The 56,380-nt window shown below is 71.7% G+C and carries 51 protein-coding genes, 5 tRNA genes, 1 other RNA gene and 1 pseudogene (1 of these 58 running past the window's edge); 40 read left to right on the forward strand and 18 right to left on the reverse strand.

Annotated elements, in window-relative coordinates; genetic code table 11:
- The 3 genes in view from purL to purS are tightly spaced (each overlapping or abutting the next) and all read right to left on the reverse strand, a layout consistent with a single transcriptional unit that may run on beyond the window.
- Nucleotides 1-234: the 5' portion of a phosphoribosylformylglycinamidine synthase subunit PurL gene (purL, locus tag AC067A_RS11605; protein ID WP_478617919.1), read on the reverse strand. 2,016 nt of this gene lie to the left of the window's left edge; only the first 234 of its 2,250 coding nucleotides appear in the window; its start codon is at nt 232-234; the stop codon falls past the left edge of the window.
- Nucleotides 234-914, reverse strand: coding sequence for a phosphoribosylformylglycinamidine synthase subunit PurQ (gene purQ / locus AC067A_RS11610; RefSeq protein WP_478617921.1), 681 nt, complete (start codon nt 912-914; stop codon nt 234-236). The genes purL and purQ overlap by 1 nt, the downstream gene beginning before the upstream one ends.
- Entirely contained in the window at nt 911-1,156 is a 246-nt protein-coding gene (gene purS / locus AC067A_RS11615) for a phosphoribosylformylglycinamidine synthase subunit PurS (protein ID WP_017240564.1), read from the reverse strand. Before purS ends, purQ begins: the two co-directional genes overlap by 4 nt.
- 366 nt (nt 1,157-1,522) lie before the next feature.
- Here purS and AC067A_RS11620 point away from each other — a divergent pair, with 366 nt between their 5' ends.
- From AC067A_RS11620 to AC067A_RS11635, 4 genes are all read left to right on the forward strand, one after another.
- Nucleotides 1,523-1,864 (forward strand): histone-like nucleoid-structuring protein Lsr2, encoded by a 342-nt coding sequence (locus tag AC067A_RS11620; RefSeq protein WP_478617924.1) that lies wholly within the window; start codon nt 1,523-1,525, stop codon nt 1,862-1,864.
- Between the two features lie 131 nt (nt 1,865-1,995).
- Nucleotides 1,996-2,067 (forward strand) — tRNA-Gly (locus AC067A_RS11625).
- A gap of 80 nt (nt 2,068-2,147) precedes the next feature.
- Nucleotides 2,148-2,220 (forward strand) — tRNA-Gly (locus AC067A_RS11630).
- Between the two features lie 137 nt (nt 2,221-2,357).
- A tRNA-Gly gene (locus AC067A_RS11635) sits at nt 2,358-2,433 on the forward strand.
- A 45-nt stretch (nt 2,434-2,478) separates the two neighbouring features.
- Here the strand turns inward: AC067A_RS11635 and AC067A_RS11640 are convergent.
- From AC067A_RS11640 to ffs, 6 genes are all read right to left on the reverse strand, one after another.
- Complete coding sequence (locus AC067A_RS11640; protein WP_478617926.1) at nt 2,479-3,387, reverse strand: phosphoribosylaminoimidazolesuccinocarboxamide synthase; 909 nt, start codon at nt 3,385-3,387, stop codon at nt 2,479-2,481.
- 89 nt (nt 3,388-3,476) lie between these two features.
- Entirely contained in the window at nt 3,477-4,937 is a 1,461-nt protein-coding gene (locus AC067A_RS11645) for a N,N-dimethylformamidase beta subunit family domain-containing protein (protein ID WP_478617928.1), read from the reverse strand.
- Nucleotides 4,938-5,131: 194 nt separating this feature from the next.
- Nucleotides 5,132-7,081 (reverse strand): M48 family metalloprotease, encoded by a 1,950-nt coding sequence (locus AC067A_RS11650; RefSeq protein ID WP_478617929.1) that lies wholly within the window; start codon nt 7,079-7,081, stop codon nt 5,132-5,134.
- 270 nt (nt 7,082-7,351) lie between these two features.
- Nucleotides 7,352-8,602 (reverse strand): phosphoribosylamine--glycine ligase, encoded by a 1,251-nt coding sequence (purD, locus tag AC067A_RS11655; RefSeq protein WP_478617931.1) that lies wholly within the window; start codon nt 8,600-8,602, stop codon nt 7,352-7,354.
- Between the two features lie 61 nt (nt 8,603-8,663).
- On the reverse strand, nt 8,664-10,823 hold the full coding sequence (locus AC067A_RS11660; protein WP_478617934.1) for a DNA polymerase III subunit gamma and tau: 2,160 nt from the start codon (nt 10,821-10,823) through the stop codon (nt 8,664-8,666).
- Between the two features lie 144 nt (nt 10,824-10,967).
- An RNA gene (gene ffs / locus AC067A_RS11665) (signal recognition particle sRNA small type) lies at nt 10,968-11,066 on the reverse strand.
- Between the two features lie 350 nt (nt 11,067-11,416).
- On the opposite strand from ffs, the gene AC067A_RS11670 reads away from it, so the two are divergent.
- The 9 genes and pseudogenes from AC067A_RS11670 (at nt 11,417) to AC067A_RS11710 (ending at nt 24,105) form a co-directional block, all read left to right on the forward strand.
- Nucleotides 11,417-11,504: transfer RNA gene (locus AC067A_RS11670), tRNA-Ser, on the forward strand.
- Nucleotides 11,505-11,776: 272 nt separating this feature from the next.
- Nucleotides 11,777-14,200, forward strand: a complete 2,424-nt coding sequence (locus AC067A_RS11675; protein WP_478617935.1) for a helicase-associated domain-containing protein — start codon at nt 11,777-11,779, stop codon at nt 14,198-14,200.
- A 53-nt stretch (nt 14,201-14,253) separates the two neighbouring features.
- Nucleotides 14,254-14,358: pseudogene (locus AC067A_RS11680) on the forward strand (type II toxin-antitoxin system VapB family antitoxin); the annotation flags it as partial.
- Nucleotides 14,359-14,638: 280 nt separating this feature from the next.
- Nucleotides 14,639-15,349 carry a hypothetical protein gene (locus AC067A_RS11685; RefSeq protein ID WP_478617938.1) on the forward strand — a complete coding sequence of 237 codons (711 nt, stop codon included), beginning with the start codon at nt 14,639-14,641 and terminating at the stop codon, nt 15,347-15,349.
- Nucleotides 15,346-16,263: an effector-associated domain EAD1-containing protein gene (locus AC067A_RS11690; protein WP_478617941.1), complete on the forward strand. Its 918-nt coding sequence runs from the start codon at nt 15,346-15,348 to the stop codon at nt 16,261-16,263. Before AC067A_RS11685 ends, AC067A_RS11690 begins: the two co-directional genes overlap by 4 nt.
- Nucleotides 16,264-16,278: 15 nt before the next feature.
- A complete protein-coding gene (locus AC067A_RS11695; protein ID WP_478617943.1) occupies nt 16,279-20,046 on the forward strand; it encodes a DEAD/DEAH box helicase in 3,768 nt (1,255 codons plus the stop codon).
- A 246-nt stretch (nt 20,047-20,292) separates the two neighbouring features.
- Nucleotides 20,293-22,305, forward strand: coding sequence for a serine/threonine-protein kinase (locus AC067A_RS11700; RefSeq protein WP_478617945.1), 2,013 nt, complete (start codon nt 20,293-20,295; stop codon nt 22,303-22,305).
- A gap of 327 nt (nt 22,306-22,632) precedes the next feature.
- Complete coding sequence (locus AC067A_RS11705; RefSeq protein ID WP_478617948.1) at nt 22,633-23,469, forward strand: hypothetical protein; 837 nt, start codon at nt 22,633-22,635, stop codon at nt 23,467-23,469.
- A gap of 237 nt (nt 23,470-23,706) precedes the next feature.
- Nucleotides 23,707-24,105, forward strand: coding sequence for a hypothetical protein (locus tag AC067A_RS11710; protein WP_478617949.1), 399 nt, complete (start codon nt 23,707-23,709; stop codon nt 24,103-24,105).
- A 207-nt stretch (nt 24,106-24,312) separates the two neighbouring features.
- Here AC067A_RS11710 and AC067A_RS11715 read toward each other — a convergent pair whose 3' ends face one another.
- A complete protein-coding gene (locus AC067A_RS11715) occupies nt 24,313-25,677 on the reverse strand; it encodes a hypothetical protein (protein ID WP_478617952.1) in 1,365 nt (454 codons plus the stop codon).
- A gap of 421 nt (nt 25,678-26,098) precedes the next feature.
- Between AC067A_RS11715 and AC067A_RS11720 the strand changes: the two genes are divergently transcribed.
- The 4 genes from AC067A_RS11720 to AC067A_RS11735 all read left to right on the forward strand — a co-directional run bounded on the left by AC067A_RS11720 (nt 26,099) and on the right by AC067A_RS11735 (nt 29,784).
- Nucleotides 26,099-26,506 (forward strand): hypothetical protein, encoded by a 408-nt coding sequence (locus AC067A_RS11720; RefSeq protein WP_478617954.1) that lies wholly within the window; start codon nt 26,099-26,101, stop codon nt 26,504-26,506.
- A 56-nt stretch (nt 26,507-26,562) separates the two neighbouring features.
- On the forward strand, nt 26,563-27,237 hold the full coding sequence (locus AC067A_RS11725; RefSeq protein ID WP_478618765.1) for an ABC transporter ATP-binding protein: 675 nt from the start codon (nt 26,563-26,565) through the stop codon (nt 27,235-27,237).
- A complete protein-coding gene (locus AC067A_RS11730; protein WP_478617957.1) occupies nt 27,234-29,489 on the forward strand; it encodes an FtsX-like permease family protein in 2,256 nt (751 codons plus the stop codon). Before AC067A_RS11725 ends, AC067A_RS11730 begins: the two co-directional genes overlap by 4 nt.
- 85 nt (nt 29,490-29,574) lie before the next feature.
- Nucleotides 29,575-29,784, forward strand: coding sequence for a DUF4287 domain-containing protein (locus AC067A_RS11735; protein ID WP_478617960.1), 210 nt, complete (start codon nt 29,575-29,577; stop codon nt 29,782-29,784).
- A 15-nt stretch (nt 29,785-29,799) separates the two neighbouring features.
- Here the strand turns inward: AC067A_RS11735 and AC067A_RS11740 are convergent, their stop codons facing one another.
- Nucleotides 29,800-30,990 (reverse strand): MFS transporter, encoded by a 1,191-nt coding sequence (locus tag AC067A_RS11740; protein ID WP_478617963.1) that lies wholly within the window; start codon nt 30,988-30,990, stop codon nt 29,800-29,802.
- Between the two features lie 278 nt (nt 30,991-31,268).
- Between AC067A_RS11740 and AC067A_RS11745 the strand changes: the two genes are divergently transcribed.
- The 3 genes from AC067A_RS11745 (at nt 31,269) to AC067A_RS11755 (ending at nt 34,465) form a co-directional block, all read left to right on the forward strand.
- Nucleotides 31,269-32,255 (forward strand): ArsR/SmtB family transcription factor, encoded by a 987-nt coding sequence (locus AC067A_RS11745; protein ID WP_478617965.1) that lies wholly within the window; start codon nt 31,269-31,271, stop codon nt 32,253-32,255.
- 121 nt (nt 32,256-32,376) lie between these two features.
- The gene (locus AC067A_RS11750) at nt 32,377-33,198 is read left to right on the forward strand and encodes an alpha/beta fold hydrolase (RefSeq protein WP_478617968.1); all 822 of its coding nucleotides are present in this window, start codon (nt 32,377-32,379) and stop codon (nt 33,196-33,198) included.
- A 208-nt stretch (nt 33,199-33,406) separates the two neighbouring features.
- Entirely contained in the window at nt 33,407-34,465 is a 1,059-nt protein-coding gene (locus AC067A_RS11755; protein WP_478617970.1) for an aldo/keto reductase, read from the forward strand.
- Nucleotides 34,466-34,532: 67 nt separating this feature from the next.
- Here AC067A_RS11755 and AC067A_RS11760 read toward each other — a convergent pair whose 3' ends face one another.
- Nucleotides 34,533-35,162 carry a MarC family protein gene (locus AC067A_RS11760; protein ID WP_478617973.1) on the reverse strand — a complete coding sequence of 210 codons (630 nt, stop codon included), beginning with the start codon at nt 35,160-35,162 and terminating at the stop codon, nt 34,533-34,535.
- 143 nt (nt 35,163-35,305) lie between these two features.
- On the opposite strand from AC067A_RS11760, the gene AC067A_RS11765 reads away from it, so the two are divergent.
- The 3 genes from AC067A_RS11765 (at nt 35,306) to AC067A_RS11775 (ending at nt 36,684) form a co-directional block, all read left to right on the forward strand.
- Nucleotides 35,306-35,719, forward strand: coding sequence for a YciI family protein (locus tag AC067A_RS11765; RefSeq protein ID WP_478617976.1), 414 nt, complete (start codon nt 35,306-35,308; stop codon nt 35,717-35,719).
- Nucleotides 35,720-35,962: 243 nt separating this feature from the next.
- Nucleotides 35,963-36,250, forward strand: a complete 288-nt coding sequence (locus AC067A_RS11770; RefSeq protein WP_478617979.1) for a hypothetical protein — start codon at nt 35,963-35,965, stop codon at nt 36,248-36,250.
- A 146-nt stretch (nt 36,251-36,396) separates the two neighbouring features.
- Complete coding sequence (locus AC067A_RS11775; protein WP_478617982.1) at nt 36,397-36,684, forward strand: metal-sensitive transcriptional regulator; 288 nt, start codon at nt 36,397-36,399, stop codon at nt 36,682-36,684.
- 247 nt (nt 36,685-36,931) lie between these two features.
- Here AC067A_RS11775 and wrbA read toward each other — a convergent pair whose 3' ends face one another.
- Nucleotides 36,932-37,540 (reverse strand): NAD(P)H:quinone oxidoreductase, encoded by a 609-nt coding sequence (gene wrbA / locus AC067A_RS11780; protein ID WP_478617985.1) that lies wholly within the window; start codon nt 37,538-37,540, stop codon nt 36,932-36,934.
- Between the two features lie 162 nt (nt 37,541-37,702).
- Between wrbA and AC067A_RS11785 the strand changes: the two genes are divergently transcribed.
- Nucleotides 37,703-38,362, forward strand: a complete 660-nt coding sequence (locus AC067A_RS11785; RefSeq protein ID WP_478617987.1) for a TetR/AcrR family transcriptional regulator — start codon at nt 37,703-37,705, stop codon at nt 38,360-38,362.
- Between the two features lie 21 nt (nt 38,363-38,383).
- Here AC067A_RS11785 and AC067A_RS11790 read toward each other — a convergent pair whose 3' ends face one another.
- Nucleotides 38,384-39,163, reverse strand: a complete 780-nt coding sequence (locus AC067A_RS11790; RefSeq protein WP_478617990.1) for a TetR/AcrR family transcriptional regulator C-terminal domain-containing protein — start codon at nt 39,161-39,163, stop codon at nt 38,384-38,386.
- A 102-nt stretch (nt 39,164-39,265) separates the two neighbouring features.
- On the opposite strand from AC067A_RS11790, the gene AC067A_RS11795 reads away from it, so the two are divergent.
- From AC067A_RS11795 to AC067A_RS11805, 3 genes are all read left to right on the forward strand, one after another.
- The gene (locus tag AC067A_RS11795; protein WP_478617993.1) at nt 39,266-41,581 is read left to right on the forward strand and encodes an ATP-binding cassette domain-containing protein; all 2,316 of its coding nucleotides are present in this window, start codon (nt 39,266-39,268) and stop codon (nt 41,579-41,581) included.
- 168 nt (nt 41,582-41,749) lie between these two features.
- Nucleotides 41,750-42,310, forward strand: coding sequence for an RBBP9/YdeN family alpha/beta hydrolase (locus AC067A_RS11800; RefSeq protein WP_478617995.1), 561 nt, complete (start codon nt 41,750-41,752; stop codon nt 42,308-42,310).
- Nucleotides 42,311-42,736: 426 nt separating this feature from the next.
- Nucleotides 42,737-44,290, forward strand: a complete 1,554-nt coding sequence (locus AC067A_RS11805) for a M28 family metallopeptidase (protein WP_478617998.1) — start codon at nt 42,737-42,739, stop codon at nt 44,288-44,290.
- Here AC067A_RS11805 and AC067A_RS11810 read toward each other — a convergent pair whose 3' ends face one another.
- A complete protein-coding gene (locus AC067A_RS11810; protein ID WP_478618000.1) occupies nt 44,291-45,946 on the reverse strand; it encodes a helicase HerA-like domain-containing protein in 1,656 nt (551 codons plus the stop codon).
- Nucleotides 45,947-46,043: 97 nt separating this feature from the next.
- Here AC067A_RS11810 and AC067A_RS11815 point away from each other — a divergent pair, with 97 nt between their 5' ends.
- Both AC067A_RS11815 and AC067A_RS11820 read left to right on the forward strand, forming a co-directional pair.
- Nucleotides 46,044-46,340, forward strand: coding sequence for a type II toxin-antitoxin system VapB family antitoxin (locus tag AC067A_RS11815; protein WP_017240525.1), 297 nt, complete (start codon nt 46,044-46,046; stop codon nt 46,338-46,340).
- A gap of 116 nt (nt 46,341-46,456) precedes the next feature.
- Complete coding sequence (locus AC067A_RS11820) at nt 46,457-47,086, forward strand: LytR C-terminal domain-containing protein (RefSeq protein WP_478618004.1); 630 nt, start codon at nt 46,457-46,459, stop codon at nt 47,084-47,086.
- Between the two features lie 162 nt (nt 47,087-47,248).
- Here the strand turns inward: AC067A_RS11820 and upp are convergent, their stop codons facing one another.
- Nucleotides 47,249-47,884, reverse strand: coding sequence for a uracil phosphoribosyltransferase (gene upp / locus AC067A_RS11825; protein ID WP_017240523.1), 636 nt, complete (start codon nt 47,882-47,884; stop codon nt 47,249-47,251).
- A gap of 92 nt (nt 47,885-47,976) precedes the next feature.
- Here upp and AC067A_RS11830 point away from each other — a divergent pair, with 92 nt between their 5' ends.
- From AC067A_RS11830 to AC067A_RS11870, 9 genes are all read left to right on the forward strand, one after another.
- Nucleotides 47,977-48,186, forward strand: a complete 210-nt coding sequence (locus AC067A_RS11830) for a hypothetical protein (RefSeq protein ID WP_478618006.1) — start codon at nt 47,977-47,979, stop codon at nt 48,184-48,186.
- Nucleotides 48,187-48,413: 227 nt separating this feature from the next.
- On the forward strand, nt 48,414-48,938 hold the full coding sequence (locus AC067A_RS11835) for a tRNA adenosine deaminase-associated protein (RefSeq protein ID WP_478618768.1): 525 nt from the start codon (nt 48,414-48,416) through the stop codon (nt 48,936-48,938).
- Nucleotides 48,939-49,081: 143 nt separating this feature from the next.
- Complete coding sequence (tadA, locus tag AC067A_RS11840) at nt 49,082-49,510, forward strand: tRNA adenosine(34) deaminase TadA (RefSeq protein ID WP_051787379.1); 429 nt, start codon at nt 49,082-49,084, stop codon at nt 49,508-49,510.
- Between the two features lie 67 nt (nt 49,511-49,577).
- Nucleotides 49,578-49,662, forward strand: a tRNA-Ser gene (locus AC067A_RS11845).
- 418 nt (nt 49,663-50,080) lie between these two features.
- A complete protein-coding gene (locus tag AC067A_RS11850) occupies nt 50,081-50,245 on the forward strand; it encodes a hypothetical protein (protein WP_015034987.1) in 165 nt (54 codons plus the stop codon).
- Nucleotides 50,246-50,254: 9 nt separating this feature from the next.
- Complete coding sequence (locus AC067A_RS11855) at nt 50,255-50,548, forward strand: Dabb family protein (RefSeq protein WP_017240519.1); 294 nt, start codon at nt 50,255-50,257, stop codon at nt 50,546-50,548.
- Nucleotides 50,549-50,761: 213 nt separating this feature from the next.
- Nucleotides 50,762-51,607, forward strand: coding sequence for an RNA polymerase sigma factor SigF (locus tag AC067A_RS11860; RefSeq protein ID WP_470878135.1), 846 nt, complete (start codon nt 50,762-50,764; stop codon nt 51,605-51,607).
- 235 nt (nt 51,608-51,842) lie between these two features.
- Nucleotides 51,843-52,751 carry an RNA polymerase sigma factor SigF gene (locus AC067A_RS11865; protein WP_478618010.1) on the forward strand — a complete coding sequence of 303 codons (909 nt, stop codon included), beginning with the start codon at nt 51,843-51,845 and terminating at the stop codon, nt 52,749-52,751.
- A 61-nt stretch (nt 52,752-52,812) separates the two neighbouring features.
- Nucleotides 52,813-53,646, forward strand: coding sequence for a hypothetical protein (locus AC067A_RS11870; protein WP_478618013.1), 834 nt, complete (start codon nt 52,813-52,815; stop codon nt 53,644-53,646).
- 22 nt (nt 53,647-53,668) lie between these two features.
- Here the strand turns inward: AC067A_RS11870 and AC067A_RS11875 are convergent, their stop codons facing one another.
- Complete coding sequence (locus AC067A_RS11875) at nt 53,669-54,601, reverse strand: oxidoreductase (RefSeq protein ID WP_478618016.1); 933 nt, start codon at nt 54,599-54,601, stop codon at nt 53,669-53,671.
- Between the two features lie 81 nt (nt 54,602-54,682).
- Here AC067A_RS11875 and AC067A_RS11880 point away from each other — a divergent pair, with 81 nt between their 5' ends.
- Nucleotides 54,683-55,303, forward strand: a complete 621-nt coding sequence (locus AC067A_RS11880) for a TetR family transcriptional regulator (RefSeq protein WP_478618019.1) — start codon at nt 54,683-54,685, stop codon at nt 55,301-55,303.
- A 210-nt stretch (nt 55,304-55,513) separates the two neighbouring features.
- Here AC067A_RS11880 and AC067A_RS11885 read toward each other — a convergent pair whose 3' ends face one another.
- On the reverse strand, nt 55,514-55,756 hold the full coding sequence (locus AC067A_RS11885; protein WP_478618021.1) for a hypothetical protein: 243 nt from the start codon (nt 55,754-55,756) through the stop codon (nt 55,514-55,516).
- 158 nt (nt 55,757-55,914) lie between these two features.
- On the opposite strand from AC067A_RS11885, the gene AC067A_RS11890 reads away from it, so the two are divergent.
- A complete protein-coding gene (locus tag AC067A_RS11890; RefSeq protein WP_478618023.1) occupies nt 55,915-56,358 on the forward strand; it encodes a MarR family winged helix-turn-helix transcriptional regulator in 444 nt (147 codons plus the stop codon).
- The last annotated feature ends 22 nt before the right edge of the window (nt 56,359-56,380 follow it).

Here is a 56,380-nt window from a genome sequence, read left to right on the forward strand (position 1 = left end):
CATGGCGTCGTTCTCGGGGACCTTCTCGCCGAACTGCTTCAGGTGGACCTTGCTGCTCTTGTAGGAGCAGTGCTCGGACCACATGACGGAGTACATGGCGAGCTCGGCGCCGGTGGGACGGCGGCCGAGGATCTCGCGGATGCGCGCGTACTCGTCCTCCTTGAGGCCGAGCTCCTTCCAGGGCTGCTCGCTGTCCGGCGTCTCGCTCGCGTGCTTGACGGTGTCGAGGCTCATCAGGCGTTGACCAGCTTCTTGAGGATCGAGGTGAAGAAACCGAGGCCGTCCGTCTTGCCGGTGCCGACCAGCGGCTCGACGGCGTGCTCGGGGTGCGGCATGAGGCCGACCACGTTGCCCGCGGCGTTGGTGATGCCCGCGATGTCACGCAGGGAGCCGTTGGGGTTCACGTCCAGGTAGCGGAAGGCGACCCGCCCCTCGGCCTCCAGCTCGTCGAGCGTGTGCTCGTCGGCGACGTACCGGCCGTCCATGTTCTTGAGCGGGACCTCGATCTCCTGGCCCTGGACGTAGTCCGAGGTCCAGGCGGTCTCCGCGTTCTCCACCCGCAGCTTCTGGTCGCGGCAGATGAAGTGGAGGTGGTTGTTGCGCAGCATCGCGCCCGGCAGCAGATGGGCCTCGGTGAGGATCTGGAAGCCGTTGCAGATGCCGAGGACGGGCATGCCCGCCTTCGCCTGCTCGATGATCGTCTCCATCACCGGCGAGAAGCGGGAGATGGCTCCGGCCCGCAGGTAGTCGCCGTAGGAGAAGCCACCGGCCAGGACCACGGCGTCGACCTGCTTGAGGTCCTTGTCGCGGTGCCAGAGCGAGACGGGTTCGGCGCCCGCGAGGCGGGCGGCACGCAGCGCGTCCTGGTCGTCGAGCGTTCCGGGGAACGTGACGACGCCGATGCGTGCGGTCACGACTCCACCTTCACGATGAAGTCTTCGATCACGGTGTTGGCAAGGAAGGTTTCGGCCATCTCATGGATGCGGGCGAGGGCGGCGTCGTCGACCGGCCCCTCCACCTCCAGCTCGAAGCGCTTCCCCTGACGGACGTCGGCGATTCCGGCGAATCCCAGGCGGGGCAGTGCACGCTGCACCGCCTGCCCCTGAGGGTCGAGGATCTCCGGCTTGAGCATGACGTCGACTACGACGCGTGCCACTGGCACTCCCGGTGGTGTGTTGCGTGGGCGGTTCCCTCAGCGTACCTGCCTCCAAATTCTACGCGGGTAGAGATCTGAAGGATCCTACAAAAGACCGGTTCGAAGCGACCTGGGTCACACGAACGCCGCCCACGGGCGTCCCGGACGCTCCCCCGCAAAATTCGAGTGAAATATTGCGGACCGCAATGCACCGGGACACGCTGAAACAATTGACAGGGCTTCACAATGCGACGTCTGCGGCTGTACAAAGGAATCCAGAAGAAAGCAGCATTGTCCCGGCTCAGCCGTACGGTCGACATAGCAGCACGTCAGAGGCGCCACAAGCGTCCTCTCGACCTCGGCGGCCACAGGAAAGGACCGATATCCGTGGCTCAGCGTGTGGTGGTCACCCTCTCCGATGACATCGACGGCGGAGAAGCTGCAGAAACGGTCGCGTTCGGCCTCGACGGGAAGATGTACGAGATCGACCTGAATGCTGCCAATGCAAAGAAACTCCGCAAGACCCTCGCCCCCTACCTCGCCGCCGGACGCAAGCTGCCGGCCCGGGTAGTGGTCGGCCGGAGCCCCTCGGCCGGCACGTTCACGCACACCGCGCTCGCCCCCGCCCCGGCGGCGGTCCGCGCCTGGGCCCAGTCCAACAAGATGGACGTCCCCGCCCGCGGCCGGATCCCCAAGCGCGTCTACGAGGCCTTCCGCGCCGCGAGCTGAACGGCGGGGACCGGGGGGTGGAGCCCGCGTCGAGCCCCGCGCCGAGCCGATTTGCATCGCACCCCCCATGACCCGGTAGAGTCTGGATCACGCCGAGGGGCGAGGCCGAAAAGCCCGGTCCCGAGCAGCGTGCGGGTGTAGTTCAGTAGCAGAACAGCCCCCTTCCAGGGGGAAGGCGCAGTGTGCAATTCCTGTCACCCGCTCTGCATCGCTTGACCGACCACGGTTGTGGATCGGGTAGAGTGGTGCTCGCACCGCCCGGTGAAAGCCGAGCGGCAGCAATGCGGACGTGGCTCAGTTGGTAGAGCATCACCTTGCCAAGGTGAGGGTCGCGAGTTCGAATCTCGTCGTCCGCTCAGGAAGTACGAAGGCCCCGGTTCTCACGAACCGGGGCCTTCGTCGTACTCCGACAGCGTGTGAAGGACCCCACACGGCGGTGTGTCACGAGCACCCCGGATGATGGGTATATAGTTAGCAGCGCGCTACGGCGCATGCGGACGTGGCTCAGCTGGTAGAGCATCACCTTGCCAAGGTGAGGGTCGCGAGTTCGAATCTCGTCGTCCGCTCCACGAAGAAGCCCCCGGTCGAACCGACCGGGGGCTTTCTCGTGCGTCCTACCAGGTGGTCCCGGTCAGCAGCTCGTACGCCTCGATGTACTTGGCGCGGGTCGCGTCCACGATCTCCTGCGGGAGGGGCGGCGGCGGCTGCTCGCTCTTGCGGTCCCAGCCCGACGCCGGCGAGGTCAGCCAGTCCCGCACGAACTGCTTGTCGTACGAGGGCTGGGCGCGGCCCGGCTGCCACTGGTCGGCCGGCCAGAAGCGGGAGGAGTCCGGGGTGAGGACCTCGTCGGCGATGACGAGCCGGTCGCCGGCCGGGGTGCTCTCGAAGCCGAACTCGAACTTCGTGTCGGCGAGGATGATGCCCCGCTCGCGGGCGATGTCACGGGCCCGCCCGTACACGGCGAGGGTCGCCTGACGCAGCAGCGCGGCCGTCTCGGCGCCGACCTGGCGGGCGACCTCCTCGTAGGACACGTTCTCGTCGTGGTCGCCGACCGCGGCCTTGGTCGCCGGGGTGAAGATGGGGGCGGGCAGCTCGGAGCCGTCGCTGAGGCCCTCGGGGAGCGCGAGGCCGCAGACCGTGCGGGACTCGTTGTACTCGAGCAGGCCGGAGCCGGTGAGGTAGCCGCGGGCGACGCACTCGACCGGGACCATGTTCAGCGACGTGCAGATCAGCGTGCGGCCCTCCCAGTCGGCGGGGGCGCCGGCCGGCAGTTCGGTGGAGAGCACGTGGTTGGGGACCAGGTCGGCGAGCTTGTCGAACCACCACAGGGAGAGCCGGGTGAGGACACGGCCCTTGTCGGGGATCTCCGTGGGCAGCACCCAGTCGTAGGCCGACATGCGGTCGCTCGCCACCATGACGAGGTCACCGGCCTCGTTCCGGTACAGGTCGCGGACCTTGCCCGTGTGGAGATGGGTGAGGCCCGGGACCTGGACGGGCTCGGGCTTTTCTACGAATCCGGACACGGTTCCTCCGCGTAGGTTGATCCAGGAGCGAGTCCGATTCTCTCGCACACGCGGACGGACGCGACCGTCGGGCCCCGCGACCCCCTGCTTCAGTCCCTCTTACAGATCCGGTCGAGGAGGTTGGCGGTGGCGCGCTGGACCCGGGTGTCGACATGGCCCGGCCGGTCCAGCGCCGGCGACCAGGCGAACGTCCCGGAGGCGAAGACCCAGGCACCCGAGGGAGCCCGGTAGAGACTCGTCTCCTGGTGGCGCAGCGCCCCCTCGCCGTCCCGGTAGGGCGAGTGCGCGAGCAGGATGCGGCCCTGGTGCTCGGGGAGCGCGGTGCGCGGGAAGTAGCGGTCCGCCTCGCCCGCGACCAGACCCGGCAGCTCGTCGCCGTCACCGGCGCCGGTGGCCTCCCACAGCCAGTGCTCGGCGTTCCGTACGACCAGCGGGTGCGGTTCGGGCACCCGGCCCGCGTACTGGATGCCGAGGAGCTGCTGCTCCGGCCGGTCGACCTCGCGCCAGAGCGCGGGCCGGCCGGGACCCCGCCGCTTCCGGCAGGTCAGGAGGCGGTCCGGCACCCCGGACGGCGAAGGGCCCAGCTCCACCTGCCAGTACATGGTGTTGGCGGACAGGAAGACCAGCGAGGTGCCCTGGTCGCGGGCGAGTTCGGCGGTCCTGCGCATCGGAGCCGACCAGTACTCGTCGTGGCCCGGGAAGACCAGACCCCGGTAGCGGCTCGGATCGACACGGCCCGCGTGCAGGTCACGTGTCTCGGCGTACGCCAGGTCGTAGCCGTACCGCTCGGCCCAGCGGATGAAGTCGTACGCGTGCCCCACGTGCAGCGGCAGGCCCGCGCCCGCGTACGGCCGGTCGAAGGAGACCGTGACGGCCGCCTCCTCCTCGCCGAGCAGCCGGCCGTCCTCGTCCCAGGCGTGGTAGAGGCTGGCGCCGGTGTGGCCGTCCTCCGGATAGAGGTTGTACGCCTGCCAGGTCACGTCCGGCAGGACGAGCAGCAGGTCGGCCGGGTGGTTGTCGCGGACCGTGAACGGGATGTGCGAGCGGTAGCCGTCGGCCGTGGTCAGGACCGCCACGTACGCGCCGATCGACCAGTACGAGGGGACCTGCAGCCGCCAGGACTGCCACCAGTGGTGACAGGACACCGTCCGGTCGGCGGTCAGCGGCGCCGGCTGCACGATCCCGGAGAGGCGCGGGCTGGTGGTGATCTTCGCGGCGCCGTCACCGCCGTAGTGCCCGATCCGATAGATGTCGACCGAGAACTGCTGCGGCGGGTCCACCGTGACGTGGAAGTCGATCGACTCGCCCGGCGCCACGCCGCCGTCCGAGGCGAAGCCCTTGATCTGGCGGCGGACGTCGTCGGCCGTCCGGGGGCCTCCGCCGCCGCCCCGGGCCAGGATCTCGTCCGCGTACCAGGGCACCATCTGACCGGTGTCGTCGAAGTAGTTGTCCGAGCCGCGCAGCCAGGGCAGCGGACCCTGGCCGAAGGGATCGCTCACGGCGTGCGCGAGCGCGCCGGACTCCCACCGTCTGATCTGCTCCGCCCCCATGCTGCGTCCCTCCCTCGACTCCCCCAGGTCGGCCGGCTGCTTGTCGGCTTGTCGGCTGGTCAGTGCCGCTAGTTCTTGCCTTTGTCAGTGACGGTCTCCAGCACATCACATAACGCACGCACTCCGTCACCGTTCGTCGTGAATTGACGAGAGCGGAAGCCGGGGCTCCGGGACGGGAGCCCCCACGAGCGGCCTCAGACCAGACGCACCGGCTTCTCCGGGCGCACCCCGGTGCGGGTCAGCCACACGCTCAGCGGTTCCGGATCGCCGTCCTCGACCAGGGCCAGGACCCGGGGACCGAGATCCGCCGCCCGCTCACCGCCGACCAGCAGCGCCGGACCGTCGAGCCAGTCGAGGCCGGGCACGGCCTCCGCGGTGTCCACCGCCGCACAGCAGACCATCGCGGTGACGTGGTCGGCGAGCAGGTCCCGGCCGGTGCGGGGCGGCTGGAGCGGGAAGAGCGGCAGGGGGCCGTCGGGCCCGCTCACCGCCACGGGCGCGGGGGCGGCCTTCCGGCTCTTCTCGGCGGCACGCGCGCTCTCCGCCGCCGCGACCCGCGCCTCCCGCGCGGCCTCCTCCCGCACGAGCAGCGCGCTCAGCGCCCCGGCGAGCGCCTCCGCGGCGGGGTTCACGGGCTCGTCGTCGAGGTCGTCGGCGTGGTCGGGGCCGAGATCGTCGTCGGGGTCGGTGAGGTCGTCGTCGGTGCCGGTGGTGCCGGTGGTGCCGGTGGCGCCGGTGGCGCGGGGGACGTCTGTGGCGCCGGTGGGATCGGGGGCGCCGGGGGTGACCGTGGCGTCGGGGGTGGCCGTGGCGTCAGCGGCATCGGCGGTGTCGAGGGTGCCGGCCGCGTCGGGGTCTTCGGGTACGGCGGGGGGTCGATCCGTCGTCAGGTGGGCGATCACGCGGGTGAGGGTCGGGCCGACGGCGTTCGAGGCGCGGCCGGCGGGGGAGTCGGGGACGCCGAGGCCGTCGAGGACCTGGTGCAGGCGGGCGGCGTCGGTGCGCCACTTCCGGTCGACGACCTCCTCGGGGTACTGGCTCCACTCCACCGGGGACCAGTCGGGGCCGGCTTCGGCCGGGCCGCCGTGGAAGAGGCGGGCGGCGAGCAGCGAGGTGGCCTCGTCGACCGCGCCGGGCTCCTCCAGGAGGTCGCAGGCCGGGCGCTCGCCCAGCCGGGAGGAGAAGCCCTCCGCGAGCCGGTCGCGGCGGGAGAGCTCGGTGAGGGCGGAGACCACGCCGGCGTCGAGCTTGGCGGGCCAGCGGCCCATGCGCCACGCGGGCAGCGCGACCCGGGTCAGGAGGCGGTCCCAGCCCGCGTACGCCAGGCCGACCTGCTCCTGGGCGACGATCCGCACGCCGTAGTCGACGGCCTGGGCGCGCTCCGAGCCGGCGGCGGCCACCCCGCGCTCCATCTCCGCGGCGTGCCCGCGGCAGGCGCGCAGCAGGACGCGGGCCATCCGGCCGACACCGTGGGCGCCGAGCCTGCGCAGCGGGTCGAGGCCGGGGTCGTCGGGTACGGCGACGGCGGCGTCCAGGCCCCGCACGAAGCGGCGCGCGGCGGCTATGTCGGGGTGCGCGGCCGGGCCCGTACCGGCGACGACGGGGGCGAGCACGGCGCGCAGCTCGGCGACGCGCATCCACCACAGGAACGGCGAACCTATGACGAGCACGGGCGCTCCGTCGCCGTCGGGCGCCGTGCGCAGCGCGCGGTGGGCCCGGTGGGTGCGGTCCTCCAGCCAGCTGTCGCAGTCCGGCGTCAGGGCTATCCCGGCCGGGGCCGGGACGTCCAGCCGGTCGGCCAGGTCCCGGACGAGCCGGTACAGATCGGGGGCGGCGGTCTCGGCGAGCTCCACCGTCGGCGTCGCGGCCGGGCGGGCCCGGGCGACGACGAGGGCGACGGCCGTGGCTGCGAGGAGGACGAGGACCGCGAGGACGGTCACGACCCAGCGGGCCGTGTCCCAGGCCGGGCCGGTGAAGTGGCCGGTGACCCCGCCCGCGTACAGCACGACGGCCACCGCGGCGGGGAGCACCGCGAGACCCAGTGCCCTGCCTCGGACACGGAGGACGGCGAGGGCCCGGGAGTGCGCGGCGCGCGCACCCCACTCCTCGCCGACAACGGAACCGGTACCGGACACGCCGGACATCACCCCCTCCTGCCCTCGTCGGGACTGCCTGTGGCGGTGTTGCTCACTCCCCCACTGTGGCACCCGCCACTGACATCGCAATGCCGGTGGGCCAAGTGCCGGAACGCCTTCGCCGCACCCTAGTTGGGGCTGTGGCGAGCGTCATCCGTATGGCCGAGCCGTCACTCGATGGAATGGCTTTGGGTAAAGGTGATGGCGCTCAAGCGGCCGTGTGGTTCACAGGTTCTCCACCACACGGCCACAAGAGAAAGCGCACGGGACCGGGCCGGATCAGCCCTCGGCGGCCTTCCGCGCGATGTCCGTGCGGTGCTGCGAGCCGTCAAGGTGGATGCGGCCGACTGCCGCGTACGCCCGCTCTCGGGCCTGCGCCAGATCCGTTCCGGTCGCGGTGACCGAGAGGACCCGGCCGCCCGCGCTGACGACCTTCCCGCCGACCGCCTTCGTCCCCGCGTGCAGCACGTACGCGTGCGGGGCGTCCTGGGCCACGACCTCGTCGAGACCCTCGATCGGGTCGCCCGTACGCGGGGTGTCCGGGTAGTTGTGGGAGGCGACGACCACGGTGACCGCGGCGTCGTCGGACCAGTTCAGCGGGGCCTGGTCGGCCAGGGTGCCGTTGGCGGAGTTCAGCAGGACACCGGCGAGCGGGGTCTTCAGACGCGCCAGGACCACCTGCGTCTCGGGGTCGCCGAAGCGCGCGTTGAACTCGATGACCCGTACCCCGCGGCCGGTGATCGCCAGACCCGCGTACAGCAGGCCGGAGAACGGCGTGCCGCGGCGGCGCAGCTCGTCGACCGTCGGCTGCAGGACGGTGGCGAGGACCTCCTCGACCAGCTTCGGGTCGGCCCACGGCAGCGGCGAGTAGGCGCCCATGCCACCGGTGTTCGGGCCCTCGTCGCCGTCGAGCGCGCGCTTGAAGTCCTGCGCGGGCTGGAGCGGGAGGACGGTGGTGCCGTCGGTGATCGCGAAGAGGGAGACCTCGGGGCCGTCGAGGTACTCCTCGATGACGACCCGGTCGCAGGCGAGCGCGTGCGCCCGTGCCTGCTCGACGTCGCCGGTCACGACGACGCCCTTGCCGGCGGCGAGACCGTCGTCCTTGACCACGTACGGAGCGCCGAACGCGTCGAGCGCCTCGTCGATCTCCTCGGGGGTCGTGCAGACGTAGCTGCGGGCGGTGGGCACGCCCGCGCCGGCCATGACGTCCTTGGCGAAGGCCTTGGAGCCTTCGAGGAGCGCCGCCTCCTGGGACGGACCGAAGACGGGGATGCCGGCCGCGCGGACGGCGTCGGCGACACCCGCGACGAGCGGGGCCTCCGGGCCGACGACGACCAGTTCGGCGCCGAGCTCGGTGGCGAGGCGCGCGACGGCGTCGCCGTCCAGCTGGTCGACGGCGTGCAGCTCGGCGACCTCCGCGATTCCGGCGTTGCCGGGCGCGCAGTGCAGAGCGGTGACGTCGGGATCGAGGGAGAGAGAGCGGCACAGGGCGTGTTCGCGGGCGCCGCCGCCGATGACGAGGACCTTCACGCCAGCCAGAGTAGCCCGCCGGCCGGGATGCCCCTTGTGCGGGCCACCGAGCGAGACGTCCCTACTCGTTCGTGTATTCCTCCACAACGGTGGCTCCGAGCTCGCGCACGATCAGGTCGTGCCCCGACAGCGCGGAGTCGACGAGGTCGGGGTCGTCCTCCTCCGGCACGTCGTCCTCGGGCGCCACCGGCTGCGGCACCGGCGGGCTGTACGCGGGCGCCGAAGCCGGAGCCGCCGCCTGCGGGAACGCCGCCGAGGGGGCCGACCGCGCCTGTACGGGAGCGGCCGGCGGCACCTGCTGGAAGGCCGGCGCGGGCGGCTGGAAGCTCTGGGCGGGCGCGGCGGGACGGCCGCCGCCGAAGCCCCCGGTCCCGCCGGAGCCGCCGAAGCCGGTCGCGGCGGGCGGCGGCGACGCCCCGCCCGAGGGGTCGATGATCGCCTCGACCTTCCAGTTCACGTTGAACTGCTCGGCGAGGGCCTGCTTCAGGACCTCCTCGCTGCCGCTGCTCGCGAAGTTGTCGCGCGCCCCGGCGTTGAGGAAGCCGAGCTGGAGCGTCGTGCCGTCGAAGCCCGCGACCTGCGCGTTCTGGCTGAGCAGGATCCACGTGAACCGGCGCCGGTTCTTCACGGCGTCCAGGATCTGCGGCCACAGGTTCCGCACCTGCGCCGTGTCCCCGCCGCCTCCCCCGGCCGCCGGAGCCGGCTGCGCCTGGGCGGGCGCGGGCGCGGCCGGAGCCGCCGCGTGCGCCGCCGGCGCGGCCGCAGCCGACGCACCGGGCCAGGCACCCGGCGCACCACTGCCGGGCGCCGCGGCCCCCGGCCACGCCCCGGGACGGGACGCGGCGGGCTGCGCCTGGACGGGAGCGGGCGGCGGGGCCTGCTGGAACTCCGGGGCGGGCGCGGCCTGTACGGGCGCCGCATGCGCGGGTGCCGCCGGGGCGGGTGCGGTGTGCACGGGGGCCGGCGGGGGCGGCGCCATCGGCGTGTGGGCGTCCGGGCCGGGCACGTACCCCAGGGCGGGCGCCGGCGGTCCGGGCGTGAAGACCGGCGCGGGCGCGGCGGCGGCCCCCCGCTCCAGCCGGTCGAGCCTCGCCTGGAGCGAGCGCTCGTCGTCGAAGGCGGCGGGCAGCAGCACGCGCGCGCAGATCAGTTCCAGCTGGAGCCGGGGCGAGGTGGCACCCCGCATCTCCGTCAGCCCCGTGTTGACCAGGTCGGCCGCCCGGCTGAGCTCCGCCGCGCCGAACACCGACGCCTGGGCCTGCATCCGCTCGATCACGTCGACGGGGGCGTCGATGAGCCCCTTCTCCGCGGCGTCCGGCACGGCCGCCAGGATCACCAGGTCCCGCAGCCGCTCCAGGAGGTCGGCGACGAACCTGCGCGGGTCGTTGCCCCCCTCGACGACCCGGTCGACCACCTCGAAGGCCGCGGCCCCGTCCCCGGACGCGAACGAGTCGACCACCGAGTCGAGCAGCGAGCCGTCCGTGTATCCGAGCAGCGAGGTCGCCATGGCGTACGTCACACCGTCGTCGGTGGCACCCGCCAGCAGCTGGTCCATCACCGACATCGAGTCACGCACCGACCCGGCGCCGGCCCGCACGACGAGCGGCAGCACCCCGTCCGCGACCGGAATGCCCTCCCGCCCGCACACCTCGCCCAGGTACTCCCGCAGCGTGCCCGGCGGCACCAGCCGGAACGGGTAGTGGTGCGTCCGCGACCGGATCGTCCCGATGACCTTCTCGGGCTCCGTCGTGGCGAAGATGAACTTGAGGTGCTCCGGCGGCTCCTCCACCACCTTCAGGAGCGCGTTGAAGCCCGCCGACGTGACCATGTGGGCCTCGTCGATGATGTAGATCTTGTACCGGCTCGACGCCGGCCCGAAGAACGCCTTCTCCCGCAGGTCACGCGCGTCGTCCACACCACCGTGCGACGCCGCGTCGATCTCGATGACGTCGATCGACCCCGGCCCGTTCCTCGCCAGGTCCCGGCACGACTGACACTCCCCGCACGGCGTCGGCGTCGGCCCCTGCTCGCAGTTCAGACACCGCGCCAGGATCCGCGCACTCGTCGTCTTTCCACAGCCACGCGGCCCACTGAACAGGTACGCGTGATTGACCCGGTTGTTCCGCAGCGCCTGCTGCAGCGGGTCAGTGACATGCTCCTGCCCGATGACCTCGGCGAAGGACTCCGGGCGATAGCGGCGGTACAGCGCGAGAGACGACACATGTACGAGGTTATAGGCGCCCACCGACAACCCGGGAAAAACCGCCACCACCCCTGCCCACCGGCAGTGATCCGCGCCGCCACCACCCCTGCCACCGGCAGTGATCCGCGCCGCCACCCACCGCGGGCCGCCCCCGCCTCCGGGAACGCAAGCGCCCCCCACGCACCTGCCAGAGCCGACCTACCCTTGCTGCCTTCCGGCCCTGGGGGAGTTCAGTCAGATAGCACCGCGTGAGGGGCTCCGCCCAGCGTACCCGATCCCCAGCCCACCCCGTGCCCCCACTCCCCGACCCGCCCCCGACCCGCCCCCGCCCCCGGATCCCACCCGGCTCCCGCCGGGATCCGCCCCTCCCTCAACCCCCGACCCCCACCTCGGATCGGCCCCGCACTCCCCCGGCCCCCACCCGGCTCCCTCCCGCACCCACCTCCCTCCCCTCCGACCGGTTCCACTCGTACTCCGCCTCGCACTCCGCGCCCGGCCCCACCCGGAATCGGCCCCGGACCCCACCCCGACCCCGTCCCCGATCCGGCCCCGGAGCCCCTCTCGGCGATCACGTTCGCGAGCACCCCTCAACGTCTTGTATTGTTTGCGGCGGAGGATTCGCCTAGAGGCCTAGGGCGCACGCTTGGAAAGCGTGTTGGGGGCAACCCCTCACGAGTTCGAATCTCGTATCCTCCGCCAGTGCCTCACCGGGCACTTGAAGACCCCGACCGGGAAACCGGCCGGGGTCTTCTGCGTGCCCTGGTCTCACTTCCGGTCTCTTTGTGTCTCCGACGTTCACGGCATCTCACACGGTGCGCCAGGGACCGCCCGCACTCCGGCCCGTCAGGAGCTCTCCTCCGTGGGTGAACCTCTTCCGAGTGGCGACGGCGGACCCGTCGCATGCGCGATCCTGGCTCCGCTCGGGGCCGCTCCGGTCTCCAGCCCCGTCCCCGGCCTCGCGAGGTGTCCCCATGACGTCCCGATCCACGCTGACAGCCCGGCTGGGCGGTCTCGACGCCCCACAGCTGGCGCGCGTACTCGGGATGCGGAAGGACGCCGCGGCGCCACCGGAGCCGCGCTCCCTGGAGGAACTGGCGGAACGGCTTCTGCGGCCCGGCTCGGTGGCGCTCGCCTTGCCGCAGCTTCCCCTGCCGTGCCTCCAGGTGGCCGAGGCCCTGGCCGCGTGGGGAACTCCCCTGTCGCGCGACGCCCTGGCGAGGGCGCTGGGGGTGACGACAGCCACTGCCGCTCGGGAACTGGACGGCGTGCTGGAGACTCTGGCCGATCGTGCCCTGGTCTGGCCGGACAGCGACGGAAGGCTCCACATGGCCGCGCCGTTGCGGCAGGCGTGGGAGACGCCCCTGGGGCTGGACGCTCCGCTGGAGGAGCTTCTGGAAGGCGTGACGTCCGAGGAGCTGCGCGGCATGCTCGCGGCACTGGGCATCAAGCCGCCCGGCACCAGGCAACAGCGCACGGCCGCCGTCCTGGAACACCATGGCGATCCGCGACGCGTCGCCTCCGTGATCGCGAAGGCCCCTCCGGCCGCCCGGCAGCTGCTTGAGCGCCGAGCGAAGTCCACACCGCGAGAAACGGAGTTCATCATGTTCGGAGCTCCCGAGGGTGCTTCCCGGCCGGACGAACGATGGGCCCTGGACCGCGGCTTCCTGGTCCGGAACCGCCACGGATACGGGCCGGCCCGCATGCCCGTCGAAGTGGCGCTCGCGCTGCGCGGGCCCGACTGGCACGCGCCGTTCGCACCCGTACCGCCCGCCCCGGAGCTGGTGTCCGTCCCCGCGGTGGAGGTGGACCGGGAGGCAGCGGCGGCCGCCACGGCGTTCGCGGCCCACGCCGCCTCGGTCCTGTCGGCCTGCTCGGCGGCTCCCCCGGCCCGGCTGAAGTCCGGCGGGATCGGCGCACGTGAACTGGCTCGGATCGGCAAGGCGGCACAGGCCGGCGACGCGGTGGTGCGCATCACCCTGGAGATCGCGTACTCGGCCGGGGTGCTGGCCGCCGACGGCAACCGCTTCGCACCCACCGCGGCGTACGACACCTGGGCGGCGCAGGAACCCGCAGCGCGGTTCGCCGAGCTGCTGCGTGCGTGGTGGAACCTGCGGCTCACTCCCTCGCAGGCCCGCGACGAGGACGACAAGGCGCTCCCCGCCGTGGCCGGGGTTCCTCCCTGCGACGGCTGTCTGCAGGCTCGGCGCGGGCTGCTCGCAGCGGCGGCAGCGCTTGCCGAAGGTCAGGGCGTGAAGACCGCCACGGATCTGGGGCCGCTCGTGGCATGGCACCGTCCGCTCGCTCATCCGTCGTTCCACGACGAGACGCCCTTCGCCACGGCGGTCCGCGAGGCCGAGCTGATGGGCGTCATCGCCCGGGGCGCCCTCTCCCGGCTCGGTGCGGCTCTGCCGGCCGGTGACACCGAGGAACTGACCGCCGCGTGCCGGCTCCTGCTGCCCGAGGCCACCGACACGGCCCGGCTCGGTGGTGACCTCACGGCCGTCGTCACCGGCACGCCCTCGGCGCGCCTCGCGGAGTTCCTGGACGCGACCGCGGACCGGGAGATCAGCGGCACGGCCTCGGTATGGCGGTTCAGCGCCGACAGCATCCGCCGCGCACTGGACGCCGGCCACGCTCCGGACGAGATCTCGGTCGAGCTGACCGCCCTCGCCGACGGGGCCCTGCCACAGCCTCTGTCCTATCTCATCGCCGATGCCGCACGCCGCCACGGCCACGTGCGCGTCGCCTCCGCCGCCTGCGTCGTCCACGCCGACGAACCGGCGCTCCTGGCCGAGCTCGCCGCCCACCGGGGACTCTCCGCGCTCGGGCTACGGCAGCTCGCCCCGACGGTGCTCGTCAGCGGCAGCCCGCCCGACAAGACCCTGGCAGCGCTCAGGGACCAGGGCTACGCCCCCGTCGCCGAGGCCCCGGACGGGACCGTACGCATCGAGAAGGCGCCCCCTCGACGGGCCGCTGCCGTTCCGGCCCCGCGGAAAGCCGCCCCCAGGGCCGGAACCGGACGCTCGGCGTACCGAGCGGCGGAGGCGTCGGCCGCCGCCGACCCGTACGCCGTGGCGGCCCGGCTGCTGACCGCCCCGCCGACCGCCCCGGAGCCCGATCCCTTCGGCACCGGGGCCCCCTTCGGTACGGATACCGAGGAGATCGTCGCCGGGTACGCGAAGCAGCTGACGTACACGGACGTCCGCCAGCTCTGCCACGCCATCGACACCGGTACGGCCGTCACCGTCGAATACGTGGCCGCGTCGGGAAGCCGCACGGTGCGCACCCTCAGCCGTCTCGAACTCGACCCGCCCTACCTCGAAGCCTGGTGCCATCTGCGTGACGCCGACCGCGTCTTCACGCTGTCCCGCGTCCACGGCGTCATGCCCGCGTAGGCACCCTTCCGGATGTGCTTGGCGTACGACTTGATGTCACAGGAGGTGCCTGAATGAGTCGAACCGTGATCGACCTCGATGCCGAGCTGCCGGCCGACGTGGCTCAGGCTCTCGGGACCAGCACCAAGAAGGAGACGGTCGACACCGCCCCGCGCGAGAGGTACTGGACCAAGCCACGCAGCGGTACGGCCCGGAGGCAGGCAGAGGAACGTGCGCCTGGCGGTCTCGGTCCTGGGCCGACCGCCGGGGCGGGCCGACATGACAAGGACCTGTCAGCAGCTGCAGGCGGGGTGGTCATCTGTGGGTCGGAAGTTCGTTCTGCGGCTGGTTCCGAAGGGTCACGAGTCGCTAGCCTTCCGTTGCACAGGCTGCCACGGGGGACGCACATGGACGACATCCGGCCGTTCCTCGAGGGCTCGCACGTCCGAGAGGTGACGGATGATCGAATTCGACGACCCCCGACTCCCCGAGCAGGACCTGGTCCTGCTGCCTGACGAGGCCTTACGGGGCGACGGGCCCGGAACCGACCAGGACCCCGACGCTCCCCCACCGCTGCGCGGGCGGGTCCGGCTCGGCGGTCCTCTCGCCCAGCGCATCACATACGACCGGTCGGCCGGCGACCCGGGCCTGGCCGAGTACCTCACCGACCAGGCCGGCGCCTACGACTACTACCTGGTCCACCTCTCCCTCACCTTCGCCCCCACCCCCCAGCGGCCCCGGCTCGAATTCGCCCACCTGGCCCTGGACCTCTCCGCCAAGCCGGAGACCCCGCCACCACTGGCCCACTCCATGGACCCGATGCGCCTGACGGACGCCGTCCAGGTCACCCAGACCCGCAGGCTCGGCCCACAGCTCTCCTTCCTCGGTGCCGACGCCTCCCTCGGCGAGGTCACACGGCAGAAGGAGTTCACCACCCATCAGCCCTTCGCCCAGGCCCTGGGGCTGCACGGGCCCACGCCCGGCTGGGAGTTCCGGCGGACCGCCGCCACCGAGCTGACCGGCTGTCACGTCATGCGCCTGGTGGTCCGTACCGCCGTCGGCTCCGTGACGGACCTGGCGTGCACGGTCACCGCGGGCGTCAAGATCCCCCTGCTGCGCCGCTACACCCGCACCCTGCCCCACCCGCTGCGCCTGGAAGCGACCCTGTGAGCGGCGGCCTCGCCGGCTCCCGCCCGGAGCCGCTGCTCCGGGCGGAGATCGGCGAACTGGCCACCGTCTACAACACTCCCGGGCAGGCCGAGACGCTGCTGCTGGCCGCCGGCTACCCGTCCGACGCGTTGCCGTACGCGCCGAAGTCGCCCCGGGAGTACTGGGAGACGGTGTCGGCGAACCTCGCGACGGGCGTCATGGCCGACGGCCGCCGCCGGATCCTGGCCGAGGCCCGGGAGAGACGCCCGTACAACCCGGTGTTCGCGGCGGCCCCTGCCCCGCTTCCGGAGGCTCCCGTCACCGCGCCGGCCGCCGTCTCCCCGACCGCCACCGGGGTGCCCAAGGTCATGGTGCTCGGTGCGGAACCGGCGCGCCGGGGCGCCGTACGGGCCGGAGCCGAACTGCGCGAGATCCTGCAGGCGGCCCGCGACCGCCTGCAGGTCGTCCCCAGCCCCGCGGCCACCGTCGCGGACCTGGTCCGGATCCGGCGCGAGCTGCCCGACATCCTGCACCTGGCCTGCCACGGCACCGAGGAGGGACTGCTGCTGGAGGACCAGGACGGCGAGCCGCACACCCTGCCCGCCGCCGAACTCGCCGACACGCTCCGGCTGGCGGCCGAGCACTACGGCCACCACCTGCGGGCGCTGGTCCTGCGCTCGTGCGACAGCGACGCGATCGCGGGGCGGTTCACGGAGCTGGCCGACGTCGTGATCGCCCACCGGGGCAAGCTCGACGCGGACTGCTCGACGCTCTTCGCCGCCGCCTTCTACGAGGAACTCGCGACACTGTCCCGTCCGTTGACCGAGAAGCAACTTGTCGCCGCCGCTCGCGTGGCAGCCCAGGACGTGGTGAACCGCGCCGGGGTGTGCCGCCCCATCAGCACCGATCTCATCGTCCTGACCCGTACCTCCTGAGGCGAAGGAGACGCAGTGACGCTTTCCCCCCTGCCTGAACCAGATGTCAACGACGAGGACTACGAGGCGGGCGCCTGGGACATACCGCCCGAGGACTGGAAGGCGCTCCGCGTGCTCCTCTCCTCGGCGTTCAGCCACGAGGAATGGCGACGGATCCTCACCGAGATCGGATACCCGTCGACCGAGTTCCCCATCGGCGCCATGGGCGCGGAGGACTTCTGGTACCACGTGCGCAAGCGGATCGAGGAAGGTGCGGTCCGCTGGGGCTGGCGAAAGATCGTGCGGCATCTCGGCGCCGCCGGCAGCCGTGTCCAGTACAACAAGGACATCACGCGCCTGGTCGCCGAGCACGGCCTGAGCGCCGCTCCCCTCGGCGCCGCCCGGCCGGAGGACGGGTCGACGGCCTTCCCCGAACCGGTGCCCACCATCACCGTCATCCCGCCGCAGACCACGACCGGTCCCGACACCGGTGCCGCACCGGAGAGCGGCGGGCCGGACGACGCCGGACGGGTGTACGCACGCGACGACCGCCTGCCACCCGTCGGCGGTTACGGCGAGCTGCTGCCCAAGTCCCCCCGCCCCGACCGCCGGGAGGCGATCCTCGCGCTGTGGGAGCAGCGGCTCGGCCCGTGGGAGGGGCTCAACCGGTTCCAGCAGGACCTCGTCCAGGTCTGCCGGAAGATCATCGACGACCGCGGCGTGGCCCTGGTGTACGCGGTGACCAACAGCGGCAAGACCACCATCGCCCGCGTCGGCATGACGATGGCCCTCAACAACGACGAGTCGGCCATGATGCTGCTGCCGATCAAGGCGCTGGTGGCGCAGGAGGAGGCCGAGTGGCAGGGCTGGCTCGGCGGGCACGAGGCGCTGGAGCGACTCCAGGGGCAGGTGTACGGGGTGTCCCGCGACTACCCCGAGAGCGACCGGCCGGTGGGCAACGGCCACTACAAGGTCGCCGTGGCCATCTACGAGAAGCTCGGCGTCTACCTGGTCAACGGGATGCGCCCGCTGGACCGCACGCGCCTGGTGGTCGTCGACGAGCTCCAGATGCTGTCCGAGACCAGCGACCGCGCGGCCAAGCTGGAGGCCCTGCTCACCCTGATCAAGCTCCGGCCCGGTGACCGGCCGGCCCTGCTCGGCCTGTCGGCCGCCCTCAGTCCCGAGGCGGGCGAGACGTTGGAGCGGTGGCTGGGCGACCAGCGCACGACGTTCACGCCGAGCAGCAACGAGCGACCCGTCCCCCTCGACACCTACGTCGTGGACCAGGGGAGCTGGCTGGTCCAGCGCGACGCCCACCTGTTGAGCATGAACATGCCGGGTAGTCGGACGCCGCCGGAGGCGGTACGGGAGCAGCACCGGCTGCCCGCCCTGCGCAGCCGGTACTCCCAGGCGCTGTCCAAGGGCCTGAACGGCCTCCAGCGCAAGCTGTCCACGGCCGAGCTCGCCGCCACGCTCGTTCTCAGCATCCTCCAGGAGAACGACAAGCGCCGGATCATCTGCTTCGTCCCGACCCGGACCGCCGCCGACCAACTCGCGGGCGGCATCCGGCAGGTCCTCGACGCGGCCTTCCGGCGCCCCAAGGACGGCTCGCCCTGGGTGAACGGCCGGTACAAGAGCGCGGAGTCCGCCCACCGCGACCGGGAGGCAGACCTGTACGGCCGGCTCCTGACCTCGGACATCCCCGGCTACGAGTTGGTGATCCGCGGCCTGCGCACCGGCGTGGCCGCGCACTCCGCCGCACTGGCGCCCCCGATGCGGCGGCTGCTGGAGGAGGAGTTCCGTGCCGAGGACGGCCTGCTTCGCGTGCTGGTCGCCACCGACACCCTCGCGGTCGGCCTCAACCTCCCCGCCGACACCGTCGTCGCGACCAGCATCTCGGGCCTGTCGGGAGCCGGTTCGCAGCGCGCCAGGCAGCTGCTGCTGCCGGCGGACCTGGACAACAAGGGCGGCCGGGCCGGCCGCCGGGGCCAGACCGAAGCCGAGCGCGGCCAGTTCTACCTCCTGGTGCCCTCCGACCTCGAACTGCAGAACGTCGACGGGCTGACGACCGCCGAGATCAAGGAGCTGGCAACGGTCGAGGGGGTCTCCAAGAAGTTCGTGCGGAGCAAGCGCCGCTCCCTGGCCGTCCGGTCGCAGTACCGCGACCTGGAGGCGATCAGCGGCCTGGTGCTCCAGGTGCTCTGCCAGGACAACCGGATGCTGGTCGAGACCAAGTGGCTGGCACGGGTACGGGTGATCATCGACAGCCTGCTGATCAGCTACGAGCCGGACCGCCCCAAGCTGCCGGAGCCCAAGGACATCCTGAGGGAGCTGCAGCGCCGCAAGCTGATCCACGAGGTGAGCCAGAGCACCCGCCCCGGCGCGGCGAAGAGCCTGAAGCTCACCGAGCTGGGCCAGGCTCTCGGGCGGTCCGGCCTGGAACTGGACGACGCACCCGACCTGGAACGCCTGGCCGGGCTCGTCCGCAGCGGGGCCGGAACGATAGAGCTGCTGTGGCACGCCTCCCGGGCCCGCTCCATCAAGCAGGTCACGGCCTGGGTGGCGCTCCCCGGCGAGGGCAGCAACCGCCACCTGCCGTCCCTGAAGGGGGCGGTCCTCACCATGGCCCTGACGCATTGCGCCGAGCACGAGCAGATGCGCCGGGACTGCGCGGCCTGGGTCGCCTCGGAGGGAGCCCCCCTGCCGGAGCGGCTGCTGCGCGAGGCCGGGCGGCCGGTGGTCTCGCGGGAGCTCCGGGACCTGCTGGCCAGCGACGAGGACGCCGCCGCCACCGACGAGGTCAACGCCCTGCTGCGGGCGGTGGTCGCGTACGAGTGGCTGCACGGTGTGCCGTTCACCGAGATGCAGCAGCGGTTCTCGGGGGCGATCAAGTCGGAGGAGGAGCCGGACAAGGGGCAGTTCAAGCCGCCGTCCCTGTCGCTGTACTACTCCGACGTCGAGCAGCTCTGCGAACAGATGGCCGGCTACATCCGGGCCGCCGCGGACATCAGCTTCACCGAGGACGGGGTCGACCACTCCGCACGGATGCAGCTGATCGCCCAGCAGGTGGAGTCCGGGCTGCCGGCGTGGCTGGCCAAGGTGTCCAAAATGCGGATCACCGGCCTGCATCGCGAGCGGCTGGCGAAGCTGGCGGGCCTGCCCGAGGACAAGCGGCCCGATCCGCCGTCGCTCCTGGTGGACAGGGACCCGCTGAGCGAGGTCCTGACCGACGCCGAACGCGCCGACGCCCGGCGGATCATCGACAGTCGGCTGGCCCAGGAGCAGGCACATCGCGAGCGGATCGCCCGCGAGTGGGCCGACGTGGTGATCCCCGACGGCGAGGGCCAGATCTTCGACGACGTGTCGGAGGACCTGGAGAAGGCCAACGGTGCCGCCGCGTACCTGGCGCGGCTCGGCGAACTCGCCGTGTGCCTGGGTCTGGAGATCACCGAGGCAACGGTCGACGGGTCGTTCTACAGCTCGGAGTGGAGCGCCCCGGAGTCCGGTGCGGCGGTGACCGTCCGGGTGCCGGTGGCGGACCTGACCGCCGGCATGGTCGCGGACGTGCGCGAGGAGCGCACCCTGGTCGTGGTCCGGGGACGGCGGCCAGGAGTGCAGGAGGCGCTGGCCGCGCAGGGGCTGGTGGCCCGGTTCCTGGAGCCCGATCATCTGCTGTCGGTCCTCGCGCACCTGGTGAAGACCCGGGGCCAGGTGTCCGGGGAGGAGGTCGTGGAGGAACTGTCGGGCATCCGGCTGTCGTCGCTGGGCGCCATCAGCTGGTCGGTTCCGGTTCAGGCGACCTGAACCGCCCCGAACCGTCCACGAGGTCCGGGTCCGCCATGGACCCGGACCTCCCGTGCGCCGTCGGCCGTCAGCCGGACGCCGGGGAGGCCCGGCAGGCCTCGACGACGCTCCGCGGCTTCGCGTGCGCGTGCGAGCCCCGACGTCCCGGTGATCGTGATCCTGTCCCGTGGAGGGGTGCGGAGCGATAGCGTCTGTCGCGGGCGGGGGGTGGGGACCACCGCGCCGGGCGCGAGGGGAGCGTGGGGGATGCAACCGCTGGCAGCGGAGGATCCGCGGCAGGTGGGCGAGTACCGGTTGCTGCGGAAGCTCGGGGCCGGGGGGATGGGCCGGGTGTACCTCGGCCGGACCTCCGGTGGGCGGACCGTGGCCGTGAAGGTGGTGCGTCACGACCTGGCCGAGGACTCCGAGTTCCGGGCCCGTTTCCGGCAGGAGGTGGCGGCCGCGCGGCGGGTCGGCGGCACCTGGACCGCGCCCGTCCTGGACGCGGACACCGAGGGCGGGCGCCCCTGGGTGGCCACCGGCTACGTCGCCGGGCCTTCGCTCACCACCGCCGTGCAGGAGTTCGGGCCGCTGCCCGAGCAGGCCGTACGCATCCTCGGCGTCGGCCTCGCCGAGGCGCTCGCCCATGTGCACGGCCTCGGTCTCGTGCACCGTGACGTCAAGCCGTCCAACGTGCTGCTGACCCTCGACGGGCCGCGCCTGATCGACTTCGGCATCACCCGCGCCCTGGACGCCACCACCGTGCTCACCCAGTCCGGCCAGGTGTTCGGCTCCCCCGGCTTCATGTCGCCGGAGCAGGCGAACGGGCTGCCCGCCGGCCCCGCCAGCGACGTCTTCTCCCTCGGCGCGGTCCTCGCGTACGCGACGACCGGCACACCGCCGTTCGGCTCCGGCGTCAGCGCCCCCGTCCTCCTCTACCGCGTCCTCCACGAGGAGCCCGACCTCTCCGGCCTGACCGGCCCCCTCCACTCCCTCGTCCGCGACTGCCTCTCCAAGGACCCGTCCACCCGCCCCACCCCCGCACAGCTGAGGAACCTCCTGGACGGCGACGGCGACGGCCACGGCCACGATCACGATCACGGTCACGGCGCCGCCTCCGCCCGGCTGGGCGGCGGGGACTGGCTGCCGCCCGCACTCGCGGCGGCGGTCGGGCGCAGCGCCGTACAACTGCTGGATCTGGAGACCGAGGGCGCGGGGGAAGGCGAAGGCGAAGGCGAAGGCGAAGGCACGGGCGAACCGGCGGGAGCGGCTGGGGAAGGCGCTTCCGCTGGGGGCCGCGGGGTTGCCGAGGGGGTGAGGGGCGAGGAGGTGGTTGCCGCAGGAGCGGTCGAGGCTGCGGTGGCTGCGCCTCCTGAAGCGCTCGCGGGTCCTGGTGTCCCCGCAGTTCCTGGTGCCCCCACGGCCCAACCGCCCGTCCCACCCGGATTCGGGCCGCCGACCGTGGGGCCCGTCGGGGCCGTAGGGCCCATGGGGGCGGCCGGGGCTGGGGCGGTCGGGGCCGGGGCGGTCGGGGCTGGGGCGGTCGGGGCCGTGGGGCCGTATGCGCCGACGCCGGTTCCGATGCCTGCGGTGCCGGATCGCCGGCCCACCGTGCGGCGCCCGCGCGGAGCGGGGAGGTACGGGGTGCCGGCGGCCGTGCTGGTCGGCGTACTGGTGCTGGGGGGCACGTATCTGCTGGTCCAGCAGATACGGGAGAGCTACCGGGAGGCGGCCGCGTCGAACCCCGGGAGGAGCACGCCGAACGACGACAGGACGACGCCCGCCGCGCCGGATCCGACGGACACCGGTTCGACGGGCCTGGAATCGACGGGCCCCGAATCGAAGACTCCGGAGCCGAGCGGCGACGGTTCCGACGCGAGCGGCGACAGTCCCGGGCCCGACGGGTCCACGGAGGAGCCGGGGCCGAACATCATCCCGCCGAAGTTCCTCGGGACGTGGGTCGGCGAGGGCAGGGACGCGTACGGGGACCTCACCACCGTCACCCTCACCATCGTCCAGTCGGCGTCGAGCGAGGAGAAGAGCAAGGTCCGCACCGAGACGCCGAAGAACGGCACCTGGTGCGAAGCCGCGTGGACGCTCACCGACGCCGACGAGGGCCGGGCCTCGTACGCGTCCCGGGTGACCCGCGCCTCGCCCGGCGACCCGTGCGTCGACGACGAGTCGATCTACCGCCTGATCACGATGCAGCCGGACGGCACGCTCCACTACATGGACCTCCTCAAGCAGGAGCGGTACACGATCCTGCAGAAGAAGACGTGAGAAGGCACGAGAAGACGCGAGAAGACGTGAGAAGGCGCGAGAGTGCCGGTCCGTATCGATTCAACTCGACAGGCGGAAGGCGGCGCTGGTCGGTGGTGCCGGTTGGCCGTGCCGGTCGCGCCGGCACCGAAGCCGTATCAACCGGCCTTCCGATAGACGGCGTTGGGCCGCCGTGATGGTGGCGCGCAAGCGCCGAGTGCCACGCCGTCCGCACGGATCGATCAGGAGCGAGCAGGAACTGTTCGTCCCGTCCGCCCGTCATCTCCACCGGTATTGCCACAGTTCGACACACCGTTCGCTCTTCACCGCCGAGGTCCGAGGAGATCCATGGTCGACACCGTCAACTCGCTGATCGCCCGCGTTCACGAACTGCTGGTGGCGCATCTGACGGACAGCGCCGCCGAAATGGTGGCGGAGCTGGACGTCCTCTCGTCGTTCGCGCGTGACCACCTCGGCGCCCCGCGGCGCGTCGACGTCACCGCGGGTCTCCACGACGTCGCCGCCCGCGCCACGGCGCTCGGCCCCGAGGGCACCTGGCTCGTCGCGGCGGCCCATTCGAGCCTCGCAGGCATGGCCGTCATCCGCGGGCGGGCGGACCAGGCGATCTTCCACCTCGACGCCGCCGTGACCGCCGGCTACAACGACTGCGTGGCGCTCCACGTCGCCCCCCTGCAGTCGCTGCACCACGATCCCCGCTTCCAGGCCCTGTACCGGCGGATGCGCGTCACCCAGGCGGACCTCGACGAGTTCTTCTGGCTGCACCAGGAGATGCACACCATGGCGCGAGAGGCCCAGGACGCGACCGTCGACAACCTCGGCCGCCTCGACACCGGCGTCTCCCCGCTCCCGCAGGCCCCCCTGCCCACCCGCGAACCGAACACCCTCGGTGTCCTGGTCACCCGCCTCGAACTCGCCGCCGTCCAGAGCGCGCTCCAACAGGCCGCCATCAAAGCCGAGTTCTCGCGCAGCTCCGGCAACACCAGCCTCAGCCTCATCGACGACACCTGGGACTACCCCCGCGCCCGCGTCGACGCCTGGCACGCCGACGAACTGGACACCCGGCGCCGGCACGCCGCCGAGGCCCGGGCCTTCGTCGAACGCCCCGGCCTCGGCACCACCCTCGCCCCCTGCCCGCCGCTGGGCTCGATCCGGTACCCCGCCTGAGGGAAGACCGGGCGGGTCAAGCCGCCTTGGTCGCCGCAGGGGATCCTTCGGCGCCGCCCGGGTCATCCCGGTCGCCGTAGAAGACCCTTCGGCGACACCCGGGCACCCCTGCCGCCGCAGGGGATCCTTCGGCGCCTATCGCGCCCAGGGCAGGGCGTGGCCTCCCTCCGCGCCGGGTGCGGAAGGGACTCCGTCCGCACCGGGTGCGGAGGCGACTTCGTCCGCGCGCATGGCGACATGGGCCTCGGCCGCCTCCGGCACGCCCGCCACCTCCCACACGCCCGCCTGCGCGAACTGCACGACCAGCGCGAGGAGGCACTCGCGGACGCGCTCAGGGCCGCGGCCGGTCCCACGCCGCCGGGCCCCGCCCCCGACGCCCCGTCGAACGCCGCCACCCCGCAGGCGACGCCGACCACGGACTCCCCCTCCGCCCCCTCGCCCCCTTCCATCGCACCGCGCGCCGCCGCCGCCCTCATCGCCGCGGCCGACCGCCTCCTCTTCCGCCGCATCCAGGAACTCACCCTCGCCGGCCACGACGACGACCTGATCGAAGCCACCCTCCTCCCCGAGGCCGACCACCTCAGCGCCCTCCTCACCGCCGCCCTCGACGACCACCCCTCCCCTGCGGCTCGGTGACCCGACGCACGACACCGAAAACACCGCAGGGCCCCACCACGAGGAGGGGGGCCCTGCGACCGAAGCCCTGGAAGCACCAGGCTCCGACCACCACAGCCGATCGCGCCGATCGAGCCGATCCACCCGCCTCGACCGCCTCGACCGCCTCAGCCGCTGAGCTGATCGGGCCGCGCAGCCGCCTCGACCGCCTCGACCGTCTCAGCCGTCTCAGCCGTTGACCACGATCGAGGCCGTGTTGTTGGTCAGGTCGGGGTCGAACGAACGGATCGGCGGCTCGTACTGGTCGTTGTCGATGGCGGCCGTCGCCTTGGTCTTGCCGGGCCGGTCGATCCGCAGGTCGAAGCCGAAGGTGTGGGTCGCGCGCTCTTCCAGGTAGATGGGAGTGGCGCAGCGGTAGCGGGGCGCGCCCAGCTGCTCCTCCGACCATTCGCCGGTCTCGGTGAGCGCGGAGCAGGATTCGGGCTTGGCGGTGACCGTCGTACCCACGGGGATCCGGACGTCGACGGTGACCGCGGGCTCCCCGGCGCCGAGCGAGGCGATCCAGGCCGGCCCGCGGTTCTTCACGGTCACGTCGGCCCGTACGGTCGCGCCGACCGCTCCCTCGACCCGGCTGCCCCGCAGCTTGAGGTCGGCGGTGTTGGCGGCGTGGATGATCACGGAACGGTGGTTGTCCTGCGGGTCCAGATCGGGCACGGGACCCCCGGTGGCCGCGGCCGTCGTTGCCGCCGTGGCCGTCGTAGCCGTGGCCGCGGTCGTGGTCGTCGCCGTACGCAGCCCAGGAGCGGGTACGAGTTCCAGCTCGGCGCCCGTGCCCGGCGTGTACGTGTGGCCGCCGCGGGCCGCTTCCAGGGCCTCGGCGGAGTAGGGCTCGACCGAGTAGTCGTACCGCTCGTACAGGGCGTTCTTCCCGACCTTCAGCGGGTTGGCGAGCATGGACGACTGTCCGGGAGCGATGGGCTCGTCGAGCACGCACAGCGCCTCGGTGCCGGTCTCCGTGTCCCGGTACTCGCAGTTGGCGGGGCGTTCGGCGAAGCCGAGACCGCGCGAGGCGAAGAGCCGCAGCAGGGCCCCGGGCGCGGTGCGGTTGCCGCGGTTGGCCAGGGTGGCGGGCACCGTGATGCCGCTGCCCGGCTCGACGCCGTCCTGACGGGGCGCCTGGCTCAGCCCCAGGTCGGCACCGTTGCCGAGGACCACGCGGGTCTCCCCCGGGTAGGACGTCAGGTCGCCCGCGGTGGCCGTGTACCGCAGCACTCCCTCCGCCCCGTCCGGTACGCCCGGCAGCGCCCCGACCGTCAGCGTGGCGGCCGTCACCGGTTCCGAACCCGTGAGTTCCGGAACCTCGCAGACCGCCGTATCGGCCGTCTCCGTCACACAGTTGGCGGGCCACGTGACCTTCGCGAAAGCCGCCAGCCCCGTCGCGTCCACGGTGATCCGGCCGGCCCCGACCACGTTCTCCGGGTTGTCGTGCGAGACCTTCAACACCACGGTCCGCTCCGGCACCGTCCCGTCCTCGTACGCCCCCGGCAGCACCACCTCATACGGATCGGAATACGTCCACAGCTGATCCCCCACAGCCGACGCGCTCCCCGCCGCCCCGAGGCCCAGCACCCCGGAGACGGCAAGCACGGGCACCAGCACAAACCGACGCGCACGGCGAGAAGTGTTCCTGGATGTCATGTGCTGGCTGACCACCGAGCGCCCCGGAGGGTTGTACGTGAACGGGAACCGGGCCGCCCCGGGAGCCCGGAGCGGAGACGCGGCTGGCCCGGGGCACCGGAGCGGGGACGCGGCCGCGATGACCGGCCCACACACCCCGGCCCCATCCGCCACCGCCGTACCCGCCGCACCCCCGACCTCGACGTCACCCGATGAGCCCCCGTTCACCGGATCGGACGGTCATAAGACGGAGGGACGTTACTGCGAGCACCCGTATGTAGTCATGCCGATACTTTCTGTGATGACCAGTCGGCGCTCGACTTAACAGGGGTTTTCCATGCGGAAGTTGGCTACAGCCGTTGTGGCTGCGGGGTTGTTCTTCGGGGGGATGGGGGTGGCGGTGGCGGGCTCCGCAGAGAAGTTGGTCCTGAGGACGGCGGGCGTGACCTTCCAAGGCACGTACCAGTGGCAGCCCACGACAGTCGTGCCCAGTGGCCTTCGCGTTAAGGGGCAGCTTCGGGACACACTCGTTGACGACGGCCACAACGTCTACCTCCGTACGAGGGTAGAGGGCTACGCGTGGGGCGAGATCAAGGGCGTCCAAAGGAAGAGCGTCAAGATCGACAGGATTCTCGTCGACGGCGCAGTCCTCAAGACCAAGGAAGTTCGTCTGCAAGCATGCCTCGACCGCGGCACCTTGCGCCCCGATAGCTGCTCGGGTCAGCGTTTCATCGTCCGGCCATAGTCGACGGTTCTGGGAGCCGCCGACGCGCGGCTCCCCATCCTCAGGGAGCGCACATGATGGATGTAATCCTCCGCGCCGAGGGCGTGGATCTCTTCTACGGCACACAGCAGGCCGTGATCGGCGCCAATTTCACGCTGGCGCGTGGAGAGGTTGCAGCCATCACTGGCAGCAGCGGATCTGGAAAGTCCTCGCTACTGTATTGCCTGGCTGGGGTTCTCTCCCCTTCCAACGGTACGGTTACCTTTGATGGGGAGCCACTCTCATCCCTCCCCGACGGGGATCTCAGCGCCTTGCGCCGGACGCGTCTAGGTTTCGTGTTTCAGTACGGCGAACTACTGCCGGAGCTGACCGTCGAAGAAAATGCGGCGCTCCCTCTTCGGCTCGCTGGAATCAGCAAAGATCACGCCCACGCCATGGCTGCCCAAGTACTGACGCGGCTGGGTATGGGGGATTTGCTGCGCCGTAGGACCTCGAAGTTGTCAGGGGGGCAGAGCCAACGAGTGGCTGTTGCCCGGGCGCTGGTACACAGACCCGACGTGGTTTTTGCTGATGAACCGACAGGGGCTCTGGACAGCGCCAACGCTGTGGCTGTATTGGATGAGTTCCTTCAACTGGCACGGAGACAGAAAACCGCCGTGGTCATCGTGACGCACGCTGCCGATGTAGCCGCGAAGGCCGACACCCAATACATCATGTCGGATGGCGTATTGGCGCAGCGGGTGACTGTATGAAAACGTTAACCCTAGGAGTGCGCCTGCTGTGGGGCAATGGGCGCAGAGGGTGGGCTCGTTTTCTCTTGATGGCGCTAGGCTCCGCACTGGGCGTAGCTTGTCTCGCTGCTGCGCTCACCATCCCAACGATCATCGCTGCTAACGATGCTCGCGTCACAAGTCGCACAGTGCAGCCAGGGGATAGCAACAAAGCGGTCTACCAGGAATTTTTGGACCCATATGGATCACAGCCCCTGCGACGAGTCTTCATTGCCCGTACAGGTTCTGGTCCTATTCCTGTCCCCCCTGGAATCCGCGAACTTCCTCGCGCTGGCGAAGCAATCATTTCTCCGAAGCTGGCTGAGATTTTTGCATCCAACCCGCGTGCTGCAGGTCTTACGCCCGGCCGTGTGACAGGAACGATCGGTCCAGCGGGACTCGCCGGACCAGACGACCTGTACGCCTATATCGGTACCAGGCCAGATGAACTAGCCGAGGCAGCACCGCTCGGTCACTTCGGGGCTCAGCACACTCAGCATGAGCTTCTCGAACCATCCACCCTAGACATTCTGCGGTTCACCATCGGCTGCATCGTCTTGCTTCCCCTCGTCATCTTCCTCTCCGTCTGCGCACGGATCTCCGGGGAGTCCCGATCGCGTCGTCTCGCCGCCCTTCGGTTGCTCGGACTTAGCGTGAGGGACACCCTGCGGGTCAACGCTGCAGAGAACGTAGTCGCCGCCACTGTCGGTGCCGTACTTGGCGTCATGGGGTACCTCGGAGTTAACGAGGTCATGGCGCGGGTCGGGCTACCGGGGTTGCATTGGTATCCAGGTGACGGGCGCCCCGACGTATCGACCATCGTCATCTGCCTGCTCGGCTGTCCCCTGCTCGCATGGGTCGTGGGGCAGTTCAGTGCTCGGCGGGCCGCTCTGTCGCCGATCAGTGTGCGGCGGACGGGAGAGCGGAAGGCTCCGAGGAAGTTCGGGATGCTGTTGCTGGTACCGGGGCTGGGGATCATCGCCGGTTACTGCGTGGCCAGCGTTTTGGGGAGAGATCCCTCAGGGGGATCGGCCAGCTCACTGTTGGTGCCCGGGGCTGTGTTGGCGACCGGGGCTGGGCTGGTTTTCGGGTTGGCGCCTACGACCGCGTGGGTGGCGCAGCGGCTGGCGGGGGTGGCGAAGTCGCTGCCGTTGGCTTTGGCGATGCGACGGACCGAGGTAGATCCGGGTTCTTCTCTGCGGGTGGTGACCGGGCTGATGTTGCTGGTGTTCGGGGCATCGCTGACGCAAGGGGTGCTCATCGAGCTGGACCAGGTCAGTCGGCGAACCGGGCCCCTTCAGGAGTACGACATCCACTTGAAGGACGTGTCGACGGCGCAGCGGGAGGCGCTGGCCAGGGTGTCGGGTGTGCAGGCGGCAACCGTTTCGTACAGCTCGTGGGATCCGCTCAACGGGAGCGAGGTGGCCCACGCCAATCTGGTGGTCGGCACGTGTCGGCAGCTCGCCGCGTACGCGCGGCAGACCAGTGGCTGTGTGGACGGCCGCATCATGCAGCTGCGGGACGAGGGGACACCGGTCGAGTACGACCCGAAGGCCGGGGAGCGCTATCCCTTCGCGTTGAAGGACGGCCGGAAAGTCCTGATCACCGTGCCTGGCGAGCGGGTCACTCTGCGGACGTGGGGTGTGTCCGCGTTCAAGGCGGGTGCCCTGCTCGTTCCCCCGTCACTCGTTCCCGCCGGCCTCGCGGATGAGAACGGCACGCTCACCCTCCTCAGCGCCTCCGATCCCGAAACCGTTCGTGCCGTGCTTGATGGCATCGGGGCTGTGGCGCCTACGGCGGCGGTTGAGCCGGTGGGGATTGTGATTGATTCGATGGCGCAGTTGAGGGTGATTCGGAGTTTGTTGGTGGTGGGGATGGTGTTGGGGCTGGTTATCGGGGTGGCGGCGTTTGTGGTGTCGGTGGTGGATAGGGGGATGGAGAGGCGGGGGGAGGTGGCGGCGCTGGTGTTGTTGGGGGCGAGGGCGGGGACGTTGAGGGTGGTGCAGGTGGTGCAGGTGTTGGTGCCGTTGGGGGTGGGGTTGGGGGCCGCGGGGGTGGCCGGGTGGTTGGCGGAGTCGAGTTACCTGATCACGGGGGGTGGGGCGGTGCATTGGGACTGGGAGGGGTTGCCGGTGTTGGGGGCGTGTGTGGTGGGGGTGATGGTGGCGGCGGGGGTGGCGTCGGTGCCGATGGTGCGGAGGCATGTGGATCCGGAGCAGATCCGGCGGGATTGAGGGATGGGGTCCGGCGGAGCGATGAGTTCTCGGTGGCGGGGCGGTCTGAGTTGGTGGTTGATCGCCTACTGCTGAGGAGAGCGTCGTGGCTGAGGACGTCGTGAAGGGGCCTGCGAGCTACTTTCCGTCGATCGAGAAGAAGTACGGGAGGCCGGTCGGGGAGTGGAAGGAGCTGATCAGGGCGTCGCCGTTGGGGAGGCACATGGAGTTGGTGGCGTGGTTGAAGGCGGAGTACGGGATGGGCCACGGGCACGCGAACGCGCTCGTGGCCCATACGTTGGCCGAGGGGAAGTAGGAGGGCGGGGCGGGGTCACGCGGCGAGGGTGTGGGTGGTGCGGCGGGTGACCCGGGTGGTGAGGACGAGGGTGGCGGCGGCGGTGGCGGTGCCGGCGAGGAGGGCGGTCCACCAGAGGGCGGCGGGGCCGAGGGTGGTGTAGGTGGCGACGCCGAGGGTGAGGGCGGCGAAGCGAGCGACGCCCCAGGTCCAGCTGAAGGCGCCCTGGTAGCGGCCACGGGCATGGGCGGGGGCGAGGTTGGCGACGACGCCGGCGGCGATGCCTGCGACGACGACTTCGCCGAGGGACCAGACGACGACCGAGAGCGTGTAGCCGGCGATGCCGTCGGCGAGGCCGGTGAGGGCGACGCCCAGGGCGATGAGGGCGCTGCCCGCGCTCTGCACCGCGAGCTGCGGGAGGCGGGCGAGCCGGGCGGTCGCGAACGGCTGGAGGGCGACGACCAGGACGGCGTTGACCGCCGCCATCGCTCCGTACACCGCAGGCGAGAGGCCGCTGTCGTGGACGGCGAGCGGCAGGGCGACCTCGGTGAGCGAGTAGACGAAGAGCTGGACGCCGAAGAGGGGGAGCAGGAGGAGGGCGAGGCGGTCGCGGAGGACGACGCCGTAGCCGATGCCGTCCGTGGCCGCCGCGGTGGTGGGCGTCCGCTTCGGTTCCCGCAGGCGGACCGCTACGACGAGGGCGAAGAGGAGCATCGAGCCGGCGTCGACGGCGAACAGCAGCCAGTAGCCCGCGGCGGCGAGGTAGCCGCCGAGGATGCCGGCGACGGCGGTGCCGATGTTCACGCCCCAGCCGAAGAGGGCGTACGCGCGCTGGCGGCGGTCGCTGTCGACGGCGTCGGCGAGGAGCGCGAACGCCGCCGGGGACACGGTGCTGCCGGCCGCGCTGATCAGCAGGGCCGCCGTGGCCATCGTCCACACACCGGGGGCGAGGAACAGGGCGCCCTGGGCGGACGCGGCGCCGATCAGGCCGATGAGCATGGTGGGGCGACGGCCGATGCGGTCGGCGAGGATGCCGCCGACGGCCGGACCGAGGAGGTTGCCCGCCCCCAGGGCGCCGAGGACGTACGAGGTGTCGGCGCCGGTCACTCCGCGCGAGGCGAGGAAGAAGACCAGGAACGGGGTGACGAGGTAGCCGAGGCGGTTGATGATCGTGCCGGCGAAGATCGTCCAGACGACGGGCGGGAGACCGCGGAAGGAGGAGGGCATGGGTGGAGCCTGTTCCCCGAGCCCCGAGTGCCTCCAATCATTAAGCTGTGGCCGAATCCATTCAGGATGATCAGCATGGATCAGCGTGGATCAGCGTGATCGGCGCGCATGTTGGTCATGCATGGTCGGCACGGTCGGCATGATCGGCGTGGTCGGCGTGGTCGGCGCGGTCGGCGCGGTCAGCATGGTCGGCGTGGTCAGGGTGACGACCAGCGTGGTCAGGGTGATCAGCGTGATGTGGCCGGGCTTTGTGCCTTCGGGATCGGGGACGTGTACGTATGGAATCCGGGCTGAGTTTCTCCACCGCCGACCTCGCACAGACGCGGTTCGCCGTCTCCCCGATGTGGGAGGTCGTCACCAGTTACCGCATTCTCGCCCGACAGCCCGACCCCGCCCCGCACCGCCGGTGGATCGCGCAGGTCAGACCCCGGATCGCCCGGGCCGGGCTCGACCGCGGGTGGCTGGACGCGCTCATTCCCCGCTACGGGTACCTGGCCGACTTCCTCAATCCCACCCCCGTCGGCCCCTTCCCCACCCTGGAGGCCGAGCTCGACGCCATCCGCCGCACACCGGCCGCGCAGGTGCGCAACGACCTCGACATGCTGGCCCGGGAGGGCGAGTGGGCGGGTGAGAGTGCGCGTTCGAGGGTGCTGCGGGAGGCACCCGAGGAGGCGTTGCGGAAGGTCGCCGACGAGATCGAGGCGTACTGGGACATCGCACTCGCCCCCTACTGGGCTCGCATCCAGAAGGTCCTGGAAGCCGATGTCTTCCATCGGGCGCGGCAGGTCGCCGAGCATGGTTCGGCCAGGGTGCTGAGCGAGCTCCACGAGACGGTCCGCTGGGACGACGGCACGCTCCGGCTCGTGCGCCGGCACTGCGCGCTCACCCGTGACCAGGCCGGCTCCGGGCTGCTGCTCATTCCGTCGGTGTTCGCCTGGCCGCGGATCCTGACCCGTTCCGTGCACCCCGACCCGCCCCAACTCGCCTACCCGGCGCGGGGGATCGGAACGGTCTGGGAGCCTCGTACCGCCGGCTCCACGGACGCCGTCGCCGCCGTCCTCGGCCGCTCGCGGACCCTGCTGCTCACCGAGCTCGACACCCCGTCCTCCACCACGCAACTCGCCACCCACTGCGGCCTGTCCGCCGCCGGCGTCTCCCAGCACCTCATCGCCCTGCGGAACGCCGGCCTGGTCACCGCCCACCGCAGTGGACGGTCCGTGCTGTACGCGCGGACGGCCGTCGCCGACCAGTTGCTCAACCCGTAGGGGCCGTCGGGGGCTGGGCTGCCCGGCCCACAGGAACCCAGCAACCCCCGAACCCCCGGCGGGGCTCCTCGGCAGCAGGCCCCCTGGCGGTCTCCCTCTGCTCGCGGGAGAGGATGCGGGGATGGATTCCTCTTCGTGGTCCGAGCGGGTCGTGGTGCGGGACGGCGTACGGCTGGTCTGCCGTGACTGGGGTGGCACCGGGGTCGACGTACTGCTGCTGCACGGGCTCGCCGGGCACGCCGGTGAGTGGGACGCGACCGCGCGGCTGCTGAGGGATGCCGGGCACCGGGTCGTCGCCCTCGACCAGCGCGGGCACGGGGGCAGTGAGCGGTGGCCCGAGGACTCCTCGCGGGCCGCGTACGTCGCCGATGTCGTCGCCGTGGTCTCCGAACTCGGGCTTGAACGCCCAGTGTTGGTCGGTCAGTCGCTCGGTGGGCACACCGCGTTCCTCACCGCGGCCGCCCGTCCGGAGCTGCCGCGGGCGCTCGTCCTGGTGGAGGCGGGGCCCGGGGGCGCGGAGCCGGGCACGCAGGAGGGGGTCGGAGGCTGGTTGAGGGGGTGGCCGGTGCCGTTCGCCTCGCGGCAGGCTGCCGTGGCGTACCTCGGCGGCGGGAAGGACGCCGTGGGGGAAGGGTGGGCGAGCGGGCTCGAGGAGCGTGACGGCGGGCTGTGGCCGCGGTTCGATCCCGAGTTCATGGTGCGGTCCCTCGACGAGATCGCGGCGCGCGCGTTCTGGGAGGAGTGGGCGGCTGTCTCCTGCCCCGTGCTCGCCGTCGTCGGCGAGGGAGCGCGGGGCGGGATCATCGGCGGTGAGGAGTACGCGGAGATGGCCCGGCTCCGGCCCGGGCTGCACGGCGCGAGCGTGCCGGGTACGGGGCACGACGTGCACCTGGAGCAGCCCGGGGTCCTGTGCGGGCTGATCGGCGAGTTCCTCGCGTCGTAGGTGGGGGCGGGGACTCCCCGTAGGGCGTCGGGGGCAGGAGGACTCCCCCGTGAGGCGGCGGGGGCGAGGGGTCTCCCGCCGTAAAGCGTCGGGGCAAAGGAGCTCCCCCTGGGGAACTCCCCCGGGGCGCCGGGGCGGTGGGGCTCCCCCGTAGGGCGTCCGCTTTCGCTCTTGCCTTCGAGTGCACTCCAATTCCTAGAGTGCGCGCATGCGCTATCGGGTACTCGGCGGGACCGGGATCGACGTCAGCACGTACTGCCTCGGCACGATGATGTTCGGGGCGGTGGGGAATCCGGACCACGGGGAGTCCGTACGGATCATCCATGCCGCCCTGGACCAGGGCATCAACTTCGTGGACACGGCCGACATGTACTCGGCCGGGGAGTCCGAGGAGATCGTCGGCAAGGCGCTGCGCGATCCGCGGCGGCGGGAGGAGACCGTCCTCGCCACGAAGGTGTACTTCCCGATGGGCGGCGGGGGGCCCAACAAGGGTGGTTCGTCGCGCCGTTGGATCACTCTCGCGGTCGAGAACAGCCTGCAGCGGCTCGGGACGGACTGGATCGACCTGTACCAGGTCCACCGGCCCGACCACCGGACGGACATCGAGGAGACGCTCGACGTCCTCGGCGACCTGGTCACCCAGGGGAAGATCCGGGCGTTCGGCTGCTCCACCTTCCCGGCCGAGGAGATCGTCGAGGCGCACGCCGTCGCCGAGCGGCGCGGGCTGCGCCGGTTCCGCTCCGAGCAGCCGCCGTACTCGCTCCTCGCGCGGGGCGTCGAGGCGTCCGTACTGCCCGTGGCGCAGCGGTACGGGATGGGCGTGCTGACCTGGAGCCCGCTCGCGTCCGGGTTCCTCACCGGCCGGTACCGGAAGGGCGCCCCCATCGACCTCACCAGCGGGCGGCCCGCGCTGACCCCGCACCGCTTCGACCCCACCCTGCCCGTCAACGCCGCCAAGCTCGACGCCGTCGAGGAGTTCGTCGCGCTCGCGGACGAGATCGGCTGCAGCCTGCCCGAGCTCGCGATCGCCTTCGTGGCCGCGCACCCGGCCGTCACCTCCGTGATCATCGGCCCGCGCACGATGGATCAGCTGGACGGTCTCCTGAAGGGCGCGCCCGTCGTCCTCACCGACGAGGTCCTGGACCGGATCGACGCGATCGTCCCGCCCGGCACGAACCTGTACCAGCCGGATGGCGCCTGGCGTTCGCCCGTACTCTCCGAACCGGAGCTGCGGAGGCGGCCTTTGGGCGAGCGCGCTGCGGGCTGAGGCGGTTGCGGTCCTCGGGCGGGGTCGGGCTGCCGTGGGGCGGTGGCCCGAGGTGCCGAGCGGCCGGTCAGTGCCGTAGGTCGAGGCCCGAGACGCCGAGGTCGTAGAGCCCGTCGAGGACGAGGTCGACGCCGACGGCGGCGAGGAGGAGGCCCAGGAGGCGGCCGAGGAGCTCGATGGTGGCGTGGTGGGTGCGGCGCAGGACGCGGGCCAGGACCATGACGCAGATGACGTCGAGGGCGATGACCGCGACGTACGCGCCGACGACCGTCGAACGCCAGGTGAAGGAGTCGCGGGCCGCCGCCTCGATGAGTACGGCGGTCATGGCGAGCGGGCTCACCACGTACGGCATGAGCAGCTCGCGTACGCCGCTGACCAGGTCGGGGGCGTCCTGATGGGGGCCGTCGGAGCCGAGGTGGACGCCGAGGACGAGGCCGACGGCGTAGACGAAGAAGATGACGCCGCCCGCGAGCTGGAGCGCGGGCGTGCTGATGTGGAAGAGGTCGAGGAGCCAGGGGGCCGTGATGCCGGTGACCAGGCCGACGAGGACGGCCGCGCCCGAGGAGACGAGGGCGATGTTCTGCAGCTGGCGGGTGGGGTGGACCTGGGCGAGGCCGGCGAAGGCGAGGAGGACCTTGGGCGGGCCGACGACCGAGAAGAAGGCGATGAAGGCGGCGGAGAAGGTGAATGGGTTCACACCGGAATCATGAAGCGGCCGGGTGATTTCTCCCGTTTTTGAGGTGAATGCCCGCGCGGTGTCGAGAACCGGCCGCCGGCTCCGACTCTCCTGCGAGAGCACGTCTTCCCCGGAAGACGTACCTACCCAACGAGGAGGACGTCATGAAGTACCTGGTGATGGTCCAGGGGTCGCAGGCCGACTACGAGGGCATGGAGGGGCGCGGCTCCGCCGGCAGCCCCGTCTGGGACAAGGCGCAGATCCAGGCCATGTTCGACCACATGAACACGATCAACGAGGAGCTGGCCTCGACCGGCGAGATGCTCGACGCCCAGGGTCTCGCCGCCCCCTCCACGACCCGATTCGTCACCGTCGACGGCGACGGCGAACCCGTCGTCACCGACGGCCCCTACGCCGAGACCAAGGAAGTCCTCGCCGGCTACTGGCTCCTCGACTGCCCCTCCCTCGACCGCGTCACCGAGATCGCCGCCCAGGTCGCCCGCTGCCCCGTCCCGCCCGGCTCCCCCGAATACCCCGTCGTCATCCGCCCCGTCGGCGAGGCGCCGAGCCAGGACTGATCGCCGAGCCAGGACTGGCCGTCGGGCCAGGACTGACCGTCGGGCCAGGACTGACCGTCGGGCCAGGACTGACCGTCGGGCCAGGGGTCGGGCCAGGACTGATCCGCGTCGGCCGGACGGCAGAAGCCCCGAGCGCGCCCTTCGGGGTCCGAGCGGGGCTTCGTTCCACCGGACGGCGCCTACCCCCTGTCGGTCGCGAAGCGGCTCCTGCGCGTCCTGGACGAAGCCCCCGCCGACCTGCACGTGGAGACGCTGCTGGAGGGCCGGAACGGGCCCCGGGGCACCCTGGAGCGTCTGCGCCCCGAGCCCGGTGACCTGCTCCCCAAGGACGGGGCGGTCATCACCGGTTTCCGGCTCTCGCTCTTCAAGGGGATGGGCAACAGCCGGGGCGGCACGGAGTCGGGGTTCATCCGCAGCATCGACGAGGCGGTCGACCGCTTCTACGCCTCGGTGGTGACGCACCTGGGCCAGTTCGAGCAGCGCCGGGCGCCCAGGGCGCGTGCCGCCGCCGAAACCGCAGCGGCACGCTGACTCCCCTTCCCCTCGGTGCCACGCGGGACCCCACCGGGTGGGCCTGCCCGGAGGAACGAGTTCGGGCCAGGTGTCATCCTTGGTTTTCGACGGGACCCCGCGTGGGGGAGTAAATTACCCCCTGGGGTATCTGTGGAGGAGTCGCTGTGGAACTCGATCTCGCGGGCGCCGAGCTGAAGTCCGTGCTGAACCGGCTGCGCCGGGCCCAGGGCCAGATCTCCGGGGTGATCCGGATGATCGAGGAGGGGCGCGACTGCGAGGAGGTCGTGACCCAGCTGGCGGCGGCTTCGCGGGCCCTCGACCGGGCGGGTTTCGCGATCATCGCGACCGGGCTGCAGCAGTGCCTGACCGACATCGAGGACGGGCGCAAGGACGGCCAGGACCCGCACGCGATGCGCGCCCGGCTGGAGAAGCTGTTCCTGTCCCTGGCATAGCCGGGGTGTCCCTGGCGCAGCCGGGGAGACGCACGGAGAGAGACGCGGAGAGCGCCCCCGGGAAGGCCTGGGGGCGCTCCGCGTTTCCGGTGCGCGCCGCGTTTCCGGTGGCCCCCTGCGCTTCCGGGGCCCCTGCGTTTTCGGGCGCGCCCGCCGCGTTTCCGGGCCCGCTGCGCTTCCGGTGGCGCTCCGCGCCGGTGCGCGCCGGTCCGTGCCGGTGCGCGCCAGTGCGTGCCGGTGCGCGCCGTCAGTCGTCCGCGAGGCCCTTGAGGCGCTTGGCGATGCGGGTGAGGCGGGTGCCCTGGTAGCGGGCGGCCTGGAGGACCTCTTCGGTGGGGGCGCCGTTGGCGCCGGGGTGGGCGGTGCCGTAGGGGTTGCCGCCGGCCGCGTAGACGGCGGGGTCGGTGAAGCCGGGGGAGACGATGACCGAGCCCCAGTGGTGGAAGGTGTTGTAGAGGGCGAGCAGTGTCGACTCGTTGCCGCCGTGGACGTTGTGCGCGCTGGTGAAGGCCGTGGCGGGCTTGTCGGCCATGACGCCGCGCTGCCAGAGCCCGCCCGAGGTGTCGATGTACTGCTTCAGCTGCGCGGAGACGTTGCCGAAGCGGGTCGGGGAGCCGAAGGCGTACGCGTCGGCCCACTCCAGGTCCTCCAGCGTGGCGATCTCCACGTCGCGGGTGGCGTCGACGTGGGCGCGCCAGGCCGGGTTGGAGTCGATGGCGGCGTCGGGCGCGAGCTCGGGCACCCGGCGCAGGCGCACCTCGGCGCCGGTCTTCTCGGCGCCTTCGGCGACCGCCTGGGCGAGCTGGTGGACGGAACCCGTGGCCGAGTAGTAGATGACGGCGACCTTGACGGACATGGCGAACTCTCCTCGATCCCGCAAAGTGGATTACTTTCCGCTTCGACGTCTCGAGACTAAACGGATCGCTATCCGGTTCGCAAGAGGGGCGGGTATGCTCAACAACGAGAGGCGACCTGGGGGGAACACGGCCGGACGGAAAGAAAGAGCGGGAGTCGGCAGATGAGCACGGAGAAACCGCAGGCCGGAAGCGGGGAAGCGGTGGCGCGCGAGACGGCGCCCCCGGCGGCCCCCGGACTGCTCCCCACCGTCGGCTCCCCCGCCCCCGAGCGCGCCGACGCCGCCCGCAACCGCCGCAGGATCCTCGACGCCGCGGCCCGGATCGTCGCCGAGAAGGGCCCCGACGCGGTCACCATGAACCAGGTCGCCCAGGCGTGCGGCATCGGCGTCGGCACGGCGTACCGCCGCTTCGGCGACGTCTCCCAGCTCCTGTGGGCGCTCCTCGACGACCGCGAGCGCCAGTTCCAGGAGGCGTACATGGGCGGGCCGCCGCCGCTGGGGCCCGGCGCCCCGGCCGCCGAGCGGCTCGACGCCTTCCTCGACGCCCTCGTCGACCGGGTCGAGGAGCAGCGCGCCCTGCTCCTCGCCGCGCACTCCGCCGGGCCCGGCGCCCGCTACCACAGCGGCGCCTACCGGGTCATGCACACGCACGTGGCCCTGCTCATCGGGCAGCTCAGGCCGGGCTCCGACAGCACGCTCCTCGCGCACCTGCTGCTGGCGTCGTTCTCCCCGGACGTCATGCACCACCTGACGGTCGAGCAGGAGCTCTCGGCCGACCGCCTCAAGACGGGGCTGCGGACCCTGCTGACCCTGCGGGACTGAACCCCGCGTCCGCCTTCTCCTCTACGGGTTCCCCAGCGCCGCCAGGCCGTCCAGGACCCGGGCGAGGGCGAAGGCGTACGCGTGTTCCGCGTCGTACAGGCCGTTGTAGGCGATGGCCGCCGCCTCTCCGACCCTGGAGGCGAGGGGGAAGCGAGCGCCGTCGAAGACGCGGGCGAGGAGGGGCTCGTGGGCGGCCCACCACTCGCCGTCGGACATCGCGCTCTCCCGCTCGACGGCGCGCGCGTCCAGCTCCGCCCGCGCGCCGGCCTGTACGGAGCCGAGGACGAAGGTCAGGGCGGAGTCGCGGGCCACGTCGTCGAGGCCGAGGCCCTCGAAGGCGGCGAGCTCGTACTCGTACTTGGCCATCACGCCGGGGCCCAGCGGGGCGCGGACGATGCGCAGGTCGACCAGCCAGGGGTGGCGCAGGTGCAGGGCCCGGTTGGCGTCGGCGACGGAGGTGACGCGGTCGCGCCAGGGCTGCCCGGGGGCGAACGGCGGGCGGTCCATCCGCAGGAAGACGGTGTCCAGCATGAGGTCGAGGAGTTCGCTCTTGCCGGGGACGTACGTGTAGAGGGTCATCGGCGTGACGCCGAGGCGCTGGGCGACGGCGCGCATGGTCAGGGCGTCGAGGCCGCCGCCGTCGGCGAGGGCGAGGGCGGCGTCGACGACCGCGTCGACCGTGAGGCCCGGGCGCGGGCCGCGTCGCGCCGCGGGGGCCGCGGCGCTGTCGCGCCAGAGCAGCTCCAGGGTGCGGGCCGGGTCGCCGGCCCCGCTGCTGTTCTTCCCGCCGGTCGTCGCCATGGCACTCATTCTCGCAGGTCAGAGGCGCTAAGCCATATCTCTGTACGCTGTATAGAGTACCCTGTCCGTCCCAGTACGGGACGACCACCGGAGGGCGCACCCATGAACCACCCCGTCGGCACGAACCACCCCGGCCACCCCGTCGGCACCGAGCAGCCCGCCGCCGCGGACGGACACCACGTCATCCAGGTCCGCGGGGCCCGCGAGAACAACCTCAAGAACGTCGACGTCGACCTCCCCAAGCGCCGCCTCACCGTCTTCACCGGGGTCTCCGGCTCCGGAAAGTCCTCCCTGGTCTTCGGCACCATCGCGGCCGAGTCGCAGCGCCTGATCAACGAGACGTACAGCGCCTTCCTCCAGTCCTTCATGCCGTCGCTCGCCCGCCCGGACGTGGACGGCCTGCACAACCTGAGCGCGGCGATCGTCGTCGACCAGGAGCGGATGGGCGCCAACTCCCGCTCCACCGTCGGCACGGCCACCGACGCGTACACGATGCTGCGGATCGTCTTCAGCCGCCTCGGCACCCCGCACGTCGGCACGTCCGGGGCCTTCAGCTTCAACCTCCCCGAGGGCATGTGCCCGCGCTGCGAGGGCGCCGGCGAGGTCTCGGACATCGACGTCGACGAGCTCGTGGACCGCGAGAAGACCCTCGCCGGGGGCGCGATCACCGTCCCGAACTTCGCCGTGGACTCCTGGTACTGGCGGATCATGGCCGAGTCCGGCTTCTACCCCGCCGACAAGAAGCTCGCGGACTTCACCGAGGAGGAGTGGGAGGCCTTCCTCCACAAGCCGACCTGCAAGGTGAAGGTGGGCAGCAACACCTTCACCTACGAGGGCCTCGTGCCGAAGGTCCAGCGGCTGTTCCTCGCCAAGGACCGAGAGTCGCTCCAGGCCCACATCCGGGCCTTCGTCGACCGGGCGGTCGTCTTCCGCACCTGCCCCGAGTGCGAGGGCGCCCGGCTCACCCGGGCCGCGCTGTCCTCCCGTATCGACGGGGTCAACATCGCCGAGTGCTCGGCGATGCAGATCAGCGACCTCGCCGCGTTCGTGCGCCGGATCGAGGACCCCTCCGTCGCCCCGCTCCTCGCGGGCCTGCGGGACCTGCTCGACTCGCTCGTGGAGATCGGCCTCGGCTACCTCAGCCTCGACCGGGCGTCCGGCACGCTCTCCGGCGGCGAGGCCCAGCGGGTGAAGATGGTCCGCCACCTCGGCTCGCCCCTCACCGACGTCACGTACGTCTTCGACGAGCCGACGACCGGACTGCACCCGCACGACATCCGCCGCATGAACGACCTGCTGCTCCGCCTGCGCGACAAGGGCAACACCGTCCTGGTCGTCGAGCACAAGCCGGAGGTCATCGAGATCGCCGACCACGTCGTGGACCTCGGGCCGCGGGCCGGGACCGCGGGCGGCGAGATCTGCTACAGCGGCAACGTGCCGGGCCTGCGCACCTCGGGCACCCTCACCGGAAACCACCTCTCGCACCGGGCGAAGCTCCGCACGGAGGTGCGGACCCGGACCGGCGCGCTGACCATCGCCGGGGCCACCCAGCACAACCTCAAGGACGTGACCGTCGAGATCCCGACCGGGGTCCTGACCGTGGTCACCGGCGTGGCGGGCTCCGGCAAGTCCTCCCTGATCCACGGCAACCTGCCGGGCCGCGAGGGCGTCGTCGTCGCCGACCAGTCCCCGATCCGCGGCTCGCGCCGCTCGAACCCGGCGACGTACACGGGGCTCCTCGGCCCCATCCGTACGGCCTTCGCCAAGGCCAACGGCGTCAAGGCGGCCCTCTTCAGCGCCAACTCCGAGGGCGCCTGCGGGAACTGCAACGGCCTCGGACTCATCTACACCGACCTGGCCATCGCGGCCGGCGTGGCCTCCGTCTGCGAGAAGTGCGAGGGCAAGCGTTTCACGCCCGAGGTCCTCACGTACGAGCTCGACGGGAAGAACATCCACGAGGTGCTGTCCCTGTCGATCGAGGAGGCGTACGACTTCTTCACGGCGAAGGGCCAGGCCCGCACGATCCTCGGCCGCCTCAAGGACGTCGGCCTCGGTTACCTGCGCCTCGGCCAGCCCCTGAACACCCTCTCCGGCGGCGAGCGCCAGCGGCTCAAGCTCGCCATCCACATGGCCGAGAAGGGCGCCGTCTACGTCCTCGACGAACCCACCACCGGGCTGCACCTCGCCGACGTCGACCAGCTCCTCTCCCTCCTCGACCGACTCGTCGAGGCGGGCAACACCGTCGTCGTCATCGAGCACCACCAGGCCGTCATGGCCCACGCCGACTGGCTCGTCGACCTCGGCCCCGGCGCCGGCCACGACGGCGGCCGCGTCGTCTTCGAGGGCACCCCGGCGCAGCTCGTCGAGCACGGCGACACCCTGACCGCCCGCCACCTGCGGGAGTACGTCGGAGGCTGACCACACTCAGGAGTACGTCGGAGGCCGACCACCGGCCACCCGCGGCAGTACGTCGGAGGCCGACCGCCCGCCACCCGCCGGAGGGCCTCGGCGGCCGGCCCCCGTGGTGGGCGCCCGGTCCGTGGACGGTGGTGGACCGGAGCGGGCGGGGACCCGAGGATCAGGGCCATGACCACGTACCTGATCCTCCACGGCTTCCAGAACCACCGCCCGCCCGGTCACTGGCAGCACTGGCTCGCCGGGCGGCTCCGGGAGCGCGGCCACGAGGTCCGCTACCCGCAGCTGCCCGACCCGGACGCGCCCGTCCCCGCGGACTGGCTCGCGGCCCTGGAGGAGAACGGGGCGCGGCCGGCCGACGGCGAGTTCGTCGTGGTCGCGCACAGCCTGGCGGTCCTGCTCTGGCTGCGGGCGGGTGAGCGGCGGCCGGCGGCCGACCGGGTGCTCCTGGTCTCGCCGCCGTCGCCGGCGGTGACCGCCTCGATCCCCGCCATCGCCGCCTTCGCCGACGGGCTCGACCTGGCGGAGCCGGGCCTGGAGGCCCGTCTCGTGTACGGCGACGGGGACCCGTACTGCCCCGAGGGCGCGGACGTGCACTACGGCACCCCGCTCGGCCTGGACATGGACCGCGTCCCGGCGGGCGCGCACCTCGACCTCGACGCGGGGTACGGGGAATGGGACTCGCTCCTGGAGTGGTGCGAGGATCCGGCGGTACGCGTCAAGGGCAGCTAGCGGACGACCGGCGCCGCGGGACCGGCCCGGCAGGACCTGTCGTCCTCCACGGCCGGCCCCGGCGGGGGCTGCCCTCCATGGCCGGCTTCGGCGGGGGCTGCCCTCCATGGCCGGCTTCGGCGGGCGCGGGGTCGTTCGCGAAGGGGTGAGTCCGTCGGGCGGGTGCCCCGTCGCGGTGTGATGATCGGGGTATGAGTCCCGCGGCCAAGACGCCCGAGATCCCTCTCGGCAAGCAGTACGGGGTGCGGGCGCCCCAGCAGGAGAGGAAGGTGGCGAAAGCCGCCAAGGAGGGGAAACCCACCGGGAATTGATAATTCCACATGTCAATCCTGTTCAGGTTGACAGGAATTACGAAGAACCTGTTCACAGAATGCCCCCGATATCGCTAACTTCCCCTCAACCTCGTCCGTAACGGGAAGGACTTCTGTGAACGCATCCCAGCGCCGTGCCGCGGCCATCCTGGCCGCCGCCGCCCTCGCCACCCCGCTGGTCCTCGCCTCCCCCGCCACCGCGGGACAGGACCCCACGGCCGCACCCGCCCGCGATGCCGCCAAGCTGGCGAAGAAGCTGGTCCGCGAAACCACCGCCCAGGACGCCTACAAGCACCTGCAGAAGTTCCAGGCGATAGCCGACTCGGCCGGCGGTCACCGCGCGGCCGGCTCCCTCGGCCACGACGCCTCGGCCGCGTACGTGTACACGCAGCTGAAGAAGGCCGGATACGACGTCCGGTACCAGAAGTTCGAGTTCCAGTACACGCAGACGCTCGCCGAGAAGGCCTCCGTCGTCGCCCCCGCGCCCCGCGCGCTCGACATCAAGGCGATGACGTACACCAAGTCCACCCCGGTCGGCGGCATCACGGCGGCCCTCGCGGCCGCGCCGGTCGACGCCGACGGCACGAACGGCTGCGAGCCCGGCGACTTCGCCTCCGGCACCTTCACCGGAAAGATCGCCCTGATCAAGCGCGGCGGCTGCACCTTCGCGATCAAGCAGCAGAACGCCGCCGCGGCCGGTGCCGCCGCCGCCGTCATCTACAACAACACCGACGGCGCCCTCTCCGGCACCCTCGGCGACGCGGCCGCCGGAAAGATCCCGACCGGCGGTCTCACCCAGGCCGAGGGCAACGCGCTCGCCGCCGACCTCGCGAACGGCCCGGTCTCGCTCTCCCTGGAGATCCGCCAGCTCAGCGAGCTCCGCTCCACGAACAACGTCATCGCGGAGACCCGCGGCGGCAACGCCGCCGACACCGTGATGCTCGGCTCGCACCTCGACTCCGTCACCGCGGGCCCCGGCATCAACGACAACGGCTCCGGCTCCGCCGGCCTCCTCCAGACCGCCCTGGAGCTCGCCAAGTCGAAGGACAAGGTCCGCAACAAGGTCCGCTTCGCCTGGTGGTCCGCGGAGGAGAACGGCCTCCTCGGCTCCGAGCACTACGTGAACACCCTCACGGCGCTCGACAAGAGCGAGATCAAGCTCTACCTCAACTTCGACATGATCGCCTCGCCGAACTACGGCCTGTTCGTCTACGACGGCGACGACTCGGACGGCGTCGGCGCCGGCGCGGGCCCCGAGGGCTCCGCCCAGCTGGAGCGCGACATCACCGACTTCATGGACAAGCGCGGCCTCCCGCACGAGGGCACCGACTTCACCGGCCGCTCCGACTACGGCCCGTTCATCGAGGTCGGCATCCCCTCGGGCGGCACCTTCACCGGCGCCGAGGGCATCAAGACCCCCGCCCAGGCCGCCCTGTTCGGCGGTACGGCGGGCGTCGCCTACGACGTGAACTACCACGCCAAGGGCGACGACCTGAAGAACATCGACATGACGGCCTTCGACGCCAACATCAAGGTCATCGCCAACGCCGTGGGCACCTACGCCCACGACATCTCCTCGCTGCGCAAGCCGGTCGTCTCGGTCCCGACCACCGGCGGCACGGGCAGCGGCGGCGGCCTGCACGACGACCACCACGAGGTGACCGAGTAGTCAGCGCCTCCGGCGGGCGGTACCGAAGATCGAGCGGCTGATCTCCCGGCCCAGCTGGGTGCCGATCGACCGGGCCAGGGACTTGAAGACCCCACTGCCCATCACCTGTTCGACCGGCGAGGGCTCCTCCTTCTCACGGGGAGCCCTCGCCGCGGCCTTCTCGGCCTCCTCAGCCGTCTTCTCGGCCTCCTTCGCGGCCGCCGCCTCCAGGGCCGCCGCCTCCGCCGCCCGCTGCTCGGCGGTCAGCCTCTCGTACGCCGACTCGCGGTCCACCGCCTCCGCGTACCGCCCGTACAGCGGCGAGGCCTTCACCGCGGCGTCCAGGGCCGCCGCGTCGACCGGGCCCATCAGCGACTCCGGCGCCCGCAGCCGCGTCGCCGCCACCGGCGTCGGGGCCCCCTTCTCGCTCAGTACGGTGACCACCGCCTCGCCCGTCCCGAGCCCGGTGAGCACCTCCTCCAGGTCGTACGGCGAGTGCGGGAAGGTCCGCACGGTCGCCTTGAGGGCCTTGGCGTCGTCCGGGGTGAAGGCGCGGAGCGCGTGCTGCACCCGGTTGCCGAGCTGCGCGAGCACGTCCGAGGGCACGTCCTTCGGAGTCTGCGTCACGAAGAAGACACCCACGCCCTTCGAGCGGATCAGCCGCACCGTCTGCGTGATCGACTCCAGGAACGCCTTCGACGCCCCGCTGAACAGCAGGTGCGCCTCGTCGAAGAAGAAGACCAGCTTCGGCTTCTCCAGGTCGCCGACCTCCGGCAGGTCGTTGAAGAGGTCCGCGAGCAGCCACATCAGGAACGTCGAGAACAGCTGCGGTCTGTCCCGCACCGCCGGCAGCTCCAGGACCGAGACGACCCCCCGCCCGTCCGCCGCCGTCCGCAGGAACTCGCTCGTGTCGAACTCCGGCTCCCCGAAGAAGCCGCCCGTTCCCTGCTGCTCGAAGGCCGTGAGCGCCCGCAGGATCACCCCGGCCGTGGCCGTGGAGAGCCCGCCGATCCCCTTCAGCTCGGCCTTCCCGGTGTCCGAGACCAGGAAGGCCACCACCGCCCGCAGGTCCTTGAGGTCGACCAGCTCCAGGCCCTTGGCGTCGGCGTAGTGGAAGATCAGGCCCAGCGACTGCTCCTGCGTCCGGTTCAGCTGGAGGACCTTCGAGAGCAGCACGGGGCCGAAGCCGGTCACCGTGGCGCGCACCGGGATGCCGGGACCGAGCCCTCCGAGGCCGTAGAACTCGCAGGGGAAGCCGGTCGCCCGCCACTCCTGGCCGACCTCGGCGGCCCGCCGCCCGACCTTCTCGCCGTCCTCGCCGGGTGCGGAGATCCCGGAGACGTCGCCCTTGATGTCGGCGAGGAACACCGGCACGCCGTGGGCGGACAGCTGCTCGGCGATCAGCTGGAGCGTCTTCGTCTTGCCGGTGCCCGTGGCGCCGGCGACCAGACCGTGGCGGTTGAGGACCGGCAGCGGGACGCGGACCGGCGCGTCCGGGTGACACGCGCCGTCCCAGAGCAGGGCCCCCAGATCGAGTGCCGGACCGTCGAAGGCGTACCCGGCGGCGATCTCGGCGGCGGGCCCCGCCACGGCGGCCGCGCCTTGTGCCTCCGGGGCCCGGGGCGCCGGGGCGGGCTCGGTCGCTCCGGCGTCCGACGGCTGCTCGCTCACGCTCATGACGGCACCCCGATTTCGGTTTTGTCACAGTTTGCACCAGCATCCCACCGGTCGCGCGTGGCTGCGCCGGAAGCCGCTCGCCCGGTAGGCTTTCCGTGTGATCTTCAAGCGCATCGGTAACGGAAAGCCGTATCCCGACCACGGCCGGGAAAGCACCCGGCAGTGGGCGGACGTCGCCCCGCGCCCGGTCCGCCTCGACCAGCTGGTCACCACCAAGGGCCAGCTGGACCTGGAGACGCTGCTCGCCGAGGACTCCACGTTCTACGGCGACCTCTTCGCGCACGTCGTGAAGTGGCGCGGCGATCTCTATCTGGAAGACGGGCTGCACCGCGCCGTCCGCGCGGCGCTCCAGCAGCGACAGGTGCTGCACGCCCGCGTCCTCGAGATGGACTGAGACGGGGCCGCTCGGCCCTTGCGCGCTGACCCTTTCGAGGTCAGTTCGCCCCCATCCGGACGCGATCACATGATCATCAAGTAGGCATCGCCGACGGGCGGCACTACGCTGCGTTCATGAGCATGCTCACTCCCCCAGGAATGGGCGGAAAGTACCGCATCACGGGGGACGTCTACCCTCGCATGCGCCGCCCCCACCGCCGGCGCAGGATCGTCCTCGCGTCCGCCGCCGCGGTGGCCGTGCTCGGTGCGGCCGGCTGGGGCACGCTCCAGCTCGTCGACGTCTTCTCCGGTGACGAGGGCACCAGGGCGGCCGCCGGCAAGCAGGCCGACTGCAAGCCCGTCGCCAAGGCGACCACCGTGCCCGCCGTCGCCCTCCCCAAGCCCGGGCAGATCACGGTCAACGTCTACAACGCGACCCCGCGCAGCGGCCTCGCCAAGACGACCGCCGACGAGCTCAGGAAACGCGGGTTCAAGATCGGCAAGGTGGGGAACGCACCCACCGCCTACGACAAGAAGGTCCCCGGCGCCGGCCTGCTCCTCGGCGCGCCCGCGGCCACCAAGGGCGCCTTCCCGGTCCTCGGCACCCAGCTCAAGGGCGCCACGACCAAGACGGACACCCGCGCCACCGCGGACGTGGACCTGATCATCGGGACCGCCTTCAAGACGCTGTCCCCGAAAACGACGGCGGACGCGGCCCTGGTCGCCCTGACCAAGCCCGCGCCCGTACCGACCGGAAAGTGCTGAGCGGCTCCGACCGACGTCCTACGCGGCAGGGCCGGCCGTGCCTCGTGCGGCAGGGCCGGCCGTGACCTACTCGGCGGAGCCGGCCGTTTCCTACTCGGCGGAGCCGGCCGTTTCCTACTCGGCGGAGCCGGCCGTGTCCTACTCGGCGGAGCCGGCCGTGTCCTACTCGGCGGAGCCGTACATGCGGTCGCCCGCGTCGCCCAGGCCCGGGACGATGTAGCCGTTCTCGTTGAGGCGCTCGTCCACCGAGGCCGTCACGACGGTGACCGGCGTGCCGGCGAGCTCGCGCTCCATGACCTCGACGCCCTCCGGGGCGGCGAGGAGCACGACCGCGGTCACGTCGTCCGCGCCGCGCTTGATGAGCTCCTGGATCGCCGCGACCAGCGTGCCGCCGGTCGCCAGCATCGGGTCGAGGACGTACACCTGGCGGCCCGAGAGGTCCTCCGGCATCCGCGTGGCGTAGGTGGACGCCTCCAGCGTCTCCTCGTTGCGGATCATGCCCAGGAAGCCGACCTCGGCGGTCGGGAGCAGCCGGACCATGCCGTCGAGCATGCCGAGACCGGCGCGCAGGATCGGGACCACCAGCGGACGCGGGTGCGACAGCTTCACGCCCGTCGTGGGCGTCACGGGGGTCTCGATGTCGACCTGCTCGGTCCGGACGTCCCTGGTGGCCTCGTAGGCGAGCAGGGTGACCAGCTCGTCGGCGAGACGGCGGAAGGTCGCGGAGTCCGTGCGCTTGTCGCGCAGGGTGGTGAGCTTGTGGGCGACCAGGGGGTGGTCGACGACGTGGAGACGCATGGCTCAACAGTAGCCCGCCGCGCACTGGCATCGACCCACGCCGTTGGGGGAAGGTGGGGGCACAGGGACCCAGCGATGGGGTGGTGTGGCCGATGCCCGACCTGGAAGAACCGGCCGACGGAACCGCCAAGAGGGCGGCCCGCACGCCGGCACCGGAGAACGACGCGGAGCGCCGCAGGCGCCGCGCCCAGTTCCTCCGCGAACTGAACGAGGCCAAGGCACTGCGCGAACGCGTGCAGCCGCGGCGCGCCCGGGCCGCCCGGATGCGGCAGGCCATGCGCATGCGGACCTTCCGCTGGTGAGGCCGCCGGGGCCGATGGTGCCCACGCGGTGCCGGGGTCCTTCGTGCGCCCCCTCCGTGCGCCGGGGTCGCACGCCCGCCCTATGGCGGTGTCGTTCAGACTGATGCACGACGCAAGGACCGAAGACCTCTCCTGCGGGCCCTGTTTCTGTCACGATGCCGATTGGGCGGGGCACCAGGAGCGCCGCCGCCGGAACGTCACACCTCTGATCAGTGGGAGAGAGTCAGGTGTACTTCGCCGCACTGCTCGCGCGCACCGAAGACGGGTGGGAAGCGAGCGACACGGAGCTCGACGACGTGGAGACCCTGTCGGATCTGGCCGAGCTGGCCCGCGAGGCCTCGGACGACGACACGGTGATCGTCTACATCGAGCAGGAGGACGCGTGGTTCGGGATCGTACGGATCGAGGGTGAGGAAGACCCTCGGATCTACGTCTCGGACGGCGCCGCCGCCGCCCGTTCCTCGTACGGGGAGATCCTCACCCGGGAGATCCTCGGCGAGGACCTCGACGCCGAGCTCGACGAGCTGGAGTCCCTGGACCTGGACGGCACGGAGGACGGGGAACCGCTCACCGACGAGGCCGACGGGGACGACGAGGCCGACGAGGCCGTACCGTCCGCTCCCGTCGGCGACTCCCTGGTCCTCGCGGACCTCGGCCTGTCGGAGCGCGAGCTCCGCGCCCTCGACAGCGACGCCCTCGCGGTGATCACCGACGCGCTGGGCGCCGCCGAGGTACTGGAGGCCGTGCGCTAGTGGCACACGCGGTACCGGCCCCGGACTCCGCGGCCGACCCCGTACGGGACACGTCCGGGGCGGATCCCGTCGGGGACGCCCCCGGGGCCGAACGCGCGGCGGGGGCCGCGCCCGACCCCGTACGGGATCCCTGGCGGGACGCCATGCGGCTCGCGCTCGCCGAGGCGGCCGCGGCCGAGCCGGCCGGTGACGTGCCGGTCGGCGCGGTGGTGCTCGGACCGGACGGCGAGGTCCTCGCGCGGGCGCACAACGAGCGGGAGGCGGCCGGTGACCCCACCGCGCACGCCGAGGTGCTCGCGCTGCGCCGGGCGGCGGCCGCGACCGGGGAGTGGCGTCTGACGGGGTGCACGCTGGTCGTGACCCTGGAACCGTGCGTGATGTGCGCGGGCGCCCTCGTCCAGTCGCGGGTCGAGCGGGTGGTGTTCGGCGCGCTCGACGAGAAGGCGGGTGCGGCCGGCTCGCTCTGGGACCTCGTCCGGGACCGTCGGCTCAACCACCGCCCCGAGGTGATCCACGGCGTGCTCGGCGACGCCTGCGCCGAGCAGTTGACGGCCTTCTTCCGCTCCCGCTGACCCCTGCTCCGACCTGGGCTTCGATACGGATTTCATCGCAGCGGAAGTTTCGGCTAAGCTCTCTCTCGGTAGCGTGTCCGAGCGGCCGAAGGAGCTCGCCTCGAAAGCGAGTGTGGGGAAACTCACCGAGGGTTCAAATCCCTCCGCTACCGCTTCGATCGAAGGGCCCGGCGCATCTGCGCCGGGCCCTTCGGCGTGTTCCCGGACCCCGGACGTGCGGAGCGCGGCGTACGCGAAGGGCCCCGGGCCGCGCTCGTGGCGCGGCCCGGGGCCTTCTCCGTAGGACGGGGGGAACGGCATCGGGGGGACAAGCCGTTCCCCCCGATGAGAACCGGACCTGCAAGTCCTGCGCCGCGTTCAGGGGGAAGCTCGCGGCGCGGACCCCGCAGTGCGGGCCGGTTCCAGGAGCCCTTCGGATTCCTGCCAGATCCTCCGGGCTCGACATCCATACTGCGCGCCCGTCACCCTTCCGGGGGATGGCGAAAGGCCCCGATCGCCGGGCCCTTGGTCCATAAAGGCTCGGTTAGAGTGGCGCGGTCGTACGCCGGGGGAACAGGGGAGGGCTGGGCAATGGTGCAAGCGAAGAAGGTCGCGCTGTACGCGGTCGTGGTCTTTGTGCTGTACACGATCGTCACGTCCCCGGCCCGGGCGGCCGATCTCGTGCAGGTAGGGTTCGAGGGCATTTCCAGCGCCGCCCAGGGTGTCGGCGAGTTCATGACCGAACTCATCAACTAGGAGCCCTTCGTGATCCGCCATCTGGTCCTCTTCAAGCTCAACGACGGCGTCGCACGTGACGAGCCGCGTGTCGTCGCCGGCGTCGAGGCGTTCCGCAAACTCGGTGGGGAGATCCCCGAGCTGCGGTTCTGGGAGTGCGACTGGAACATCACGGACCGGCCGATCGCGTACGACTTCGCCATCAACTCGGCGGTCGAGGACACCGACGCGCTCCAGCGCTACCTGGACCACCCGGCGCACCAGGCGGGCGTCGCCCAGTGGCGCGAGTTCGCCACGTGGGTCATCGCGGACTACGCCTTCTAGCCCCCGCCTCACCCGTAGGCCCCCTGTCCTCGCGGCGGGGGGCCTTTTCCGTGCGTGACCTCCCCTTTTTCCACCATCATGCCCTCAACACGTGATTATGCGGTGCTTGCACACAGTGGACATGTCTTGTGATGCTATGACCGCTTTTGACGGATGAGTTGACCGTAGTTGATTCAGTCGACCAGCAGGACCAGCCGAAGGGGTGGCGTGAACGTGCCGGCCAGTACAGCGCCTCAAGTCCCGCCCCAGCACGAGGCAGGCGGCGCGGACACCCCGCGCCCCCGGCCCCAGAGCACCCGCGGCGCCGACACCCGCGCGCTGACCCAGGTGCTCTTCGGGCAGCTCAAGAACCTGGAGCCGGGGACCGCGGAGCACCACCGGGTGCGCGGGGCCCTCATCGAGGCCAACCTCCCCCTCGTGCGGTACGCGGCGGCCCGCTTCCGCTCCCGCAACGAGCCGATGGAGGACGTCGTCCAGGTCGGCACCATCGGCCTCATCAACGCGATCGACCGCTTCGACCCCGACCGGGGCGTGCAGTTCCCGACCTTCGCGATGCCGACCGTCGTCGGCGAGATCAAGCGGTACTTCCGCGACAACGTCCGGACCGTGCACGTGCCGCGCCGGCTCCACGAGCTCTGGGTCCAGGTGAACGGCGCCACCGAGGACCTGACGACCGCCCACGGCCGCTCCCCCACCACCGCCGAGATCGCCGAGCGGCTGCGCATCGGCGAGGACGAGGTGCTCGCCTGCATCGAGGCCGGACGCTCGTACCACGCCACCTCCCTGGAGGCCGCGCAGGAGGGCGACGGGCTGCCCGGGCTGCTCGACCGGCTCGGCTACGAGGACCCCGCCCTGGCCGGCGTGGAGCACCGCGACCTCGTCCGGCACCTGCTCGTCCAGCTGCCCGAGCGTGAGCAGCGGATCCTGATGCTGCGCTACTACAGCAACTTGACCCAGTCTCAGATCAGCCAGGAACTGGGGGTCTCGCAGATGCACGTGTCAAGGCTCCTCGCCCGCAGTTTCGCGCGTCTGAGATCCGCAAACAGAATCGAGGCGTAACCGGATCGGGTAGACCGGTTCGGAGCAGTTCTGCGCCGCCCCAATTGCCTTACACCCCTTGTTTCCTGCGGATATGCCCCCTTACCTTGTCGACAAGTCACTACAGCGTGTTGCCGACATGTGACATTCTGCTGGAACCGAGTTTGCCGCAGCCCCGCCGCCGGTATTCAGGTGGAAGCTGCGTTCCTCAGATGGTCGCGGCCACCGCGACCGTCCGCGACCTCAAGGGGGTGGCATGTCCACAGAACTGGGCAGCTCGAAGGTGCTCACGCTCACGCCCGTTCCCGTGCCCACGCAGACGACGGCGCCGACCGCGGCCGAAAGCGCGGAGGTCATGCCTCCGCCGCCCGTGGCCGTGCCGTCGGGCGCCCTCGACACCCGCACCCTCTCGCGCTCCCTGTTCCTGCGACTGCGCGCGCTCGACACCGAGGGCGCCGCCGCCGACAGCCCCGAGCGGACCTACGTCCGCGACACCCTCATCCAGCTCAACCTCCCCCTCGTGCGGTACGCCGCGGCCCGCTTCCGCTCCCGCAACGAGCCGATGGAGGACATCGTCCAGGTCGGCACCATCGGCCTGATCAAGGCGATCGACCGCTTCGACTGCGAACGCGGCGTGGAGTTCCCGACGTTCGCCATGCCGACCGTCGTCGGCGAGATCAAGCGGTTCTTCCGCGACACCTCGTGGTCGGTGCGGGTCCCGCGCCGTCTCCAGGAGCTGCGGCTCGCCCTCACCAAGGCCAGCGACGAGCTCGCGCAGAAGCTCGACCGCTCCCCCACCGTCCCCGAACTCGCCGCCGTGCTCGGGGTGTCGGAGGAGGACGTCGTCGACGGCCTCGCCGTCGGCAACGCGTACACCGCCTCCTCGCTCGACTCCCCCTCGCCCGAGGACGACGGCGGCGAGGGCTCGCTCGCCGACCGCCTCGGCTACGAGGACACGGCCCTCGAAGGCGTCGAGTACCGCGAGTCGCTCAAGCCGCTGCTCGCCAAACTGCCGCCCCGGGAGCGGCAGATCATCATGCTGCGGTTCTTCGCCAACATGACCCAGTCGCAGATCGGCGAAGAGGTCGGCATCTCCCAGATGCACGTCTCGCGCCTGCTCACCCGCACCCTCGCCCAGCTGCGCGAGGGCCTCATCTCCGACTGACCCTCCCGCCGACTTCCGTAAAACCCGGTTTACTTGACGATCCGTCAGGAACACTGGACCCATGAGGCCAAGGAAGCCGGGAACGGGACCGGGACTCGTGGCGGTGGCGCTCTGCCTCGGTGGAGCGCTGACCGCCTGCGGCGGCGGAGACGGCGAGGGGTACGCGGCGGTCGGCGCCGGCCCCTCCCCCAAGGGCGCGGTCGCCCCCTCCGGCGCCGTCACCCTCGTCCCCCTCGACGGCCCCACGCCACCGGGCCTGACCTCCAGCACCTCCTCCCCGTCCCCCACGCCCCCCGGCACCCCGCCCACGGCCGCCGACGGCCCCTTCCCGGGCCCCTCGGACGCCCCCGGCAGTGACTCAGGGTCCTCCGGTGCGGGATCGGGTACGGGTTCGGGGTCCGGCCCGGGGTCGGGCTCCGGATCAGGGTCAGGGTCCGGATCGGGCTCCGGATCGGGTACGCCTCCGACGGCCGCGCCCGGCACCGGCGGTACGACCGCCCCGCCCCGGACCCCCTCCGCGACGCCCGGGCCCACGGCGCCCGGCAGCGGCACGCCCGTACCGACTCCCCCACCGACCCCGGCACCCGGGCCCGCCGTGCTCACCGTCTCCGCGCCCAGCCTCGCGGACGGCGACCGGCGCTGGTGCGAGCGGGTCACCGTGACCTTCCGCAACACCGGCGGGTCCGCCGCCACCTCCGGCACGGTCACCTTCGCCACCCACGTCATCGGCGCCCTGGGCGTCGACTGGGCGACGATCAGCTCCCAGCAGCCCCTGCCGGCGCCGATCGCCGCCGGAACGGCACGCACTCAGACCTACACGGTCTGCCTCGAATCCTGGCGCGTCCCGCTCGGCATGCGCGTCGACACCCGGGCCGTCACCGCCGAGTGGCACTGAGCGGCGCCTTCGCACACCCCCGTCACGCGCCGGGGTAACGCACCTCGGTCAGCTCCTCCGAGAGCTCCCACAGCCGGCGGCCCGTGTCCGGGTCGGCGGCCGCGCCGGAGAGGCGTACCCGGGTCGGGGCGCCGCGCAGTTCGGCGGGGCCGCCGGGGCCGATGAAGTCGCCGCCCGTCACGTCGGGGGCGGTGGCCGCGTACAACTGCGACAGAGCGCCGCGCTCGGGGCGCTGGGCGAGGAGGGGGTTGCCGATGTACCCGAAGACGAGCCGGGCGAGGCCGCCGGTGTCCTTGGTCTGGAGGCTGGTGGCGGTGTAGCCGGGGTGCGCGAGGACGCTGCGGACGGAGCTGCGGGTCGCGGTGAGGCGGCGGTGCAGTTCCCGGCCGAAGACGGCGTTGGCCAACTTCGACTGGTTGTAGAAGGCCATGGGCGCGTAGTCGCGCTCGCCGGCGAGGTCGTCGAAGCGGAGGGTGCCCTGCCGGTGGTTGATCGAGCTGACCGTGACCACCCGGGGGTCGCGGCCGGCGGCGAGCAGGTCGAGCAGGAGCCCGGTGAGCGCGAAGTGGCCGAGGTGGTTGACGGCGAACTGGAGCTCGTGGCCCTGCGGGCTGAGCGTGCGGGGAGGGGCCATCACCCCCGCGTTGTTGACGAGCACGTCGAGGCGCGGGTGCTCGGCGCGCATCCGGTCGGCGAAGGCCCGCACCGAGGCGAGGTCGGCGAGGTCGAGCCGTCGCACGTCGAGGAGTCCCGGATCCGCTCCGGCCGCCACGAGGCGGGCGGCAACCGCCCGGCCCTTCTCCTCGTCCCGTACGGCGAGGACGACGTGCGCGCCCCGGAGGGCGAGCGCCCGGGTGGTGGCGAGTCCGAGGCCGCTGTTGGCCCCGGTGACGACGAGGACCCGCCCGGTCTGGTCCGGTATCAGGTCGGCGGTCCAGCGCTGCTTCCTGGTCATGTGGCACAGGCTGCCCTTCGTGTCACTCGGTGTCAAGCATGACCCTGGATGCCTTGGAAGGCACCGCGTTACCATCGGCTCGTGACCACCCGCCCCGAGACCAGCCTCGCCCAGCGCAAGCGACAGCTCGTCGCGTCCGAGCTCACCGAGACCGCCCTCCAGCTGTTCGCCCACAAGGGCTTCGACGCGGTGACCGTCGACGAGATCGCGACCACGGTCGGGGTCTCCAAGCGGACCTTCTTCCGCTACTTCGCGTCCAAGGACGACGTGGTCGTCCAGTTCCTGGCGGGCATGGGCGCCGACATGCGCGCGGGGCTCGCCGCCCGGCCCGCCGGCGAGCGGCCCTCCGAGGCGCTGCTGCACGCCGTCTCCGTGCCGCTGGCCGCCTGCGGCGACCACGCCGAGCGGGTCCTGCCGGTGGTCCGGCTGATCCTGCGGACCCCGTCCCTGCTCGCGCGCTTCCTGGAACACCAGGCGCAGTGGCGCGAGGAGCTGACCGACGAACTGGGCTCCCGCCTCGGACTCGACCCCGAGACCGACCTCTATCCCCGGCTCGCGGCGGGCATGGCGCTCACCGCCTTCGACTCCGTCCTGCGCCGGTGGAGCGCGGAGCGGGCCGCCGAGTGCGCCGCGGACCCGGGCGCGCTGATCGAGCAGGCCTTCGCGGTCCTCGCCCCGGCACTGGACGGTCCGCGGCCGTAGACGGGTGGCCGTAGACGGGTGGCCGTAGACGGGTGGCCGGAGTCGGGCGGCCGTAGACGGGTGACCGGAGTCGGGCGGCCGTCGTCCTCCTCCGCGCCTCGCCCCCTCGGGGCCGTGGAGGACACCTCGCCCATCGGAGCCGTAAAAGAGAAGGTGGGCCGGTCCGCGTCGCGCGGAGCCGGCCCACCCGGGGCAGGTGAGGGACGGGGGTCAGCCCAGCGCCAGCCAGGCGACGCCCGCGAGGACGACGATCACGGCGAGGACGCCGACGATCAGGCCGACCTTGGGGCCACCCGAGGCGGCGACGGCCTGCGGCTGCCGCTGCTGCGGGGTGCCCTCGTCGACGAAGGCGCGGAACATCTGCGTGCTGCCGGCGGGGTCGTAGCCCTCGGGGGTCTGACCCTGAGGGGCGCCCTGGCCCTGGCCGTACGGTGCTTGGGGGTTGTGTGCCATGGGCCAGGACCCTAGCGAAAGGGGGGCGGTGGCCCCAACCCTCCGGCCCGCCCTCCGCCTTTGCCGATTCTTTAGCGCCGTTTGACCGATTTAGTTTGCCTGAAGCAACCATCCATCTCTATGGTTGCCCTAAGCAACAAGATGGACGGGGGTGCGCGATGGCGACACGGAACCGGTACGAGGAGCTCGCCCGCTCGGTGAGCGCGATCGGAGCCGTGAAGCGCGGCCTCGCCCGCGCCCTCCCCGCCGCATGCCAGGGCGGCTCGGCGGCCGTCCTCGCCCTGGTCAACCACCACGGCGACATGCGGACGAGCCGGCTCGCCGAACTGATGGCCGTCGACATGTCCGTGTGCAGCCGTCACGTGGCCCACACCGTGGAACACGGCTGGATCGAGCGGCTGCCCGACCCCGACGACAAGCGCTCCCGCATCCTGCGGCTCACGGAACAGGGCCACGCGATGCTCGGCGAACTCGACCGCCGAGTCACCGAGGCCTTCTCCCGCCACCTCTCGGAGTGGTCCGACGACGACGTCGAACTCCTCACCCACCTGCTCGCCCGCCTCCGCGACTCCTTCGGGGACTGCCGGGCCCACCACGCCTGAGAAAAAAGGAAGTTCATGGCTA

The sequence above is a fragment of the Streptomyces sp. NPDC043176 genome, assembly GCF_056436715.1.

Excerpts from the sequence above, each read along its gene's own strand:
- AC067A_RS11720 (WP_478617954.1), top strand. The coding sequence starts at position 26,099 with ATGCGGAAGTTGGCTACAGCCGTTGTGGCTGCGGGGTTGTTCTTCGGG.
- AC067A_RS11765 (WP_478617976.1), top strand. The coding sequence starts at position 35,306 with ATGAAGTACCTGGTGATGGTCCAGGGGTCGCAGGCCGACTACGAGGGC.
- AC067A_RS11755 (WP_478617970.1), top strand. The coding sequence starts at position 33,407 with ATGCGCTATCGGGTACTCGGCGGGACCGGGATCGACGTCAGCACGTAC.
- AC067A_RS11865 (WP_478618010.1), top strand. The coding sequence starts at position 51,843 with ATGTCCACAGAACTGGGCAGCTCGAAGGTGCTCACGCTCACGCCCGTT.
- AC067A_RS11685 (WP_478617938.1), top strand. The coding sequence starts at position 14,639 with ATGATCGAATTCGACGACCCCCGACTCCCCGAGCAGGACCTGGTCCTG.
- AC067A_RS11645 (WP_478617928.1), bottom strand. The coding sequence starts at position 4,937 with ATGGGGGCGGAGCAGATCAGACGGTGGGAGTCCGGCGCGCTCGCGCAC.
- AC067A_RS11650 (WP_478617929.1), bottom strand. The coding sequence starts at position 7,081 with ATGTCCGGCGTGTCCGGTACCGGTTCCGTTGTCGGCGAGGAGTGGGGT.
- AC067A_RS11850 (WP_015034987.1), top strand. The coding sequence starts at position 50,081 with ATGGTGCAAGCGAAGAAGGTCGCGCTGTACGCGGTCGTGGTCTTTGTG.
- AC067A_RS11710 (WP_478617949.1), top strand. The coding sequence starts at position 23,707 with ATGGGCCTCGGCCGCCTCCGGCACGCCCGCCACCTCCCACACGCCCGC.
- AC067A_RS11875 (WP_478618016.1), bottom strand. The coding sequence starts at position 54,601 with ATGACCAGGAAGCAGCGCTGGACCGCCGACCTGATACCGGACCAGACC.
- AC067A_RS11885 (WP_478618021.1), bottom strand. The coding sequence starts at position 55,756 with ATGGCACACAACCCCCAAGCACCGTACGGCCAGGGCCAGGGCGCCCCT.
- AC067A_RS11750 (WP_478617968.1), top strand. The coding sequence starts at position 32,377 with ATGGATTCCTCTTCGTGGTCCGAGCGGGTCGTGGTGCGGGACGGCGTA.
- AC067A_RS11800 (WP_478617995.1), top strand. The coding sequence starts at position 41,750 with ATGACCACGTACCTGATCCTCCACGGCTTCCAGAACCACCGCCCGCCC.
- AC067A_RS11870 (WP_478618013.1), top strand. The coding sequence starts at position 52,813 with ATGAGGCCAAGGAAGCCGGGAACGGGACCGGGACTCGTGGCGGTGGCG.
- AC067A_RS11740 (WP_478617963.1), bottom strand. The coding sequence starts at position 30,990 with ATGCCCTCCTCCTTCCGCGGTCTCCCGCCCGTCGTCTGGACGATCTTC.
- AC067A_RS11785 (WP_478617987.1), top strand. The coding sequence starts at position 37,703 with ATGAGCACGGAGAAACCGCAGGCCGGAAGCGGGGAAGCGGTGGCGCGC.
- AC067A_RS11700 (WP_478617945.1), top strand. The coding sequence starts at position 20,293 with ATGCAACCGCTGGCAGCGGAGGATCCGCGGCAGGTGGGCGAGTACCGG.
- AC067A_RS11795 (WP_478617993.1), top strand. The coding sequence starts at position 39,266 with ATGAACCACCCCGTCGGCACGAACCACCCCGGCCACCCCGTCGGCACC.
- tadA (WP_051787379.1), top strand. The coding sequence starts at position 49,082 with ATGCGGCTCGCGCTCGCCGAGGCGGCCGCGGCCGAGCCGGCCGGTGAC.
- AC067A_RS11730 (WP_478617957.1), top strand. The coding sequence starts at position 27,234 with ATGAAAACGTTAACCCTAGGAGTGCGCCTGCTGTGGGGCAATGGGCGC.
- AC067A_RS11890 (WP_478618023.1), top strand. The coding sequence starts at position 55,915 with ATGGCGACACGGAACCGGTACGAGGAGCTCGCCCGCTCGGTGAGCGCG.
- AC067A_RS11745 (WP_478617965.1), top strand. The coding sequence starts at position 31,269 with ATGGAATCCGGGCTGAGTTTCTCCACCGCCGACCTCGCACAGACGCGG.
- wrbA (WP_478617985.1), bottom strand. The coding sequence starts at position 37,540 with ATGTCCGTCAAGGTCGCCGTCATCTACTACTCGGCCACGGGTTCCGTC.
- AC067A_RS11830 (WP_478618006.1), top strand. The coding sequence starts at position 47,977 with ATGCCCGACCTGGAAGAACCGGCCGACGGAACCGCCAAGAGGGCGGCC.
- AC067A_RS11810 (WP_478618000.1), bottom strand. The coding sequence starts at position 45,946 with ATGAGCGTGAGCGAGCAGCCGTCGGACGCCGGAGCGACCGAGCCCGCC.
- AC067A_RS11705 (WP_478617948.1), top strand. The coding sequence starts at position 22,633 with ATGGTCGACACCGTCAACTCGCTGATCGCCCGCGTTCACGAACTGCTG.
- AC067A_RS11675 (WP_478617935.1), top strand. The coding sequence starts at position 11,777 with ATGACGTCCCGATCCACGCTGACAGCCCGGCTGGGCGGTCTCGACGCC.
- AC067A_RS11790 (WP_478617990.1), bottom strand. The coding sequence starts at position 39,163 with ATGGCGACGACCGGCGGGAAGAACAGCAGCGGGGCCGGCGACCCGGCC.
- AC067A_RS11820 (WP_478618004.1), top strand. The coding sequence starts at position 46,457 with ATGAGCATGCTCACTCCCCCAGGAATGGGCGGAAAGTACCGCATCACG.
- upp (WP_017240523.1), bottom strand. The coding sequence starts at position 47,884 with ATGCGTCTCCACGTCGTCGACCACCCCCTGGTCGCCCACAAGCTCACC.
- AC067A_RS11725 (WP_478618765.1), top strand. The coding sequence starts at position 26,563 with ATGGATGTAATCCTCCGCGCCGAGGGCGTGGATCTCTTCTACGGCACA.